Source organism: Pseudomonas sp. IT-P12 (assembly GCF_949767465.1).
Taxonomy (GTDB): domain Bacteria; phylum Pseudomonadota; class Gammaproteobacteria; order Pseudomonadales; family Pseudomonadaceae; genus Aquipseudomonas.
Map to the genome: position 1 here is coordinate 461374 of NZ_CATKPY010000023.1, position 57671 is coordinate 519044.

Consider the following 57671-nt stretch of genomic DNA (forward strand, 5'->3'; position numbering starts at 1 on the left):
ACATGTAGAAGGTTTCGAAGCGCGGGCCGTGGTAGCTGTGTTCGGTGTGGTAGCCCTGGCTGTCGAACCAGTCGTGCCACGCCTGGGGCCGGGAGGCGTTTTGCAGCAGGACCAGTTCCGTGAGCTGGGTGGGGTCGGTGAAGGGTTTGGCCGGCAGACTGGCCGGCGAGCACACGGGCACCAGCTCTTCGCCGAACAGTTTCAGGCATTCGCTGCGCGGCCGTGAGCCCTGGCCGAAATAGAACGCCAGGTCGCTGCGGCCTTGCAGCAGGTCATCGGCTTCCTGTTCGCTGCACAGGTCCAGGTGGATCGACGGGTGCCGCAGGCGCCAGCCTTTCAGGCGGGGCACCAGCCAGCGAGCGCCGAAGGTCGGTGGAGTCGAGACGCGCAGGACCTCGGTTTCGCCGCCGTAGGAACGCAGGTAATGCGTCGACATTTCGACCTGGGTGAGGATTTTTCGGACCTCTACCAGGTACAGATCACCGGCCGGGGTCATTTGCAGACGCCGGCGTACCCGGCGGAACAGCAGGTGTTGCAACAACTCTTCCAGTTGCGCGACCTGTTTGCTGACCGCGCTCTGGGTCAGGTTCAGCTCTTCGGCGGCCCGTGTGAAGCTCAAATGCCGGGTCACAGCCTCGAAACACTGGAGGGCGGTGATCGACGGCAGGTAGCGTTTATTCAGCATGGCGTGTCCTGTTTCCGGATTCTTTCTGACCAGCAATTCGCAGCATGAATAAACGGAATGATATCTCTCTTAAAGGTCGTTTGTTGGGTAACCTTCGGCGAGCTAAAACTACAGGCCTGATCAGTCGAGAAATTCCGGCTGCACGTTTCCTGTTTTTTGCTTGAGGAGTGACCCATGGTTGCCGCATTGCTTGATCGTCTTGGTGTAAACCCGGCCCTGTACCAGAACGGCAAAGTGCCGGTGCATTCGCCGATCGATGGCAGCCGGATCGGCGCCGTGAACTGGGAGGGCGCCGCTGAGGTCGAGCAGCACATCAGTCGTGCAGATCATGCGTTCGAACTGTGGCGCAAGGTTCCGGCCCCACGCCGTGGCGAGCTGGTGCGGCAATTTGGCGAGGTCCTGCGCGAGTACAAGGCCGACCTGGGCGAGCTGGTGTCGTGGGAAGCCGGCAAGATCACTCAGGAAGGCCTGGGCGAAGTTCAGGAAATGATCGACATCTGCGATTTCGCCGTCGGCCTGTCCCGCCAGTTGTACGGTCTGACCATCGCTTCCGAGCGTCCTGGCCACCACATGCGCGAAACCTGGCACCCGCTGGGCGTCGTCGGCGTAATCAGCGCATTCAACTTCCCGGTGGCGGTCTGGGCCTGGAACACCACGCTGGCGCTGGTCTGCGGCAACCCGGTGATCTGGAAGCCGTCGGAGAAAACCCCGCTGACCGCCCTGGCCTGCCAGGCACTGTTCGAGCGCGTGCTGAAGAACTTCAGCGACGCTCCGCCACACCTCAGCCAGGTCATCATCGGTGGCCGCGACGCCGGCGAAGCCCTGGTCGACGATCCACGCGTGGCGCTGGTCAGCGCCACCGGCAGCACCCGCATGGGGCGTGAAGTGGCGCCGAAGATCGCCGCACGCTTTGCCCGCAGCATCCTGGAACTGGGCGGCAACAACGCCATGATCCTCGGCCCGAGCGCCGACCTGGACATGGCCGTTCGCGCGATTCTGTTCAGCGCCGTCGGCACTGCCGGCCAGCGTTGCACCACCCTGCGTCGCCTGATCGCCCACGAATCGGTGAAGGAAGAAATCGTCACCCGTCTGAAAGCCGCCTATGCCAAAGTGCGCATCGGCAATCCACTGGAAGGCAACCTGATCGGTCCGCTGATCGACAAGCACAGCTTCGACAACATGCAGGACGCGCTGGAACAGGCGTTGAGCGAAGGCGGCCGCGTTTTCGGCGGCAAGCGCCAGCTCGAAGACCAGTACCCGAACGCTTACTACGTTTCGCCGGCGATCGTTGAAATGCCGGAACAGAGCGATGTGGTCCGCCACGAGACCTTCGCGCCAATCCTGTACGTGATCGGCTACAACGACTTCGACGAAGCCCTGCACCTGAACAACGCCGTGCCACAAGGCCTGTCCTCGTGCATCTTCACCACCGACGTGCGTGAAGCCGAGAAATTCATGTCGGCGGTGGGCAGCGACTGCGGCATCGCCAACGTCAACATCGGCCCGAGCGGCGCGGAAATCGGCGGTGCGTTTGGTGGCGAGAAAGAAACCGGCGGTGGTCGCGAATCCGGCTCCGACGCCTGGCGCGCCTACATGCGCCGTCAGACCAACACCGTGAACTACTCGCTGGAATTGCCGTTGGCGCAGGGCATCACGTTCGACTGATCCCTGGTCGAGCGGATAACCCTGTGGGAGCGGGCTTGCCCGCGATGAGGTAGGGTCAGTCACCATAAATGGCGACTGAATTACCGCCATCGCGAGCAAGCCCGCTCCCACATTTGATCTATGTTTTTGTTGGGTTTCTGTTGGAGTCTGGCAATGCCTTTACGCGAAGAATGCCTGTGGGAAAAACTGACGCCGCAAAGGCCTGACCAGGCGGCGCTCAAGGGCGAGGTAACGGTTGATGTGTGCGTCATCGGTGCCGGCTTCACCGGCCTGTCGGCGGCGGTGCATCTGCTGGAGCAAGGCAAGACGGTCTGTGTGCTGGAAGCTCATCGGGCAGGCCATGGTGGTTCGGGGCGCAATGTCGGGCTGGTGAACGCCGGCATGTGGATTCCTCCGGACGAGATCGAAGCCGGTTTTGGCGAAGCGGTCGGCAGTCAGCTCAATCGCATGCTGGGCGCGGCACCCGCGCTGGTGTTCAGCCTGGTGGACAAATACAACATCGATTGCCAGTTACGCCGTGAAGGTACGCTGCACATGGCGCACAACGCCCGTGGCGAAGCGGATCTGCGCAGTCGGGAGCAACAGTGGAAACGTCGCGGCGCCCCGGTCGAACTGTTGACCGGCCAGGCGTGCGAGCAAGCCACTGGGACGAAAAAGATCGCCGCCGCGCTGCTTGACCGGCGTGCTGGCACGATCAATCCGATGGCCTACACCACCGGTCTGGCCAAGGCGGCCGTGGGCCTTGGCGGTCAGTTGTTCGATCATTCACCCGTCACGCACCTGGAACGTCAGGGCCAACGCTGGTCGGTGCAGACGGCGCAGGGTTCGGTGCTTGCCGAGCAGGTGGTCATCGCGTCCAACGCCTACACCGAAGGCGACTGGACGCAGTTGCGGCGCAATTTTTTCCCCGGTTATTACTATCAGGTGGCCTCCGTGCCGCTCACTGACGAGGCCGCCCAGCGCATTCTGCCGGGTGGCCAGGGCTCCTGGGACACCCGTCAGGTGCTCAGCAGCATTCGTCGGGACAAGGACGGCCGGTTGTTGCTGGGCAGCCTGGGCAATGGCAATCAGAAACCGACCTGGTTCCTCAAGGCCTGGGCCGATCGGGTCCAGCAGCACTACTTCCCCTACCTCAAACCGGTGGAGTGGGAATGCACCTGGACCGGTCGCATCGCCTTTACTCCCGATCACCTGATGCGCCTGTTCGAGCCGGCGCCTGGGCTGGTGGCCGTCACCGGTTACAACGGGCGCGGTGTGACCACGGGCACGGTGGTCGGCAAGGCCTTCGCCGACTACTTGTGTAACGGAAATCCTCAGGCGTTGCCGATTCCTTTCGCGCCCATGCAGCCGGTGGCCGCGGTGGGTTTGCGCAGCTGTCTGTATGAGGCCGGCTTTTCGCTGTATCACGCGGGCCAGTGCCTGCGCATCGTGATCTGAATGCTGAAATTCCCGGCGCTTTTCGGTGTAGCGACTAGCCTGTAATGGTGCGGGTTGTAGCAGTCCCCGCACCAGCAGTGTGCACTTCGGTTACGTGCATTGTTACAGGCGGGTTGCACGCCGTTTGGGGTCGCGGTTGCAATGATGGCGCGGGCGGGTTGCGCCTATAGAAATAAACGGTTTCACCTTCCGCGGTTTAGACGGTTGCACGCCCAATGAAAATGGGAACGAAACGGTCGTAAAAACAATAAAGCAGCGACTTTTTTCAGAATAAAAAACCGATGGCACGGCCCTTGCTCTGAGCATTCAGTGAAGTCGCAGTGCCAAATCAAAAAAAACCTTGGAGCACCACCTCATGTCCCAGACGTTTTACAAGAAAGGCTTTCTGGCCCTCGCAGTGGCTACTGCATTGGGTGTTTCTGCGTTTGCTCAGGCCGACATCAAGATCGGCGTAGCGGGTCCAATGACGGGCGCCAACGCGGCATTTGGCGAACAATACATGAAGGGTGCACAGGCAGCGGCCGATGCGGTCAACGCAGCAGGCGGCGTGAACGGGGAAAAAATCGTACTGGTCAAGGGCGATGACGCCTGCGAACCGAAGCAGGCTGTGACGGTCGCCAAGGACCTGACCAACCAGAAAGTGGCAGGCGTGGTCGGCCACTTCTGTTCCTCGTCGACCATCCCGGCCTCCGAGATCTACGACGAAGCGGGCATCATCGCCATCACTCCCGGTTCCACCAACCCGCAGGTCACCGAGCGCGGCCTGAGCGCCATGTTCCGCATGTGCGGGCGTGACGACCAGCAGGGCATCGTGGCCGGTGACTACATCGTCGACATGCTCAAGGGCAAGAACGTTGTCGTGCTGCACGACAAGGACACCTACGGCCAAGGCCTGGCGGACGCCACCAAGGCCCAGCTGGAAAAACGCGGCGTGAAGCCGGTGCTGTACGAAGGCCTGACCCGTGGCGAGAAAGACTTCAGTGCCGTGGTCACCAAGATCCGTGCGGCCAAGGCCGACGTGGTCTATTTCGGCGGCCTGCACCCGGAGGCGGGTCCACTGGTCCGTCAACTGCGTGAGCAAGGCCTCAAGGACGTGAAATTCATGTCCGACGACGGCATCGTGACCGACGAGCTGGTGACCACCGCTGGCGGCCCGCAATACACCAATGGCGTGCTGATGACCTTCGGCGCCGACCCGCGCCTGCTGCCAGACAGCAAGGCCGTGGTAGACGCCTTCCGCAAGGCCGGCACCGAGCCTGAAGGCTACACCCTGTATGCCTACGCGTCGGTTCAGACCCTGGCGGCTGCCTTCAACGGCGCCAAATCCAACGATGGCGAGAAAGCCGCCGCCTGGCTGAAGGCCAACCCGGTCAAGACCGTCATGGGTGAAAAGGCCTGGGACAGCAAAGGTGACCTGAAAGTCTCCGACTACGTGGTTTACGAGTGGGACGCGAACGGCAAATACCATCAGCTGGACAAGCAGAAGTGATATGACCTGCTGAACCGCCCGGCGCCTGGTGCGCCGGGCTTTCAACAGCCATGTCCGTGCAGTACTGGTCTTTTCTCGTAGAGCTGCACACAACCGAATTGCGCCGGCGGCTGAACCCCGGTCCGTCGCAGGCGGCTTCTGTGCAGTCTCTCAAATGCGTGAGATTGCGTTATGGATGGTATTTTCCTGCAGCAACTGGTCAACGGCCTGACCCTCGGGTCGGTCTATGGCCTGATCGCCATCGGCTACACAATGGTCTATGGCATCATTGGCATGATCAACTTCGCCCACGGCGAGGTTTACATGATTTCCGCTTACCTCGCGGCAATCAGTCTGGCACTGCTGGCTTACTTCGGTATTGAATCCTTCCCTCTGCTGATGCTCGGCACACTGGTGTTCACCATTGTCGTCACCGGCGTGTATGGCTGGGTGATCGAACGGATCGCCTACAAACCCCTGCGCAACTCCACCCGACTGGCTCCGCTGATCAGTGCCATCGGGATCTCGCTGATCCTGCAAAACTACGCACAGATTGCCCAGGGCGCGCGCCAGCAGGGTGTTCCGACCTTGCTCACCGGTGCCATGCGCATCGATGTGGGCAGCGGCTTCGTCCAGCTCACCTACACCAAGATCTTCATTCTGGTGGCGGCTTTCGTCGGCATGGGCGTACTCACCTACATCATCAAGTACACCAAGCTCGGCCGCATGTGCCGTGCGACCCAGCAGGACCGCAAGATGGCCTCGATCCTGGGGATCAACACCGACCGGGTGATTTCCTACGTGTTCATCATCGGTGCAGCCATGGCGGCGCTGGCGGGTGTGCTGATCACCATGAACTACGGCACTTTCGACTTCTATGCCGGTTTCATCATCGGGATCAAGGCCTTCACCGCTGCAGTGCTGGGCGGCATCGGTTCGCTGCCGGGCGCCATGCTGGGCGGGATTATCCTGGGCATTTCCGAGTCGATGTTCTCGGGGTTGGTCAACTCGGACTACAAAGACGTCTTCAGCTTCTCGTTGCTGGTTCTCGTTCTGGTCTTTCGGCCTCAAGGCCTGCTCGGCCGTCCTCTTGTGTCGAAGGTGTAAGCGATGTCTTCAACCACCAAAAAAACCATAGATCTGAAAAAAAGCCTGGTTGATGCGATTCTTTCCGGCCTCATCGCCCTGATCGTCTTCGGACCGATTGTCGGCGTCGTTCTGGACGGCTACGGCTTCAACATGGAGACCACGCGCCTGGCGTGGCTCATTGGCATCGTCATGCTCGGGCGCTTCGCCCTCAGCACCTTTCTGCAGACCCCCCGGGGCCTGAAGATCCTCGAGGGATTCGAGAGCTCCGGTTCAGGCGTGCACGTACTGCCACCGGATTACAAATCGCGCCTGCGCTGGATCATCCCGCTGATGATCGTGATCGCCGTGGTCTTTCCGTTTTTCTCCAACTCCTATCTGCTGGGTGTGGTCATTCTCGGGCTGATCTACGTGCTGCTGGGCCTGGGCCTGAACATCGTGGTCGGCCTCGCCGGCCTGCTCGACCTGGGTTACGTGGCGTTCTACGCCATTGGCGCCTATGGCCTGGCGCTCGGTTACCAGTACCTGGGACTGGGCTTCTGGACGGTGCTGCCGCTCGCGGCCATCGCTGCGGCCATGGCCGGTTGTATTCTGGGTTTCCCGGTATTGCGTCTGCACGGTGACTACCTGGCGATCGTGACCCTGGGCTTCGGCGAAATCATCCGGCTGGTGCTCAACAACTGGCTATCGCTCACCGGTGGCCCGAACGGCATGCCGGCGCCGCTGCCGACCTTCTTCGGTCTCGAGTTCGGCAAGCGGGCCAAGGATGGCGGGGTGCCATTCCACGAGTTTTTCGGCATCGCCTACAACCCGGACGTGAAGTACTACTTCATCTACGCGGTGCTGTTCCTGGTGGTACTGGCCGTGCTGTACATCAAGCATCGGCTGGTCAAGATGCCGGTCGGCCGCGCCTGGGAAGCCCTGCGTGAAGACGAGATCGCCTGCCGCTCCATGGGCCTGAACCATGTGCTGGTCAAGCTTTCGGCGTTCACCATCGGTGCCTCCACTGCCGGTCTGGCCGGGGTGTTCTTCGCCACGTACCAAGGGTTCGTCAACCCGACCTCGTTCACTTTCTTCGAATCGGCGCTGATCCTCGCCATCGTGGTACTGGGCGGCATGGGCTCGACCATCGGCGTCGTCATCGCCGCATTCGTGCTCACCGTGGCCCCGGAACTGCTGCGCGGCTTTGCCGAATACCGTGTGCTGCTGTTTGGCGTCCTGATGGTGGTGATGATGATCTGGCGACCGCGTGGGCTGATCAGGATCAGCCGCACCGGTGTGACCCCGCGTAAAGGAGTGGCGCCATGAAGGACGTCGTACTCAACGTAGAAAAACTGATGATGCACTTCGGTGGCATCAAGGCCCTGAACGATGTCAGCCTGAAGGTGCACCGCAACTCGATCTTCGCCCTGATCGGCCCCAACGGTGCCGGCAAGACCACGGTGTTCAACTGCCTGACCGGTTTCTACAAGGCTTCGGGCGGCAAGATCGAACTCAACGTTCGCGGCGAAAACACCAACGTCATCCAGTTGCTGGGTGAATCTTTCAAACCGGTGGATTTCGTTTCGCCGAAATCCTTCATCAGCCGCCTGTACTACAAGATGTTCGGCGGCACCCACCTGGTGAACCGTGCCGGGCTGGCGCGAACTTTCCAGAACATTCGCCTGTTCAAGGAAATGTCGGTGCTGGAAAACCTGCTGGTGGCCCAGCACATGTGGGTCAACCGCAATATGCTCGCCGGCATCCTCAACACCAAGGGCTACCGCAAGGCCGAAAGCGATGCGCTGGACCACGCCTTCTACTGGCTGGAGGTGGTGGACCTGGTGGACTGCGCCAACCGTCTGGCCGGTGAGCTGTCCTATGGTCAGCAACGCCGTCTGGAAATTGCCCGTGCCATGTGCACACGGCCGCAGATCATCTGCCTGGACGAACCGGCCGCCGGCCTCAACCCTCAGGAAACCGAAGCGCTGAGCGCGATGATCCGGCTGCTGCGCGACGAGCACGATCTGACCGTGGTGCTGATTGAACACGATATGGGCATGGTGATGAGCATTTCCGACCACATCGTGGTGCTGGACCACGGCGTCGTGATCGCCGAGGGCGGCCCCGATGACATTCGCAACGATCCGAAAGTGATTGCCGCCTACCTGGGCGCCGATGAAGAGGAGCTCGTATGACCAAGGCTCCCATCCTCGAACTGAAGAACCTGGACGTGTTCTACGGCCCGATCCAGGCGCTGAAAAAAGTCTCGTTGCACATCGACGAAGGTGAAACCGTCAGCCTGATCGGCTCCAACGGGGCCGGCAAGTCGACCCTGCTGATGTCGATCTTCGGCCAGCCACGGGCGGCGGACGGGCAGATCCTCTACCAGGGCGTGGACATCACCCACAAGTCGTCGCACTACATCGCGTCCAACGGTATCGCCCAGTCGCCGGAAGGCCGGCGGGTGTTCCCCGACATGACAGTCGAAGAAAACCTGCTGATGGGCACCATCCCGATCGGTGACAAGTATGCCACCGAGGACATGCAGCGCATGTTCGAGCTGTTTCCGCGCCTCAAGGAGCGGCGGACTCAGCGGGCCATGACCATGTCCGGTGGCGAGCAGCAAATGCTCGCCATCGCCCGCGCACTCATGAGCCGCCCGAAGCTGCTGTTGCTCGATGAGCCGAGCCTGGGCCTGGCACCCATCGTGGTGAAGCAGATCTTCGCGACCCTGCGGGAACTGGCCAAGACCGGCATGACCATCTTCCTGGTCGAGCAGAACGCCAACCACGCGCTGCGGCTGTCTGACCGGGCCTATGTGATGGTCAACGGCGAGATCCGCATGAGCGGCACCGGCAAGGAGCTGCTGGTCAACGAGGATGTGCGCAACGCCTACCTCGGCGGGCATTGAGCCTCGCTGATACCCACAGCCCCGGCGAGTGATCGTCGGGGCTTTTTTATCGCGGGTCCACCCTCGATTCCTGTGGGAGCAAACCCGCGCCCACAGGACATTGGCCCATTGTGGAAAACAAATTTTCCAAGCTCCGAAAGCGCGACATAAAGCCGCTGTAAATAGTTGTTTCGGCACGCTTTTGACTTGTCCCCGTTTGCTGTGGAGCCGGCTGTGAATAACGTGGGAGTAGCTGGCTGAAAGCCTTTGAAAACGTGGCTTGCAGCGATGCGGTTGTTTTTTGATCAGCTGCTTTTGCCCGTCCGAATGCTGGTAATGTCAACCTTTTTATTGGGCCCGCCAGCGAGGTGAAACGGCCGGGCTCAGCCTGTGGATAACTCTGTGGTTAAACTCTGGAAAGACTCAGCCGAGGGCCGTCGTTACTGGCTTGGCGCCATCGGTGATGGGGCGGTCCGCTTCGGCAATGGGGCATGGGGTGCACAGTGAGCGATCCAGGGTCAAGCAAAAAACTTTGCATTCTGCCCGCCAGGCCTTGTGCACAGCGGCGTGCAGCGTATTCACTTGCCCCCGGAAACTGTGGAGCCGCCTGTGGATAACGTGCGGGTACATGGCTACAGGCCACGGCGGATAAGGCGCCCAGCGATGTGGTTGTTTTTTGTACAGCGAACCCGGTTGCCGGTGCGAGTCAAGGCGGGCATGCTGCCAGCTGAATTTCCATTCCAGGGCTGTCAGTCAGCCCAAGCAAGGAGAACACGATGTCCAACACCCTGTTTATTACCGGCGCGACGTCCGGTTTTGGTGAAGCCTGTGCCCGTCGATTCGCCGAGGCGGGTTGGAAACTGGTGCTGACCGGCCGTCGTGAAGAGCGCCTGAATGCCCTGTGCGCCGAATTGTCGAAGCAGACTGAGGTCCATGGCCTGGTGCTCGACGTGCGTGATCGCAAGGCCATGGAGGCGGCGATTGCCAGCCTGCCGCCATCCTTTGCCAAGCTGCGCGGGCTGATCAATAACGCCGGCCTGGCATTGGGGGTGGACCCGGCACCGAAGTGCAACCTCGATGATTGGGACACCATGGTCGACACCAACATCAAGGGCCTGATGTACAGCACTCGCCTGCTGCTGCCGCGCCTGATTGCCCATGGTCGCGGTGCGGGTATCGTCAACCTGGGCTCGGTCGCCGGTAACTACCCGTACCCGGGCAGCCATGTCTACGGCGGGACCAAGGCCTTCGTCCAGCAGTTCTCGCTGAACCTGCGCTGCGACCTGCAAGGCACGGGCGTGCGCGTCAGCAACATCGAGCCTGGCCTGTGCGAGAGCGAGTTCTCGCTGGTACGTTTTGCCGGGGACCAGGAGCGTTACAACGCGACCTACGCCGGTGCCGAACCGATCCAGCCGCAGGACATTGCCGACACGATTTTCTGGGTGCTCAACGCCCCGGCCCACATCAACATTAACAGCCTGGAGTTGATGCCGGTGAGCCAGACCTGGGCGGGTTTTGCGATTGATCGCACGCGTGGCGAGGCGTAAGGCCGCGTAAGGGCCATTCGCGAGCAGGCTCGCTCCCACTGGGACTGTGCATGCCCTGTGAGAGCGAGCCTACCCGTCACTGCAGATAATCGAGCAGTCCGCGATAGCAGGTCGCCAGGTGGTAGGGCGTGGTCGACGGCATGTCGCGACGGCTGACCTCACCGTTGACCGCGCGACATTCGTGCCAGCCGCCCGCGTGCAGAAAGCGCCGTTGCAGGGTCTGCAATTGCCGCAGTACGTGGGCTTCGCTGTCCGGTCGCAGCGTCAGCGCGCGCAGGTATTCCGCCTGGGCCCAGATGCGCTGTGTCGCGTCGCGGGGCTGGCCGTCCGCCTGCAGAACCAGCGTTGCCTTGACCGCTCCGGTCTGTTGGTCGACGCCCAATCGCTCGGTAAAGGTAAAGGCGCGCTTCAGGGACGCGTGCAGCACCGTGTCGCGCAACAGCGGCGAAGATTGCAGCAGGAAATACCATTCGAACTGGTGCCCCGGTTCGAACCAGTTATCCACAGCCCCCAGCGGTTTCTCCATCAGCACCCCGTGTTCGAGGTCGATAAAGCGTTGTTGCATGGCGCTGCACAGCTCGATGAGTGCGGTCTGTACGGCGGGGTCTTCGCGCACCGACAGGGTGGCGAGAAAGGCTTCTGCCAGGTGCATCAACGGGTTTTGCAGGGGGCCGCTGTCCAGCGACGACCAGTCGCGTTCCAGGCTGGCTTCGTACAGGCCGTCGCCCGTGGCGAAACGTTGGGCAACCACTTGCAGAGCAGCATTGAGCACCGACTCCACCAGCGGTTCGCGGACCTTGTCCCAGTAATGGGCGCAGGCAAAGATGATGAAGGCGTGGGTGTAGAGGTCCTTGCGCTGATCCAGGGGCGCGCCTTGTGGATCGATGCTGTAGAACCAGCCGCCGTGTTCGGCGTCATGGAAGTGTTGCTGCAATGAGCGGAACAGGGCGCTGGCCCGCGCCTGGGCGCTGGGCACCTGGCCGATCAGGCTGGAAAACAGGTACAGCTGGCGCGCGCAGGCCATGGCCCGGTAGCGTTGCGTTGGCAATGGCTGGTGCGCGGCGTCCAGTGCCTCGTAGGGCAGCGCCATGTCGGCGTTCCAGCCAGGCCCGAGCCAGAGGGGCACGATCACGTTCTGGAAATGCGCTTGCACCGTGGCAAACAGGGCGGTCAGTTCAGGCTGGGAAGCGGAGCGGGAAACAGGCGGCATTGGCTGGCGTCGTCACGGCAGGGTTGATTGCGCGACATGTTAGCAGGCCTTAGGGATGTGGTGTCTGTCAGGCCGCCATCGCTGGCAAGCCAGCTCCCACAGGTTCAGCCGAAAATCCTTTGGTGTCTGTCAGGCCGCTATCGCTGGCAAGCCAGCTCCCACAGGTTCACCGCAAACCCTGTGGGAGCTGGCTTGCCAGCGATGAGGCCATCAGCAGCAGCGAAGGATCAACTCGCCAGCAACCACCCACCCGTTACCGCCGACACCGCCCCCGCAACCCGCACCAGCGGCGCCGCCGCTTGCGGCAACACGCGGACCACGCCGTACCCCGCGGCATGCAGCGCCGCTGTAGCGGCGACAAAACCTGCGGCGTACGCCCATGGACTGGTCATGTCCGGCAGTTCCAGGCCATGCGCCACACCGTGGAACAGCGCAAACAACGCCGTCGCGACCACCGCCAGACTCAACGGCGGGCGGACCGCCAACGCCACGGCCAAACCGAGCGCCAGCACCGAGGCCGCGATCCCGCCTTCCAGCGCCGGCAGTTGCAGGCCTTCAAAACCCAGCAGGCCGCCGAGCAGCAGGGTGCCGACAAACGTGCACGGCAGGGCCCAGCGTGCGGCGCCTTGCTGCTGTGCCGCCCACAGCCCGACCGCCAGCATCGCCAGCAAGTGGTCGAGGCCGCCAATCGGATGGCTGATGCCGGCGATCAAACCGTTGTCGCCGTGGCCGGGGTGGGCGAAGGCGATGGCCGGGGCCAGCAGCAGGACCAGGGCGCCGAGAATGCGTTTGAGTGTCATGGGTAAGCTTCCTTGTTGAGATCGGTGAAGGTGATCAGGCGGCGTTCAGCAGGCCCTGGCGTTCGATGAAGGCGATGATGTCTTCAAGCCCCACGCCGGTTTTCTGGTTGCTGAAGACAAACGGCTTGCCGTTGCGCATGCGCTGGGTGTCGCTGTCCATCATCTCCAGCGACGCCCCCACCAACGGCGCGAGGTCGACCTTGTTGATCACCAGCAGGTCGGATTTGCAGATGCCCGGCCCGCCCTTGCGCGGCAGCTTGTCGCCGGCCGAGACGTCGATCACGTAGATCGTCAGGTCGGACAACTCCGGGCTGAACGTCGCGGACAGGTTGTCGCCTCCGGACTCCACCAGAATCAGGTCCAGCCCCGGGAAGCGCCGGTTCAACTGGTCGACGGCTTCGAGGTTGATCGAGGCGTCCTCGCGGATCGCCGTGTGCGGGCAGCCGCCGGTTTCCACGCCGATGATCCGCTCCGGCGCGAGGGCCTGATTGCGCACCAGGAAGTCGGCGTCTTCGCGGGTATAGATGTCGTTGGTCACGACCGCCAGGTTGTAGCGATCACGCAGCGCCAGGCACAGGGCCAGGGTCAACGCGGTCTTGCCGGAACCGACCGGGCCGCCGATGCCGACGCGCAGAGGTTGTGTGTTCATGTGATTCTCCAAAATGACAGGCCCTAGGAACGGAACAGGCGGCTGTACTGGCGCTCATGGGCCATGCAGGACAGGGACAGACCGAAAGCGGCACTGCCGAGGTGTTCGGGGTTGAGGCGGCTGGCGTCCTGCTGGGCTTGCTGCAGCAACGGCAACAGTTCGCTGGTCAGGCGCTGTGCGGCTTGTTGGCCCAGCGGCAGGGTTTTCATCAGTACCGCCAACTGGTTTTCCAGCCAGCTCCAGAGCCAGGCGGCCAAGGCGTCCTGCGCGCTGATGTGCCAGGCGCGTGCGGCCAGCGCCCAGCCCAGGGCGAGGTGCGGTTCGGGTTGGCGCTCGAGAAAGGCGCAGGCCGGCGCGTCCAGTTCCGGCAGGCCGTTGAGCAGTTGCTGCAACGAATAACCCATTTGCCGGCTCTCCTGATGCAGCTCGCGGGTTTCCCGGCTGGCGCGATGTTCTTCGCAGCGCTGCTGCAATCGGTCCCAGTCCTCTTCAGCGGCGGCCACGCAATGGGCCAGCAGCAGGGGCGCTTCGAAACGGGCCAGGTTCAGCAACAGTTGATCGCTGATCCAGCGTCGCGCGCTGGCGGTGTCGTGCACCCGGCCGTTGTCCACGGCCATTTCCAGGCCCTGGGAATAGCTGTAGCCGCCAATCGGCAATTGCGGACTGGCCAGGCGCAGCAGCGCCCAGGCCGGGTTCATGAGCGCACGCCGAATTGGTGCAGTTTCGGCGGGTAGTTGAAATCCTCGTCGCCATGCCGTGAGTGGTGATGACCGCCACCGTAGGCGCCGTGTTCGGGCTGGAACGGGGCTTCGACCGGCTCGACCCGGGCGCCCAGTTGTTCAAGCATCGCCTTGAGCACGTAGTCATCGAGCAGACGCAGCCAGCCATCGCCCACTTGCAGGGCCACGTGGCGATTGCCCAGATGATAGGCCGCGCGGGTCAGCTCGAACGCATTGGCACAGGTGACGTGCAGCAACTGCTCGGGACGGGCGCAGACGCGGACGATGCGACCGTCCTGCGCTTCAAGGCACTCGCCGTCGTACAGCGGCGGCTGGCCGCGTTCCAGAAACAACCCGACGTCTTCACCCTCGGCACTGAAACAGCGCAGGCGGCTTTTGCTCCGCGCTTCGAAGGTCAGGAGCAGCTCGGCGGCCCAGACGGGTTGAGGATCGATTCTTCGATGAATCACCAGCATCGCAAAGCTTCCGGCAATAGACAGTACCGAGGTTAGAGCAAGGGCCTTGCCAATCGTGAGAGGTGTAGGAAATAGCTGTCGGAGGCGTAGGATTGTTTCTATGTATCGAAGGTTTTGCATCGTTATGGGGCGCGCCGCAAGCAGGGAGCACTGATTTGTGGCGTAAACAGGCTCGCCCTTCTATCGTTCACAAAATAGAACGCTAAGGCCGATTTTCACTATCTAGCGGGTAAAACGTGATGGTTTTAATCTTCTCCCATCAACGCGAAACACACCCACTACTGAAAATCAAAACCCTTAGGAGCAACAGCCATGACTCAATTCAAATACAACCGCCTGAACAAAGACGACGCTGCCGTGCTGCTGGTCGATCACCAGGCTGGCCTGCTGTCCCTGGTCCGCGACATCGAGCCGGACGCGTTCAAGAACAACGTTCTGGCCCTGGCTGACCTGGCCAAGTTCTTCAACCTGCCGACCATCCTCACCACCAGCTTCGAGCAAGGCCCCAACGGTCCGCTGGTTCCTGAATTGAAAGCGCTGTTCCCGGATGCCCCTTACATCGCCCGCCCTGGCCAGATCAACGCCTGGGACAACGAAGACTTCGTCAAGGCTGTGAAAGCCACCGGCAAGAAACAGCTGATCATCGCCGGTGTCGTGACCGAAGTCTGCGTAGCGTTCCCGGCCCTGGCGGCACTGGAAGAAGAGTTCGACGTGTTCGTGGTCACCGACGCCTCCGGTACCTTCAACCAGATGACCCGTGACGCTGCCCATGACCGCATGAGCCAGGCCGGTGCACAACTGATGACCTGGTTCGGCGTGGCCTGCGAGCTGCACCGCGACTGGCGCAACGATATCGAAGGTCTGGCTGCGCTGTGCTCTAACCACATCCCGGACTACCGCAACCTGATGACCAGCTACAACGCCTTCAACACCGCCAAGTAATCCGCTGCCGCCCCGGACACCGACTATCGTTGTCCGGGGCGGCACGCTTGTTCACCGCACATCCATCCAATTCCTGCCGGGCATTGCCCGGCATGCTACGCAGTCGTGCCCACCGCTGCCGCATCCAGATGGAGACCATCATGACTCAAGACTCCAACGACAAGAGCCGCCGCCAGTTCCTGGCCAACAGCACTATTCTCGGTGCTGCCGGTGCGCTCTGGTCCGCCTTGCCATTTTCAGGTTCCGCCTACGCATCCAGCCAGGGAGGCTCAATGACCGCCGACCTGATCCTGTTCAACGGCAAACTGCACACGGTCGACCGTGAGAATCCACTGGCGACAGCGGTCGCCATCAAGGACGGCCGCTTCATTGCCGTGGGGACGGATGGCGAGGCCATGGCTCACAAAAGCTCGGCCACGCACATCATCGACCTCAAGGGCCGTACGGTCATCCCGGGGTTGAACGACTCCCACCTGCACCTGATTCGAGGCGGCCTCAACTACAACCTGGAGCTGCGTTGGGAAGGCGTGCCCTCGGTCGCCGACGCCTTGCGCCTGCTCAAGGATCAGGCCGCCCGCACACCGACGCCGCAGTGGGTGCGCGTGGTGGGCGGCTGGAACGAATTCCAGTTCGCCGAAAAACGCATGCCGACCCTGGAGGAGATCAACCAGGCGGCGCCCGATACCCCGGTGTTCCTGCTGCACCTGTACGATCGCGCCCTGCTCAATCGCGCTGCGCTCAAGGCCGTGGGCTACACCAAGGACACGCCTAACCCGCCCGGTGGCGAGATCCAGCGCAACAAGTTCGGCGAACCGACCGGCCTGTTGATCGCGCGTCCCAATGCAATGATCCTCTACGCCACCCTGGCCAAGGGACCGAAGCTGCCACTGGAGTACCAGGTCAACTCGACCCGCCAATTCATGCGCGAACTCAACCGCCTCGGCCTGACCAGCGCCATCGATGCCGGTGGTGGTTACCAGAATTACCCGGACGACTATCAGGTCATCCAGGAGCTGGCCGACCGGGGTCAGTTGAGCGTCCGCATCGCCTACAACCTGTTCACCCAGAAGCCCAAGGAAGAGCTCGCCGACTTCAAGAACTGGACCTCCAAGGTCAAGCCCGGCGACGGCAGCGACTTCCTGCGCCACAACGGCGCGGGCGAAATGCTGGTGTTCTCCGCAGCGGACTTCGAAGACTTCCTGGAGCCGCGTCCCGACCTGCCGCAAACCATGGAACAGGAACTGGAGCCGGTGGTGCGCCACCTGGTCGAGCAGCGCTGGCCGTTCCGTCTGCACGCCACCTACGATGAATCGATCTCGCGCATGCTCGACGTGTTCGAGAAGGTCAACCGCGACATTCCGTTCAATGGCCTGCCGTGGTTCTTCGATCACGCCGAAACCATCAGTTCGAAGAACATCGAGCGGGTGCGCGCGCTGGGCGGCGGGATCGCGATCCAGGACCGCATGGCGTTCCAGGGTGAGTACTTTGTCGATCGCTACGGCGCCAAGGCGGCCGAGAAGACGCCGCCCATCCAGCGCATGCTCGCCGAGGGCATCCCGGTGGGCGCCGGCACCGACGCCACCCGTGTTTCCAGCTACAACCCGTGGACGTCGCTGTACTGGCTGGTCAGTGGCAAGACCGTTGGCGGCATGGCGCTGTACCCGGAAGGCCTGAGCCGCGACACCGCATTGCAACTGTTTACCCACGGCAGCGCCTGGTTCTCCAGCGAGCAGGGTAAAAAGGGGCAGATCAAGGTCGGCCAGTTGGCGGACCTGGCGGCCTTGTCGCTGGACTACTTCAGTGTCGACGAAGAAGCAATCAAGAGCATCGAGTCGGTGTTGACCGTCGTCGATGGCAAGGTGGTGTACGGTGCCGGCGAATTCGACAAGCTCGGTCCGGCCCAGGTGCCGGTGCTGCCCGAGTGGTCGCCGGTGGCCAAGGTGCCAGGGCACTGGCGCGCGGGAGCACCCTCGCTGGCGGCTGCGGTGCACCAGTGCGTCGGGCCTTGCGGGGTGCATGCGCACAGCCACGAACGGGCCCGGCATTCGAGTGTGCCGGTCAACGACTACCAGGGTTTCTGGGGGGCGTTGGGCTGTTCGTGTTTTGCGTTTTGAAGTGAATGGGGGCCGGTGACGACCCCCCTTTTTTTGTGTTGTTCAGGCGGGCCCATCGCGAGCAGGCTCGCTCCCACAGAAGAGTGATCTCCATATGGATACCCGTTGCTACAGCACAGCAGTTTCCATGTGGGAGCGAGCCTGCTCGCGATGAGGCCGCAACAGCCACTACAGCTGTTGTGGTTTAGCTTCCGCCCCCGCCAGCAAGTGGCGAATCCGGATCGGCACCCCGTCGGTCTGCAACTGCCGCACCCGCGCTTCGATCTTCAGCTCGCCACGGGTCACCCGGCCGTGATGGCGCAAATGCTCCAGCCACGATTCCTCGAAGAAAAACTCCACCCATGATTCGGGTTCGGCGCTGTCGCGCATCAACCCCCATGACAGCGCGCCATTGCGTTTGCGCATGGCCTCCAGTTCCCGCGCGGCCTTCTGGAACGCGTCGACCTTGGCCGGTTCGACGTGGTACTCGACCGTGACCATCACTGGCCCGCCGTCCCGATTCAGGTCCTCGCTGAGCAAGGGTGTCGGCCAGTGTAGCGACGGCGTCAGCTCCTCGACCTCGGTGCTGGGCAATGCCACCCTGATGGTCACCAGCGTGCCGAGGGCCAGGCCACCGGCGGCCAGCAACAGGCTCAGGGTGATCGAGGCGTGGCTGGCCAGGCTGCCCCAGAGCAAGCTGCCCGCGGCCATGGCGCCGAAAAACACCAGGATGTACACCGACAGCGCTCGGGCCCTGACCCAGGCCGGCACCGAGGTTTGCGCCGCAACCTGCAGGTTGGACAGCACGGCAATCCAGGCTGCCCCGCTGAGCAACATCGCCGGCAACAAGGCATAGAAGTTACGCGTCAACGCCAGGGCCAGCAGAAACAACGCATACACCAGGCTGGCCGCCGCCACCAGGCGATCACGGCTGATCCGCTCGCGCAGGCGCGGCAACAAGGTGGCGCCACCGACCGCGCCGATGCCGATCGCCGCCAGCAACAGGCCGAAGTCGGCGGCGCTGCCGTGCATTTCTCCGCGCACGATCAGCGGCAGCAGCGACATGCCGGCGCTGGCGCAAAAGAAAAAGGCCAGGGCGCGGATCAGCACCGCCTGCAAGGGTTTCGAGCTGCGGGCGAAGCGCAGCCCGGTGCGGATGGCGCCGACAAAGCGCTCTGCCGGCAGCAAGGGTTCCTGCACCTGACGCTTCCACAGCAACAGGACCACGATCACCCCGGCGAACGACACGGCGTTGAGGGCGAACGTCAGCCAGGGCCCGACCAGGCTCACCAGCACGCCGGCCAGCGCGGGGCCGACCGCGCGCGATACGTTGATGCCGACGCTGGAGATGGCCACGGCGTTGGACAGTTCGTCCTTGCCGACCAGTTCCGGCGTCAGTGCACTCCAGGCCGGCATCATCAGCGCGGTGCCGATGCCCAGGGCCAGGGTCAGAACCAGCAGCAGCGTGACGTTCATCATGCCGAACAGGGTCAGCAGGGCCAGGGTCAGCGCGACCGCCGACATCCACAACTGCACCAGCAACAGGTAGCGGCGCTTGTCGACGATGTCCGCCGCCGCGCCGGCGGGCAGGGCGAGGAAGAACATCGGCAGCGAGCCGGCGACCTGGATCAGGGCCACATGCAGCGGGCTGGCCGACAGCGTGGTCATCAGCCAGCCGGCCCCCACTTCATGCATCCAGGTGCCGATGTTGGAGGCGATGGTGGCGATCCACAGCATGCGGAACGTGGTGTTGCGCAAGGGGCTCCAGGCGCCTGAGGTTGCAGTGCTCATATCAGAAGGTGCCTTTGAAGGGGTATTCGATGATCACGTAGAGGCGGTCGATGTCGTCGCCGGCCTGGGCGCTGTTGGCGCGGTGGCTGACATGCGACAGCGACAGGTTGAGACCCTTGGCGCTGCCGGACTGCACGGTGTACTTCAGGTCGACGTCGCGTTCCCAGTGCCGGCCTCCCTTGCCTTGCTGGGGTGTGTAGCGGTCGTCGTCCGGGTCGAATGGATTGTAGGCGCCGCCCTGGGGGGCGTGGGTGCCATCGATACCGCTGCCGCTGACGTAGCGCGCCATCAGCTTCAGGCCCGGGACATTGAACGTGGCCATGTCGAGGTCGTAGCGCAGTTGCCAGGAGCGTTCGCCCGGGCCGTTGAAGTCGGCGTACTTGATCGAGTTGGCGAGGTAGATGGAGTCGCCGCCGACGAAGTCGAACGGGGTGTCGCCCTCGATTTTCTGATAGGCCAGGGTCACGGCCTGGGCGCCGAAGGCGTATTTGGCTGCCACGCTGTAGGCCAGGGTGTCGATGGCGCCGGCACTGGCGTTGCCGGTGTCGCGGGTCTGATAGAGGTTGCCGTCCAGGTGCCAGTCACCCTGCCTGGCGTTCAGGTTCAGATAGGCCTGGCGCCAGGTGTCCTGCAGCTGCGAGGCGAACAGTGCGCCGCCGAACGGGCCGTCGGGGGCGTAGGTGGCGCCTGCCAGGCTGATGGCGTGACCGTCGGTGTTGGCGCCGTAGCCGTCGAAGTCCTCGGCGCTCGAGCTGCTGTCCTGGTTGCTGAAGGCGGTGAAACGCCCCGCCTGCAGGCGCCAGTCGGGCAAATCGGTGTTTTCCAGCAGCCAACCGGTGGCGTATTCCGGACGCAGGCGTTTGTCGGCGGTGTCGAACACCGGGGTTTCGACGGTCATCTCGCCATAGCGCAGCACGGTGTGACCCATGCGCAACTTCAGCGCCGCGCCGGCGCTGGAGTAATCCGACGCGGCGCGCCCGTCGCTGTCGCGCGGCAGCAGGCCGGTGCCGGCGTGGCCGCGACCGCCGTCGAGCTTGAGCCCCACAAAGCCATGGGCATCGACGCCCAAGCCTAGCGTGCCTTCGGTGAAACCGGAGCGGATGTCGCCGATGAAGCCCTGGGCCCATTCCTGGCGGTAATTCTGACCGCTGGCCGAAGGCGAACGGAAATCGCTGTGCAGAAAGTAGTTGCGGCTGAGCAGCGACCAGCCCGCCTCGTCATCGGCGTGGCTCAGGGCTGGAGTCATGATCGCGACAGTGGCGAGCAGGGCGCGGGATGGCCCACGTATCAAGGCAGTCATGGGCGCTCCGGGGTAGATGATCCGGCACTGTAGAGGAGCGTCTGGGACAGGGATTGTACGAATGTGCTGGATCGGACCCGGACGCCGCGCCGAGGGCGGCCGGGCCCGGTTTCACGCCATGTCGCTGACGCTGAACTCCTCGGCCAGGTGGTCGATCAGCGAGCGCACCGACGGCAGCAGTCCGCGCCGCGACGGGAAGATCGCATGAACAATGCCGCAACGCGGATGCCAGCCCGGCAACAGCTCTACCAGTCGGCCTTCAGCCAGGTCTTCGCGTACTGCCACCCGTGGCAGGTGGGCGATCCCCACGCCGGCCACCACGAAGTGGCGCAGGGCAAACAGGTCGTCGGTGACCATGCGCGGCGTGTGGGGGATGACAATGCTGTGGTTCATGTCCTCGCCCTGAATCAGCTCCCATTGGTATTCGCGCTGGACACTGCCCCAGTGCACGCTCGGCAGTTGGCTGAGCACCTGCGGATCGAAGCCCGGCGGCAGTTGTTCGAGGTACCTGGGGTGGCCGACCAGGCACTGGGTGCTGTTGCCCAGCACCTTCATCACCATGTCGGTGTTTTCCAGGGGCGGAAAGCGCACGCGCAGGGCGACGTCGATGCCTTCATGCAACAGGTCGACGCGACGGTTGGTGCTCTCGATGAACAGTTCCACCTGGGGGTACTTGAGCATGAAGCGCGACAGCATCGGCCCGACCCAGAAGTTCAGCAGGGTGGTCGGGCAACTGATGCGCACCAGGCCGCGGGGTTCGCTGCGGTTGCGCTCGATGATCTCGGCGGCACCCTCGGCTTCCACGCGCATGGCCAGGCAACGCTGGTAATAGGCCTGGCCAACCTCGGTCAGCGAGCAGTGGCGGCTGGTGCGGTGCAACAGGCGTACACCCAGGCGCTCCTCGAGGTCGGCGATGCGCCGGCTGAGCTTGGATTTGGGCATGTCCAGCGCCCGGCCGGCCGGGGCGAAGCCACCGTGCTCGACCACTTGGGTGAAGTAGTAGAGGGAGTTGAGGTCTTCCAATGATCGTTCTCCGATCTCCAAAGGGCAGCGCAGCAGGTTTATTCGGTGCTGCCCAGCCCTTGCCAGTGCTTGAGGCCAATGAAGATAAAGCGCAGTTGCTGGGTCATCTTGGCCTGGGGCGTGAGGTGCTCGGGCAGCGCCTCGACCGGCGGGTCGATGATGTCGGGCAGGGTGGCAAACACGCTTTTGACGATCAGGTCTGCCATGACGTGCAGGCCGGCGATGTCCAGGTGCTGCAACTTGGGCATCAGCGCCAGGTCGGCCGTCAGGTCGGAGCTGATGTCTTCGCGCAGCCGGCCGATGGCCTGGCGCACCGGCAGCGAACCGCCGTACTGCTCGCGGGCGAGAAACAGGAACTGCGAACGGTTGGCCGACACCACGTCGAGAAAGATCCGCACCGAGGCGTCGATGATGCCGCCCATCACGAATTCGTTGTGGCGCACCAGGCGAATGGTTTCGCGAAAGGTCTGGCCGACTTCACTGACCAGGACCAGGCCCAGTTCATCCATGTCGGCGAAGTGTCGATAGAAACCGGTGGGGACAATCCCGGCGGTCTTCGCCACTTCACGCAGGCTCAGGCTGCCGAATCCACGGCCGCACTCCATCAAATGACGGGCGGCGTCCATCAGGGCGTTGCGGGTTTGTTGTTTCTGTTCGGCGCGGGGCAGCATCGCAAGGGGTGTTTTCTGGACAGGACAGCGAAGCACTCTAGCAAATCGGCTTTGCCGGCGTCGAACGATCAGGCGGGGAAGGGGGATTCTGGAAAATCAAAAGCCCAATCCGGGGATTGGGCTTTTTTTCAGGGCGGACATGGCCTTAACTCAAGCGGCTGTTGCGTTCGATCACACGGTCACCACCACCTTCGGCAAGGATTTGACCTTGTGGAGTGCGGTCGGAACCGTCAGCAGCCAGGGTCTGGCCTTGTGGAGTGCGATCGAAACCGTCAGCAGCCAGGGTCTGACCTTGTGGGGTGCGATCGGAACCGTCAGCAGCCAGGGTCTGACCTTGTGGGGTGCGGTCGGAACCGTCAGCAGCCAGGGTCTGACCTTGTGGAGTGCGGTCGGAACCGTCAGCAGCCAAGGTCTGGCCTTGTGGGGTGCGGTCGGAACCGTCAGCAGCCAGGGTCTGGCCCTGTGGAGTGCGATCCGAACCGTCTTGAGTGATCAGGCCTTTTTCTTTCAGGCGATCGTTGCCACCTTCAGCCAGGGTCTGGCCTTGTGGGGTGCGGTCGGAACCATCAGCCGCCACGGTCTGGCCGAACGCCGATTGGCTGGCTTTGACTTGTGGGGTGGCCTGTTCGGCGGCTGGCAGGGCGAAAGCGGTGCTGGCCAGCATTGAGAGGGTAAGGCTAAGCAGTAATTGGCGTTTCATGATCGGGGTGCTCCGTGGCAAGGCAATAAATTGGGTACGAGGGCAATGCTACTCTCGATAAGTCGATATAAAAGTTCATAAACGCAATGGTAATAATCAACGGAATTGATTGTTCACCGCGAAGGCTCTAAACCGGGCCTTTCCGGCCGGCGTTTTCGCACCGATGTGGGTATTTTCAACTCACATGTGCCGCACAAAAGTGCGGGGGCGGTAACACCGGGTGACGAGCGCAGGGTGAGTCGGGCCGATTATTTGAACGTTAAGCCGCATTTCGGTTAAACCTGCGGGCGGTTTTCCAGTCGTACACTTCATGGCAGGCCAATCTGGCCTAACGTTTCACACGTGCGTCGCAGTCAGGGCGCTCAGTCGTATTCAGGAGCTTTGTGCAATGACGCGCACCCCGAAAATCCTCGCCTGGACCTTTGCCAGCCTGGTGGTTGTGCTGGCGATACTGGTGCTGATCATCGCGTTCTTCGATTGGAACCGGATCAAACCGACCCTCAACAGCAAAGTCTCCGAAGAACTGCACCGACCGTTTGCCATCAATGGCAACCTCGCGGTGATCTGGCGGCGTGAGCCTGACGAAGGCGGCTGGCGGGCATGGGTACCATGGCCGCACGTGGTGGCCGAAGACCTGAGCCTGGGCAACCCGGACTGGTCGAAACAACCGCAAATGGCCACGCTCAAACGCGTTGAGCTGCGCCTCTCGCCGCTGGCCCTGCTCGCGCAACGGGTGACGATCCCGCGCATTGACCTCACCGAACCCAACGCACAGCTGCAGCGTCTGGCCGATGGGCGGGCGAACTGGACGTTCCAGTTCGACCCCAAGGATCCGAATGCCGAACCTTCAAGCTGGGTGGTGGACATTGGTTCTATCGGGTTCGACAAGGGCCATGTCACCCTTGATGACCAGACCCTGAAAACCCAGCTCGACCTGCTGATCGATCCCTTGGGCAAGCCGATCCCGTTCAGCGAGATCGTCGGCGACAAAGCGGCGAAGACCGCGCAGGACAAGGGCAGCGCGCCTCAGGACTATGCGTTTGCCCTCAAGGTCAAGGGCCAGTATCACGGCCAGAAACTCGCCGGCGAGGGCAAGATCGGCGGTCTTTTGGCCTTGCAGGATGCCACCCGACCTTTCCCGCTCCAGGCCCAGGTGGCGATTGCCGAAACCCGTGTCGAGCTCGCCGGTACGCTGACCGATCCGCTCAACCTCGGTGCCCTGGACTTGCGCCTGAAACTGGCCGGCACCAGCCTCGGCAACCTCTACCCGCTGACCGGCGTGACCCTGCCGGACACCCCGCCCTACGCCACCGACGGTCATCTGATCGCCAAGCTGCACGAAGCGGGCGGCGCAGTGTTCCGCTATGAAGGGTTCAACGGCAAGATCGGCGCGAGCGACATTCATGGCGACCTGGCTTATGTCGCCAGCCAGCCCCGACCGAAACTCAGCGGTTCGCTGGTCTCCAACCAACTGCTGTTTGCCGACCTGGCGCCGCTGATCGGCGCCGACTCCAACGCCAAGCAAAAGGTCCGTGGCGGTGAAAGCAAACAACCGGCGGACAAGGTGTTGCCGGTCGAGGAGTTCAAGACCGAGCGCTGGCGCGATATGGACGCGGATGTCGAATTCACCGGCAAGCGCATCGTCCACAGCGAAAAACTGCCGTTCAACGACCTTTACACCCACCTGGTGCTGACCGACGGCGCGCTCAGCCTCGAGCCGCTGCGCTTCGGCGTCGCCGGCGGCAAGCTGGACGCGCAGATTCGCCTCAACGGGCGCACCGAGCCGCTGGAAGGCAACGCCAGACTCACCGCCCGCGGCTTCAAGCTCAAGCAACTGTTCCCGACCTTCGAACCGATGAAGACCAGTTTCGGCGAACTCAACGGCGATGCCGACATCAGCGGTCGCGGCAACTCGGTGGCGACCTTGCTCGGTACGGCCAATGGCAATCTGAAAATGCTGATCAACGACGGCGCCATCAGTCGCGAACTGATGGAACTGGCCGGGCTCAATGTCGGCAACTACGTGGTCGGCAAGATCTTTGGCGACAAGGAAGTGAAGATCAACTGCGCGGCCGCCGACTTCGACATCAAGAGCGGCCTGGCGAGTACACGGTTGTTCGTCTTCGACACCGAGAACGCGATCATCTACATCGATGGCACGGCGAACATGACGACCGAGCAACTGGACCTGACCGTGACCCCGGAATCCAAAGGCTGGCGCCTGATTTCGCTGCGCTCGCCATTGTATGTGCGGGGCAAGTTCATCAAGCCCGACGCCGGCGTGAAGGCGGTGCCGCTGATGCTGCGCGGTGCGGGGATGGTGGCGTTGGGCGTGATCGCCGCGCCGGCGGCGGGGCTGCTGGCGCTGGTGGCGCCCAGTGGCGGGGAGCCCAATCAGTGTGCGCCGTTGTTGCAACAGATGAAGGCGGGGAAGGCGCCGGTGACGGTCAAGCCCACAAAGTGACGGGGTGACTGCAAGGGTCCTTCCGTCGGAATGCAGCCCCGAGCAAGCCCGCTCCTATGTCTGTGGGAGGGGCCTGCTCGCGGCAGGGCCGGTCAGGTGTTACAAATCGTTCAGGATGTCCGCCATATCATCCGCATGCTCTTCCTCCTGAGCCAGGATGTCTTCGAAGATCCGCCGGGTCGTCGGGTCCTTTTCGCCTATGTACTGAATGATCTCGCGGTAGCTGTCGATGGCGATGCGCTCGGCAACCAGGTCTTCGTAGACCATTTCCTTGAGTGAATTGCCGGCCACGTACTGCGCGTGGGAGTTTTTCGACAGCAGGTCAGGGTTGAATTCGGGCTCGCCGCCCAGTTGCACGATGCGTTCGGCCAGCCGGTCGGCGTGCGCGGCCTCCTGGTTGGCGTGCTCGAGGAATTCGTCGGCGGCGACATGGGCCTTCAGTCCGTTGGCCATGAAATAGTGGCGCTTGTAGCGCAGCACGCAGACCAGCTCCGTGGCCAGCGATTCGTTGAGCAAGCGCAGCACTTGCTCGCGGTCGGCGCTGTAGCTTTCGGTCACCGCGCCATTCTCGACGTTCTGCCGGGCTCGGGCGCGAAGCGTCGTTACATCAGACAAATGCATGTCACTCATTTCGTTCTCCTGGAGGCTAATCCAATGGGGCGTCACCCTCTGTGGAAGTGATCGCTACTTAGGCTGTGAGTCCCGTGGGTGGCGAAAAGTTTGATGCAATTTGCCCATTGAAAAGCGTGACGGGCCGAGCTGGAATCGCGGCATGTCATAGACTGCTCGTCGAGTTGTCACTTTTCCTGGCGATGCTTGGCGGATGTCTTGCATCCAACCGGGTGTCACCTCACCGCTCACAAGGATGTCCACTCATGTCGCAAGGTTCGGCCACGCGTTATCCGTTGGTCCTGGTCCCGGGGATGCTCGGGTTTATCCGGCTGGTGCTCTATCCCTACTGGTACGGAATTGTGGAGGCGTTGCGCCAGGGTGGGGCGACGGTGATCGCGGTGCAGGTATCGCCCCTCAACTCCACCGAGGTGCGCGGTGAACAATTGCTGACGCGAATCGACGAGATACTGCGGGAGACCGGCGCCGACAAGGTCAACCTGATCGGCCATAGCCAGGGCTCGTTGACCGCCCGGTACGCGGCGGCGAAGCGCCCGGATCGCGTGGCCTCCGTGACCTCGGTGGCCGGGCCCAACCATGGCTCGGAGCTGGCGGACTACCTGCACACCCATTATCCGGCGGACAGCGCCAAAGGCCGGCTGCTGGCTTTCTTCCTGCGCCTGATCGGTGCGGTCATGGGATTGCTCGACACCGGCTATCGCGGCCCGAAGTTGCCGGTGGACATCCACGCGTCCCACGAGTCCCTGACCACGGCGGGCGTGGCGCTGTTCAACCAGCGTTATCCACAGGGGCTGCCCGACACTTGGGGCGGACACGGGCCGGAAGAGGTCAACGGCGTGCGCTACTACTCGTGGTCAGGCACCCTGCAGCCGGGCAAGACCGACCGCGGACGCAACCTGTTCGACGGCACGAACCGCAGCTGCCGACTGTTTGCCACCACCTTCGTGCGCGAAGCCGGGCAGTGCGACGGCATGGTCGGGCGTTACAGCTCGCACCTGGGCACGGTGATTGGCGATGCATATCCGCTGGATCATTTCGACATCGTCAACCAGTCGCTGGGGCTGGTGGGCAAGGGGGCCGAGCCGATTCGCCTGTTTGTCGAGCATGCGGCCCGGCTCAAGGCGGCTGGCTTGTAGACCGCGTCGCTCCCAATCGCGAGCAGGCTCGCTCCCACATTGGATCGGCTTATACAGGACCATTGTGGGAGCGAGCCTGCTCGCGAAAGCGTCAGTGAGTTCGCTCTAGGCCTTGCGCCCCAACACCGTCGTCCACCGCTCCGAAACAATCACTCCGCCCAGCGTCAAAGCCCCTCCCACCAGGTGATACATCGCCAACTGTTCACGCAACACCACGGCGGCGATCAGCGCGGTCATCAGTGGCAGCAGGTTGAAAAACAGCGTGGTCCGGCTCGGGCCCAGGCGCACCACCGCCTGCATCCACGCCAGTGGCGCAACCATCGAAGCCAGCAGGCAGGCATACAGCACCAGTGGAATGTTCTGTGGCGTCGGGCCGATCTTCGGCGACGCGGCGAACAGCGGGAACAGCACCACCACCGCCACCAGCACTTGCAGGTACAACAACACCAGTGGCGGCAGGCGCAGCTGCCATTTTTTCAGCAGTGTGCTGTAGAGCGCGTAGGCCAGCGTGGCGATCAGCATCAGCCCATCGCCGAGGTTCACCCCGTGTTCCATCAATACCGCGAGGCTGCCGGACGACACCACCACCAACACGCCGATGAGCGACAGCACCGCGCCGGCCAGCGCACCTGCCGTCAGGCGCTGGCCCAGGCAGGCAATGGCCATGGCCAGCGACATCAACGGCATCAGCGACAGAATGATCCCCATGTTGGTGGCCGTGGTCATGCTCGCGGCGAAATACGCCAGGCTTTGATAAATCGCCATCCCCAGCACACCGAGGATGAATACCTTGCCCAGGTTCGGAGCAATCGCCGACCAATGGGCAATGACCGGTTTGAGCATGAAAGGCGTGAACAGCATCCCGGCCAGCAGCCAGCGGTAGAAACCGATCTCGGCGGGGAAGATCGCCCCGGCCGACATTTTGGTGATTACGGTGTTGCCGGCCCAAATGAAAATGGCCAGCAGGGGGTAAGCGTATTGCATCAGGACAACCAGAACGTTAATGGACGGCCATTATCCACGGTCTGGCGGCAATGCCCACGCCCATGGCCTTGCCTCCGACATGCGCCGGGGTCGCAGGAATGTGTAACAGGCCTTGTCTACACTTCAGGACGAGGCCGTGCCCCTCGGTGCGGCGACAAGGAGAAAACTCCATGAAGATGTTGCGTGTCCCTTTGTTGATGATCGGGCTGCTGCTCTGCTCCCAGGGCTTTGCCGCCACGGCACAGCAGAACAAAATGACCACCTGCAATGCCGACGCTACCGCCAAGAGCCTCAAAGGCGACGAGCGCAAAGCCTTCATGAGCACCTGCCTCAAGGCTGCACCGGCGGCCAACGACGCCAAGGCCCTGACCCCGCAGCAGGAGAAAATGAAAACCTGTAACGCCGATGCCGCGACCAAGGCCCTCAAGGGCGATGAGCGCAAGGCGTTCATGAGCAGCTGCCTGAAGAAATAACCGGGTCCGGGATTTTTTGCCGGCCGTCCGGCCCCATCCTCGGAACGCCGCCCGCCGATGGGGCCGGCAGGGCCGTCTGAATTTCACCTCGCCCCCGGGACAATCCCTAGTGCTGACACCCGAACGCTGGCAGACTGCCAATCCTTTTACGCCGTTCGTTTGAGGCTGTATGCCAACGTTTTCTCAACGCCAAGTCCTGCTGGTCATCAGTTGGGTCATCATCTTCGGTGGGTTGCTCCTGGTGATCCCGTTGCGCTTGCTGCCCAGCCTGCTGGCCGGGCTGTTGGTGTTCGAGCTGGTCAACATGCTGACCCCGCAATTGCAGCGCCTGATCGAAGGCCGGCGCGCGCGCTGGCTGGCCGTGGCGTTGCTGGGAACCCTGGTGGTGAGTGTGCTGGCGCTGATCTTTGCCGGCGCCATCAGCTTCCTGCTGCACGAGGCGGAAAACCCTGGCGCGTCCCTCGATAAATTCATGCACGTGGTCGACCGCGCGCGCGGGCAGTTGCCGCCGTTCGTCGATGCCTACCTGCCGGCCAGTGCCGCGGAATTTCGCGTGGCGATCGGCGAATGGCTGAGCAAGCACCTCAGCGACCTGCAACTGGTTGGCAAGGACGCCGCGCACATGTTCGTGACGCTGCTGATCGGCATGGTGCTGGGGGCGATCATCGCCTTGCAGCGCATCCCCGACCTGACCAAGCGCAAACCGTTGGCCGCCGCGCTGTTCGATCGCCTGCACCTGCTGGTCCAGGCGTTTCGCAACATCGTGTTCGCGCAGATCAAGATTTCCCTGCTCAACACCTTCTTCACCGGGATTTTCCTGGCGGTGGTGCTGCCGATGTTCGGCATCAAGCTGCCCCTGACCAAAACCCTGATCGTCCTGACTTTCCTGCTAGGCCTGTTGCCGGTGATCGGCAACCTGATGTCCAACACTTTGATCACCATCGTCGGCCTGTCCCTGTCGATCTGGGTCGCGGTGGCGGCGCTGGGTTACCTGATTGTCATCCACAAGCTCGAGTACTTCCTCAACGCGCGCATCGTCGGCGGACAGATCAGTGCCAAGTCGTGGGAGTTGCTGCTGGCGATGCTGGTGTTCGAGGCCGCCTTCGGCCTGCCGGGGGTGGTGGCAGGGCCGATTTACTATGCGTACCTGAAGAGCGAGTTGAAGCAGGTGGGAATGGTTTGATCCGGCCGTTTTATTGCCGGGTCTGACGCCTTCGTCGGAACGCCGCCCGGAGCAAGCCCGCTCCCACAATGGAATGCATTTCCCAGTGGGGGCGAGCCTGCTCGCGACAGGCGCGACTCGGCCTCAAATCACTCCATCGGACCGTAACGCTTCGCCGCCTCAATCGCCAGACCGCTGCCGATGCTGCCAAAGATGTTCCCTTCCACATGCCGTGCATTCGGCAACATGGCCGACACACTGTTGCGCAGCGCCGGAATCCCGCTCGAACCGCCGGTGAAGAACACCGTGTCCACTTGATCGACCCGGACGTTGGCGTCGGTCAGCAGTTGGGTCGCGCTGTTGCGCACACGCTCCAGCAGGTTGTCGATGGCCGACTCGAACAGCGCGCGGCTCAGTTCCACGCTCAGGCCCGGCTCGATGCGGTCCAGCGGTACGTGGCGGCTGTCGGCGTGGGTCAGGTGGATCTTGGTTTCTTCCACTTCCATCGCCAGCCAGTGCCCGGCGCGTTGCTCGATCAGCTTGAACAGCCGGTCGATGCCGCCCGTGTCCTCGATGTCGTAGCGCATGCTGCCCAGCGCCAGCTGCGACTTCTGCGAGTACACCGAGTTGATGGTGTGCCAGGTCGCCAGGTTCATGTGGTGGCTGGTGGGCATGTAGGCACCGCTCTTCATGCGGCTGCCGTAGCCGAACAGCGGCATCAGGCCTTGCAGGCTCAGTTGCTTGTCGAAGTCGGTCCCGCCGATGTGCACGCCACCGGTGGCGAGGATGTCGTCCTGGCGGTTGTCGTGGCCACGGCGCTCCGGCGACAGGCGCACCAGGGAGAAGTCCGATGTACCGCCGCCGATGTCGACGATCAGCACCAGCTCTTCGTTCTCGATGGTCGACTCGTAGTCGAACGCCGCCGCAATCGGTTCGTACTGGAAGGACACGTCCTTGAAACCGATGGCACGGGCGACGTCCACCAGGGTGTTTTCCGCTTCCTGGTCGGCCATTTCATCGTCATCGACAAAAAACACCGGACGCCCGAGTACCACCTCATCGAATTCGCGACCGGCGGTCGTCTCGGCGCGCTTCTTCAACTGGCCGATGAACAGCCCGAGCAGGTCCTTGAAGGGCATCGCCGTGCCCAGCACGCTGGTGTCGTGCTTGATCAGCTTGGAACCCAGAAGGCTCTTGAGCGAGCGCATCAGACGGCCTTCGTAGCCTTCCAGGTACTCGTGAAGTGCCAGTCGGCCGTACACCGGGCGGCGCTCTTCCATGTTGAAGAACACCACCGACGGCAGGGTGATCTTGTCGTCCTCCAGCGCGATCAGCGTTTCCATGCCGGGGCGCAGCCAGCCGACGGTGGAGTTGGACGTGCCGAAGTCGATACCACAGGCACGGGCTGGAGATGCGTTTTTCATGACTTTCAGGTTCCGGTTAAAAAACGGCCGCGCAGTGTATGTCAGAGCGGCGCAGATTCGAAGGCCGACTATCCGCTAAATCTCGGGCAATAGCGCCTTGATAAGCAGCCTGGATGCCCCCAACTTGTCTGCATTGACCCTGGCAGCCATCGGACGGTCGCAAGAACCGCCCACCGCTGCCGATAAACTTCTGATGCGCTACCCGGTCACAAACTTGAGATCGGTCAACCCGGCGCCTGCAAATACGCGCAGACTGCCGGTGACGGCGCGATATCGATAACGGATGGTGATCCTTAGATGGACTTCAAAGACTATTACAAGATTCTCGGTGTGGAACCGACCGCGGACGATAAGACGATCAAGGCCGCTTATCGCAAGCTCGCGCGCAAATACCACCCCGACGTCAGCAAGGAAAAAGATGCCGAGGCCAAGTTCAAGGACGCCTCGGAAGCCTATGAAGCGCTGAAAAGCGCTGACAAGCGCGCCGAGTATGACGACTTGCGCAAATACGGCCAGCACGGCCAGCCGTTCCAGGGCCCGCCGGGTTGGCAGGGACGTGGCGGCGCCGGTTTCGGTGGTGGCCAGGGCTCGGGCGACTTTTCGGACTTCTTCAGTTCGATCTTCGGCAACCGTGGGCCTGGTTTTGGCGGTGGACAATCGGGTCGTAGCGCTGGGCGCCGAGGGCAGGACGTGGAAATGGAACTGGCGATTTTCCTTGAGGAAACCCTGTCCAACGAGTCGAAGAAGGTGACCTTCCAGGTGCCGCAGTACAACGCGGCGGGCCAGCACGTCAGCAATACCAGCAAGAGCCTGAACGTGAAGATTCCGGCCGGTGTCACCGACGGCGAACGCATCCGCCTCAAGGGGCAGGGCGCGCCGGGCATCGGCGGCGGGGCCAATGGCGACCTGTTCCTGATCATTCGCTTCGCGCCGCACCCCAAGTTCGACGTCGAAGGCGAAAACCTGATCATCACCTTGCCGCTGGCACCGTGGGAACTGGCGCTGGGCACCGAAGTGGCCGTGCCGACTTTGACCGGCAAGATCAACCTCAAGGTGCCCGCCGGCAGCCAGAATGGCCAACGCATGCGCGCCAAGGGCCACGGCCTGTTGAACAAGGCCGGGCAACGCGGCTACCTGTTCGTGCAACTCAAGGCCGTGATGCCCAAAGCCTCCAGCGATGAGGTCAAGGCACTGTGGCAGGAACTGGCGAAAAAAGCCGCGTTCGACCCCAGAGAGAACTTCTGATACCCGAGACGGAGTAGCCCACAATGAGCAGCCCCCTGATCGTTCAACTGGACATGGCAGAATTCTGTGAGGCGACCGATCTGTCGGACGTCTACGTGATCGAAATCGTCGAACACGGCATCCTCGAACCTCAAGGCCGGCAGCCCAAGGACTGGCGTTTCACCGATTACGAGCTGACCCTGGCCAAGCGTGCCGCCAAGCTGCGGCACGACCTGGAACTGGAATGGGAAGGCGTCGCCCTGGCGCTGGACCTCTTGGAAGAGGTCCAGCAACTGCGGGCCGAGAACAAGATGCTCAAGCAGCGCCTGGGGCGGCTGGTGGTGGAGTAGGCGTTACGACACGTCGATACCTAAGACTTCGCCTACCTCCGTCCGCCTTAGTTTCTTATATTGCCCTGGACTTGGGACAAACCCTTTTTCGCGACACTTTTGAGCTCGCTCTTATCGGCATTGATGATTTTAAGCGAGTAATGGAGCGAATGGCCGTGAGGATGTTCTCTGACCACAGGAAGAGGAGGGGGGCCGGGAAGAAATTCAAACGGTTTTGACTCCCATAACACATCACCCTTCTCATTTAGCGTCTGTCCTCCACTATCATTGAAGCGCGGGGGAGGCGGCATTTGTTTCATCGGTCTCAGCGGAGGTGTTTCACGCGAAGGCCCGTAATCGGTGAAATGAAGGTCGCTCACGGTACGTCTGGAGTATGGAGTTTCCACAACGGTACTAATATGGGTTTCAGTCGTTACGTGCGTTCCTCCCCGAGTCTTTCGAGTGAGTGCCGGTATCGTTTTTTCAGTGATTTGTGGCGTGCTGGAAGCCAGTTGCTGCGCATTGTCGATGAGGGGGAACAAGCTGGAGGTGCTGGGTGCACCGCTTACACCATTTTTTGGACCTTTAAAAATATTCAATATGCGTTTCATATGGCCACTCGGATCCGAAAAATTCAGCGGATCCCCCCCGCAATACATATACGCATTCAAGCCCCCCTTCCCAAACGGGCTCAACGTGTCAGGGCTGTGAAAGCGCATCAGCACCGGGCTGTAAGCGCGGTAGCCGTTGCCCAACAAATACCAGCCGATCTGCCTCTCGCTCAGTTCGCCGTTGAAACCCAGGTGTGAAGTCATCGCTGATCGTGCGCATTGGTGGCCGTAAGCGGAATAGGCGATTGGATTGCGCTCGTCCCCGCTCAGTTCAGCGATGATTGAATTGCCGGTGTCGGCAGCCAGCAGAAAGGTGCGGGGCATGTCCGGGTCATCCTTGATGAAAGGGTCGACTTTTATCAATGCGCCCAGTCTGACGCCGATGCCGGTTTTCGGGTACTAGCAGAACTGATAGTCATGCGACGCACGGGGATCGATCCCGACCCACTGCAGGAGCTGGCTTGCTCGCGAAAAAACGATAATGCGCTCTCCCGCCTCAAACGTTCCTGGGCAAAACGACCGTAAACAACGTGCCGTCCGCCTCGCTGGAGCTGACCTCGATGGTCCCGGCATGGGCGTTGACCACTTCCTTGACGATGAACAGGCCCAGCCCAAGGCTGGTGGTCGGCTGGCCGAGTGCTTCGTCAACGCTGCGCACCAACGGATCGAAGATCGTGCCGATGGCGAATTCGGGAATCGGTGTGCCATGGTTGTGCACGGTGAGGCGTACCGTGTCGGGTTCGCCGGTCAGCGTCACGGTCACGTCTCGCTTGTTCAAACCGTGCTGCAAGGCATTGCCGATCAGGTTGCGCAGCAGTTGATCGAGGCGTCCGGCGTCCCAGATGCCGTGGGTGTCGCCGTGCACGCTCAGCGTCGGGTCGCACTCGGGATGACCGGCGCAGGCTTCGGCGATGGCCGCATGTGCCGCGTCGGCAAGGTCCATGGGCGCCGGCTCGATGGGCAGGCTCTTGCCCAGTCGACTGCGCACCAGCTCCAGTAAATCGCTGACCATCACCGCCATGTGCCGAGCACCGCGCTGGATGTGGGTTGCGCATTTCAGCGCCTCGCCTTCGAGGCTGGCCTTGCGCAGCAGCAAGTCGGTGGACATGCTCACGGCTTGCAGCGGCGCGCGCAGATCGTGGCCAAGGATCGCCAGGAAGATGTCCCGCGAGCGGTTGACCCGTTCGGCATAGGCCGCCGTGGATTCGGCCAGTGCCTCGTCGATGGCTTCGTTGAAGCGGATCATGTCCTGGAAGTAGGTGATGTCCGGCGATTGCAGGCTCTCGACCCACCGGCGAATGACAACGGCGCGCAAATGGCGGAATTCGCTGGTCATCTGCACCAGGTCGAAGCCTACGGTGTGTCGCAGCTCACCGTGGCTGGCGCCGGCCTGATCCAGGCTCGGGGTTTTTTCCGGGCCTTCGCCCATGGATTTGGCCCGTTGCTCGCTGGCGCTCTGCGCGGTGTCCATGTCCCGCGCGGCGGCCAACAGAATCTCTTTGGAGTGATCACGCAGGGCTGCGCGGTCCATGTTCTCGGCCGCCGGCGTGATCGTGCTAGCGAATTGCTCCCATTCATCGACGATAAGGTCAACCTGTTGCCTTATGAATTGCGAGAGGCGCATGGCCGGGTTCCTGGGTATTTGAAAACGGGATGTTTCGCATAGTAGCGCCTTTACGCAGGAAAAAAACCTCAGGCGCGGCGGCGCGACAATGCGCTTTTATCGAGGCGACAAACAGGTGCATTTGCACCATCGCCCGCCCACCCCAATACAACTATGTACCGCAAATGCAGTTGCCCGAGATGGTGTCCTAGCGCTCCACTTCACAGGAGAGACGCCATGTCTGACCCCACTGCATCAACCCCGGCCGCTACCGCGAGCATCCACGGCCTGTTCCTCGAAAAAGCCATTCCCGACTGGCTGGTCAACGCCACCCCGGAACGTCGCGCGGCCCTGAAGAACAGCGCCACGCCCACGCCGGACTGGCTCAAGGACACGACCCGCGCACAACGCGACGCCCTGGGCTATCGCGCCACCGCCAGCTTCGCTGCGCAGACCCGCCTCGACAAGGCCATGTCGGCTTTCCAGGACGTCGACACGTTTGCCAGACGTCTGCTGGTCAAGGCCTTGAAGGACCGGTTCAGCGTGGCACTGGACGTCGACAAGACCCTGATCTGCCTCAGGCAGCCGCTGGAATGGGGCGTCCTTGGCGTCGATATCGGATCCTTCGAGGTGTTGAGGCTGCCGCTGCTGCAGGCCGCCCTGCATAACTTCGAAGCGTCGGAAACCGAGGGCGGAGCGTTTCACGAGTCTTCGGGTTTCCTGGTGGAGAACCCTACGCCGGGCACGTTCAGCCCCGTCAGCACCACCCTGACCGTGACGCAATTCACCGGGCTGTGCCGCTCGCTGGATATCGGCGCGAAATATCAGGTGTACCTCAAGGCATTCTTCAAAACCGCCGACGCGGAAGCGCAAAAGGCGCTCCGCCAACCCTTCATCGAATCCCAGAAAGCCGCGTTGCGCGCTGCGGCTGACCTGGCGCTGCTGAAAAAGGACATCACGCCGGCGGACTACACCATGATTGTGTCGGTGATCGACGGCGAAGTGTATCCCTGGATGGGCAAAAAGCAGGTGTGGTTCCGCGACCTGTGCCTGATGAACCTCACCATGACCGGCTGCGTGGTGTTCTACATTTGTGAAAAGTACCGCTACGGTGGCGAAATGATCGTGTATATCCCTAACGATCCGGAGCAACCCCTCAAGCGCTACCTCTATGAGGAACTGACGGCGATGTTCAAGCGCCGTTTCACCGCCCGCGATGCGGCGCAACCCAGGGACGGCAGCCCGACCGAGTATCAACGGTTTTTCAGCCAGTTCGTGGCGTACGGCGATCTTGCGCGTTACTTCAACGAGTTCACCCAGAATGCGTCCGACAGACCGCTGGGGCAGAAGCTCAGCCCCTATGCGTCGATCCTCAACACGCTGTTGCAGGGGATCAATCCCTTTGCCGGCTTCAAGAAATTGCCGCCCACCACGATCAATCAGGAGCCGAATGACGACCCTTTTCTCGCCCCCCGGGTTCAGGTCCGAACCGGCCAGGGGCTGTGGGTCGAAAACATCGATCTGTGGGGTTATCTCTACGAGCAGCATCGCGACAAAGTCCTGGCCGACGCGCGCAGCCACGCAGTACCCACGGCGGATGTCGATGCCCGGGTCCGTTCCGAGAAGTTCGCCTTTCTGTTGAACATCGGCATGCTGGTCCTGACCACGGTGAGCATGTTCGTTCCGGTGTTGGGCGAGGTCATGTTGGTGGCGATCGCCGGCCAGCTGATGTCCGAAACGTTCGAAGCCTCGATTGAATGGAGCGAGGGCGATCGCAAGGCGGCCAAGGCGCACCTGATCGACGTGGCGGAGAACCTGGCGTTTTTCGCCGTGGCGGCCGGTGTCGGCAAAGGCTTGGCCAAGCTGACTGCGGTCAAGGCCGAACCGGTGATCGAGCAACTCGACCCGGTCACGCTGCCCAATGGCGACACCCGCTTGTGGAAGGCCGATTTGAAGGGCTATGAACGCGCCGTTTCCGTGGACCGCGACGTGCCGGCCACTGACCTGGGGCAATTCGAGTTCGACGGTAAGACCCATGTCCGGATCGACAATCGGTTTTATCAAAAAACCTACGACCCGCAACTGAAACGCTGGCGCATCAAGCACCCCAGCGACCCCCAAGCCTACCAGCCACCGCTCGCCCACAACGGCACCGGCGCCTGGCGGCATACCCTGGAGCGCCCGCAGACTTGGGACCGCCTGACGCTGCTGCGGCGCATTGGACCGGTGACCGACACTTTCTCTGACCAGCGACTGCTGCAGATCGCCGACGTCAGTGGTGTCAGCGACAGCGCCTTGCGCAAAATGCACCTGGACAACGCGCCACCACCGCCGGAGCTGACCGATGCTCTGCGTTTGTTCGAAGCTGACCATGGCGTGGCGCAAGTCATCGAACAGATCGAGACCGGTCAAGCCATCGATGATCGCTACTTGTTCACCCTGCCCCTGGTCACCGAGTTGCCACGCTGGCCGGTCGGGCGGGTGCTGAAAGTGTTCGAAGGGCCGGAACTGTCGGGGAAATCGCTCAAATACGGTTCCGAGCGGCTGTATCCCGGCGTCAAACTGAAGCCAGCCATCCGCATTACCCGGGCCGATGTCCTGAGCGGCAACCTGCCCGCGCTCATTCTGGCGGGGCTCGATGAGTCGGAAATCACCCGTCTGCTCGGTGGCGAACCGGCGCGAGTGAGAGCATTACGGCCTCAGGAGTTGCGCAAGCAGATCGCCGATTTCGCCCGAACCCGTCAGCCGGCCATGTTCGAAAGTCTCTACAAGGGTTTGGGCCCGGTGGACCCCCGGGTCGCCAAGCTGCAACGGCTGTGCCCCGGACTCAGCGAATCGGCGGCAATCAGCGTGCTGGGCGACGCCACGGTCGAGGAACTGACACGGTTCGAGAGCACCGCCCGCTTGTCGTTGCGCTTGCTGGAACAGGCCCGCTGGTACGTGCAACAAGGCCGCTTGACGGAGGCCTTCGCCGGCTTGCACATGGAAAACCTGGTGTGGGCGGACAGCAAGCGCCTGGCGCTGCATATCCTGGAAAAATTGCCGGGCTGGAAGGGTGATGTACGCCTGGAAATTCGCGAGGGCGGGATTGAAGGGGAACTGCTCGATGGCATTGGCAACGAAAACAGCGGCAACCGTAAGTTCGTGGTGAAAAAAGGGCCGTTTTACCAGGCATTCAACGAGCGGGGCGAAACCCTCAACAGCCTGCCGCGAACGGGCGATAACTTTTTCGCCTCCATCCTGCATGCCTTGCCCGACGACGCACGTCAGTCGTTGGGAATCCCCAGCGTGGGCCAAAGCGCTGATTTGCGGCGCGCGGTTATCGACTATGCCACCGCGCATCCCACCGAGTCGGCGCAATGGCTGCGCGATAAAACCGCAGCCAGGCCACCCCGGCGTATTGCACAGAAGCAGTGGGGCTACCTATCCAGCGGACGGGGTGCTGATGCGACCGGCGAGCTGACCAGTCGAGTGCAGGACGTTTACCCGGACCTGTCCGATGTCGAGGCCCTCAAGTTTCTCCTCGAACAGTGGGGGCTTGGCCAGTCCAACCAGCAGATTTTCCACCTGCTGAGCAACCGTCTGCGCGAGTGGCAGGCGCTGGAGGCGACCCTTGATCAATGGGTGGGCGGGGACAGCGCGCTGCGCGCCATGCTGGATGGCAAAGGCCCGGCGGCGGATGCGATCAAGTCAGCCTGGAAAAACTCGCCCAAAGCCGGGGGAAACCCGAGGTATGCGCGGCTCGAACTGTCCTGCCACGATTCGTTGCCGCCGCTGTCGGCGGATTTTTCCCATATCAGGGAATTGTCGGTTGGCGGCGTGGGCATGACCAGCGCGACCATCGAAGGGCTGTTGGGCTCTTTTCAGCAGCTCGAAAAATTGTCGATCACCGGCAGTATGCGGTTGCGCACGGTTCCTCGGGCGCTGGACGGCATGGAGCAACTCACCGATCTGAGCCTGGCCTCGAACTTCCCCTACAGTGCGGCGGAAATCGCCAGGCTCGAAAACCTGGTCAGGCTCGAAAAATTGGAACTGCGAGGGGTACTGCAGAGGGCCGAAGACTTTGATGTGAGCCGCCTGAGCAACCTGCGCAGCCTGACCATCACGAGTGCCACCGCACAGGCCTGGCCGGCGGGTGTGCTCGAGTTGCCTCACCTGGAGCGTCTGAACATGCGTGGCAGCTTCGTCTACCAGTTGCCCGGCAGATTGTTCGAGGGCGGGCATGATCGGTTATTGTCCGGACTCTCTCTGGACTGGTCCTGGCTCACGCGCGAAACGTTCAAGGTGGCTTATGACTATGTGAGAAGCCAGCCTGTGCACTTGATCGACCTGGAAGAAATGGTCGCGGATCACTGCAGAGGACAGCTGCGGCAGTTTGGCGGGGCTGGCGAGACGTCCAACGCTCCGGGACCGGGGGGGGAGCGTTCCGGCTTTTTGTTTCAGTCGTTTCTCCAGCGCTGGGAGGGCGCCGAAGCCAGGTTCAACGCCATCGAAGCCTTGGGCGACCAGTACGATGTGTTCTATCGCCGCCTCCATGTATGGCTATCCAAGTTGTATGTGCTTTCGGTGGAAAAAAGTTGGGACATTGGGGCTGCCCTGAGAAGTAGCTGGCACAGTGGACTGCTGCGCCGCTACGGCTCAACGGACTACTCGACGCGTCTAAAACTGAACCTGATGTCGATCAACCAACTTCCGGAACTGGCCGCCCGGGACTTTGAGCATGTAGAGACCCTGATCCTGCGCGGGGGCGCTACTTCTCTTGAGGAGACCCGTCGTTTTGTCAGCGGTTTCAATCGGGTGCAAAACCTCGACCTGAGTGGCAGCCGCTTCGCCGATGCCGGCACCTCGTCAGTGGGCCTGGATGTCAGCGCCATGAGCGAGCTCAAGGCCTTGAACCTGAACGGGACCAATCTGCAGGCGTGGCCGACGGGCGCCGAGAGCCTGGCTGAACTGACTTGGCTGGACCTGGGGGGCACCGCGATTACCACGCTGCCGGAAGCCGCCCTGGCCCGCGACGACCTGGTGATCGGCACCCACCTGAGTGGCGCGCCGTTGACGCCACAGGCCTTGCAGGCGCTGAGTGCCGCGCGGGCCCGGGTCGAACTGAGCAAAGGCTTGCCGCCCGGCGCCCTCGAACGCTTCGACCGTGAGCCGGTGCCTCAGGACTTTCCACCGACCGAGACGGGGGCCTCGATTGCCGGGAATCTGTGGCCGTTACCCGCGCAAGTGCCGGCCGGCGAAGGTACGGCCTGGCTTGCCCAGCGTTTGAAAGCCGTCCGCTGGATGGTGGACGACGAACCCTTGCATGCCATTGAGAAGCTGCGCAAGGAAGGCCTGGGCAGCGCGCAAATCAGCGAGCGCATCGACGGTTGGCACCGGACCCTGGAAGACTTGACCCGTCGCTTGAACGGTTGGCTGTTTACCCGTGGAACCCGAGGGACGGGCTGGGACGTGTCGGCGCACTCTCGCCGGTTGGCCGCACTGCGCATCATCGAGTGTTGGCAGGAAAGTTTGATTGGCTGGAACGGTGTGGCCGACCATCGCCTTGACTTCAACGGCCTGCAGTTGGGCGATCTGCCTGAACTGGCGCTGGATTTCCCCCATGTGGGCGATTTGAACCTGACCGGTGTGCGTCTGACCGGGCAGGGTTCCAATGGCTTCCTGAACGCATTTCCCAACGTGCACAGCCTGGCGCTGGGTGGCCAGCCGTTGCACGTCTTGCCCCGGGCACTTGAGTCGATGAGCGCGCTGGAACGGCTGGATCTGTCGAGTACCGGTCTGCTGGCACCCGAGAATATCTATTCGGCGCTGGGTTCCCTTGAACAATTGCGCATGCTCGACCTGAGCTACAACAACCTACAGTCTTTCAGTGTCGAATCACTGCCGCGACTGGAAGAACTGGATTTGCGCAACAACCGGATCACGGACTGGCCCGAAGGCGTGCTGCAGGCCGATCATCTCCGCGTGCTGAACCTCAGCGGCAACCGCATGGCGACGATTCCGGAGGAAGCACTCGACGGGCACCACGACGTGCTGATGGCGCATACGGACGTGTCCGACAATAGCTTTTCGCGTCACCAGCTGGAGCAGATCAGGGACTACGGGCGCAGCGTCACGCCCAACGCATGGTTGGGTTATACACCTGACTTGCTTGATGAGCTGATCGACGATCTGGGCAGCGACGGTGAGGATGAGGTGCACCCGGTCTTGCCGGATGAGGTGATCACGCACGTGGAGGCCGAGCCTGAACAGCTCAAGCCTTGGCTGGAAATGCAGGATCCGATGGTGGTGGCCGAGCGCCGAGCGCTGTGGAACCGGCTGGCGGCCGAGCCGGATAACGGGGCGTTTTTTCACCTGCTGGCCCTGTTGCAACTCACCCCGGAGTTCCGCCTGGCCCGCGCCGACCTGACACGACGGATGTGGGTGGTGGCCAGTGCGGCGGGTGAGGATAGCGAGCTCAGGGAAATATTGTTCGGCATGTCCAGCACCCACGGGACGTGCGTGGACGGGCGGATTCTGACCTTCAGTGAACTTGAGGTGAAGGTCTTCGAACGCAACGTCTTGCAGGATATTGCGCCGGGTCAGCTGGAGCAGAGAGGCCGCGCGTTGCTGCGCCTGGGCCGACAGCTGTTCCGCCTGAACAAAGTCGAGGACCTGGCCAAGAAGGCGAGGGGATACACCGATCAGGCGGAAGCACGCCTGGAATACAGGATTGGCCTGACCCAGGGCTGGAGCGACGGGCTGGAGTTGCCCGGGCAACCCAGGAACATGCAATACGGCAGGCCTATCAGCGGAACGATCCTCAGCACCGCACGCGCCACCATCGAGGCCCTGGAAAAAACCGAGGCCTTTTATGAAAACCTGATTGGCCGTGATTTCTGGGTGCAATTCCTGCGGGAAAAATACCCTGAAGAGTTCAGCGTGCTTGACCAGAGCGCGGCGGACAAACAAAGCCGTTTCGAGGATGACCATGCTCATGAAACGGTGGGGAGTGACGCCTACAAAGCCGCGGTGGAAACGCTCAACATCGAACTCAGCATCGAGCGCAATCAAAAGCTGATCGAGTTGTCCCGACGAGTCACCGGCGAAGCCGCACCCGCTGTTTCCGCGGAGCCGCAACCCGGCACCTCGCGGAACCTGATGGGGCGGCCTCGGCGCTGATTCGAAGACCGCTGCCGAGCCGGACGTAGCCTCGCAGGCTCGGCAGCTGCGACAGGGAATCGCTCAGAACAGGAAGTAACGCTGTGCCATCGGCAGGGTTTCAGCCGGTTCGCACCACAGCAATTCCCCGTCGGCCTTGACCTGGTAGGTCTGCGGGTCGACGTCGATGTCCGGCAGGTAATCGTTGTGGATCAGGTCGGTTTTCTGCACCTCGCGGCAGCCCTTGACCACGGCGATTGTCTTTTTCAGGCCCAGGGCTTCGGGCAGGCCGGCCGCCTGCGCCGCCTGGCTGATGAAGGTCAGGCTGGTGGCGTGCAACGAACCGCCGAAACTGGCGAACATCGGTCGGTAGTGCACCGGCTGCGGTGTCGGAATCGAGGCGTTGGCATCGCCCATCAGGCTCGCCGCAATGGCGCCACCCTTGAGGATCAGCGTCGGCTTGACCCCGAAAAACGCCGGGCGCCACAGCACCAGGTCGGCCCATTTGCCCACTTCCACCGAGCCCACCTCATGGCTGATGCCATGGGTGATCGCCGGGTTGATGGTGTATTTGGCGATGTAGCGTTTGGCGCGGAAGTTGTCGTTGCCAGCGCCGTCGCCGGGCAGTGGCCCGCGCTGTTTTTTCATTTTGTCGGCGGTCTGCCAGGTGCGCGTGATCACTTCGCCGACCCGGCCCATGGCCTGGCTGTCGGAGCTGATCATCGAGAACGCGCCGAGGTCGTGGAGGATGTCCTCGGCGGCAATCGTCTCGCGGCGGATGCGGCTTTCGGCGAAGGCCACGTCTTCGGCAATGCTCGGGTCCAGGTGGTGGCAGACCATCAGCATGTCCAGGTGCTCATCGATGGTGTTGCGGGTGAACGGGCGAGTCGGGTTGGTCGAGCTGGGCAGCACGTTCGGGAAGCCGCAGGCCTTGATGATGTCCGGTGCATGACCACCGCCCGCGCCTTCGGTGTGATAGGTGTGGATGGTGCGGCCCTTGAAGGCGGCGAGGGTGGTTTCGACGAAACCGGATTCGTTGAGGGTGTCGGTGTGGATGGCGACCTGCACGTCGTACTGATCCGCCACGCTCAGGCAGTTGTCGATGCTCGCGGGGGTGGTGCCCCAGTCTTCGTGCAGCTTGAGGCCGATGGCACCGGCCTTGACCTGTTCGATCAACGGCTCCGGCAGGCTGGCGTTGCCTTTGCCGGTCAGGCCGATGTTCATCGCGAAGGCGTCCGCCGCCTGGAGCATCCGCGCCAGATGCCACGGCCCGGACGTGCAGGTGGTGGCATTGGTGCCGGTGGCCGGGCCGGTGCCGCCACCGATCATGGTGGTGACACCGCTCATCAGCGCCTCTTCGATCTGCTGCGGGCAGATGAAGTGGATATGGGTGTCGATGCCGCCTGCGGTGAGGATCATGCCCTCGCCGGCGATGACTTCGGTGCCGGCGCCGATGGCAATGGTCACATCCGGTTGCACGTCCGGGTTGCCCGCCTTGCCGATGCCGGCGATGCGCCCGTCCTTGAGACCGACGTCGGCCTTGACGATGCCCCAGTGATCGACGATCAGGGCATTGGTGATCACCGTGTCGACCACTTCGGCGGCGAGCAACTGGCTCTGGCCCTGACCGTCGCGAATGACCTTGCCGCCACCGAACTTCACTTCTTCGCCGTAGGTGGTGAAATCCTTCTCGACTTCGATCCACAGCTCGGTATCGGCCAGACGGACCTTGTCACCCACGGTGGGGCCGAACATGTCGGCGTAGGCTTGTCTTGAGATTTTCATGGGCATGCCTTGAGATTCAATTGAATTTGAAACCGCTCGCGTAGCTCGCTATCGCCGGCAAGCCGGCGCCTGCAGGGATCACCGCAAACCTGTGGGAGCGGGCTTGCCCGCGAAGAGGCCGGTACAGACAGCAAAAAACCTACAGATCACCCATGACCCGCCCGGCAAAGCCGAACACCCGCCGATGCCCGGCCAGGTCGACCAGCTCGACCTCGCGGCTCTGCCCCGGTTCGAAGCGCACGGCCGTGCCGGCCGGGATGTTCAGGCGCATGCCGCGACTGGCGGCGCGGTCGAACGTGAGGGCGTCGTTGGTTTCGAAAAAATGGTAATGCGAGCCGACCTGGATCGGCCGGTCGCCGCTGTTGGCCACTTTCAGGCTGAGGGTGCGGCGACCGGCATTGAGTTCGATGTCGCCAGGCTGGACCTGCAGTTCACCGGGAATCATCAGTGGGCTCCCTGAAGAATCTTGTAGTAGAGGGCGGTTGGCTTGTAGCGACCGCTGGGGTCGCAGGCGTAATCGGGAATTTCCCCGACGCGGGTGTAACCCAGGGCCTTGTAGAAATCCTCGGCGGGCGAACCGGCTTCGGTGTCGAGGTAGAGCAGGCCGCGCTTGTGCTGCAGCGCCGCCTGTTCCAGGGCGCTCATCAACTGCTGGCCCAGGCCACGGCGGCGCGCATGTTCGCGCACCAGCAGTTTCTGCACTTCGGCGCGGTTCAGGCCGTTGGCCTTCTGGCACAGGGTCAGTTGCACACTGGCCTGCACCTGTTCGTCCTTGACCACGACCCACAGCAGCACATTGCCCTTGCCCAACTGCACCTGCACCTCATCGAAATAGGCGCGTGCCTGGGCGGCATCCAGGTCAGCCATGAAACCGACGCTGGCGCCATAACCGACGGCGTCCAGCAGCAGGTCGATCAATCCCTGGCGATAGTGCGCAAAGCTTTCAATATTGACGCGGCGCAGTTGAGCGGCGTTCATCGAGCGTTACTCCTTGCTGGCGGCGGGAGGTTCGGCGCCAGGATTGAGGGTCAATTGCATGAAGGTCAGGTCCAGCCAGCGACCGAACTTGGTGCCCACTTGCGGCATTTGCCCGGTGGTCACGAAGCCCGCGCGTTCATGCAGGCGGATGGAAGCGGCGTTGCCGCTTTCGATGGCCGCCACCATCACGTGCTTGTCGCAGGCCCTGGCGCGCTCGATCAATACGTCCATCAGCTGCGGGCCCAGGCCATTGCCTCGCTGGTCGCTGCGCACGTAGACCGAGTGCTCCACGGTGTGGCGGAAACCGTCGAACGGGCGCCAGTCACCAAACGAAGCGTAGCCCAGGACGCTGTTATCGCCGTCGACGATCACCAGGATCGGATAGCCCTGGGATTGCCGGGCGCTGAACCAGGCCTGGCGGTTGCCCAGGTCGACCGCCTGTTCGTTCCAGATCGCCGTGGTGTTGAGCACGGCGTCGTTGTAGATGTCGCGGACCGCTGGCAGGTCGGCGTGCACCGCATCGCGGATGGAATAGGTCATGGCGCGGCCTCAGACGATCGGTTGGTGGACGGTGACCAGTTTGGTGCCGTCGGGGAAGGTGGCTTCGACCTGAATCTCCGGAATCATTTCCGGGATGCCTTCCATCACTTGTTCGCGGCTGAGCAGGGTGGTGCCGAAGTGCATCAGTTCGGCGACGGTCTGACCGTCACGGGCGCCCTCGAGCAGCGCGGCGGAAATGTAGGCCATCGCTTCCGGGTAATTGAGTTTCACGCCGCGCGCCAAACGTCGCTCGGCCACCAGGCCGGCGGTGAAGATCAGCAGCTTGTCTTTTTCGCGTGGGGTCAGGTCCATTTGGAGTCCATCAGGGCAGATTGAAAAGGTCAGATCACGCTGTGGGAGCGGGCTTGCTCGCGAATGCGGTGTATCAGGCAGCATAAGCGTTGAATGTCAGTGCGCCTTCGCGAGCAAGCCCGCTCCCACAGTCTGGATTGCATTCAGGTGCTCCATATTCGTGGGGAGACTGCTTCGCGGCCAAGCAGGGCCGGGCGTAGCAGTTTCCACAGCTCGATCAACCACCCCCGCGCCAGCAACGCCTCAGCGGCCAGGCACCGGGCCACCAGCAACCCCGGCAACTGGCTCAGGTCACCGCGCACATCATGGGGCAGCGCGCGGCAGCGCTCCAGCAAGTCGTTGTCGATTTCACCCGTCACCAGCAACGTCGCGAACACCGGTTGCCCGTCCAGGCCGATGGGGGAGTCGAGCAAACCGTCGCCGCCGGTGATGCGCTGACGTTCATGCCAGAGCAGGCGTCCGTCGCGGCGGATGTCCAGCCGCGCCTGAAAATGCCCGAGGTCGAAGCGCTCGCCGCTGGCCGGGCGTCCGAGCGCGACCACATCCCAGTAGAACAACCGGGCGTCGCCTTCCAGGTCGATGGCGGTGCTCAGTTCAGCCTGCGCCGCGCTGAAGATGATGGTTTCCTGAGGCAGCCACTCCAGGGTAGCGCCGGCAGCGACACGCACCTCCAGTTGTTGATAGGCGGGTGCGGATGCGCGATACCACTTGGCCGCGCCGGGACTGGTGATCTGTGCCCAGGCGTCGCGGCCGACGCTGGCGCAGATGTCCAGGCGATCACCGCCGGCAATCCCGCCCGGCGGATGGACGATGATGTGCTGACACACTTCGGGCCCTTCGGCATACAGATGCTTCTGCACCCGCAACGGACCTTTATGCCGACGCTGGATCGGGCGCGTGCTGTCACCGAATCGGGCATAGCCCAGGTCCAGCTCGGCATGCCAGCTGGGGGTGAACGAGGCGCCAGTCGCGGGGAGGGTCATAGTCAGTGCTTGTCGGGGAAGTACGGGAAGGATTGCAAAGGCTGTGCCGCCGGCCATTGCAGGCAGGCGCGGCGATTGATCATGGCTTCGCACCAATAGCGGGCGCCATGGGGTGTAGTGCGCAATAAATTGGTGCGCGTATAACGCTCAGATCGTGACCAGCCCGCGCACCCCTTCGGCTTCCATGTGTTCGCCGCGGCCTTGTTGCACGATCTCGCCACGGGACATCACCAGGTAGTGGTCGGCCAGTTCGGCGGCGAAATCGTAGAACTGTTCCACCAACAGGATCGCCATGTCGCCGCGCGCTGCGAGTTTCTTGATCACGGCGCCGATCTCCTTGATCACGGACGGCTGGATGCCTTCGGTGGGTTCGTCGAGGATCAGCAGGCGGGGCCGGCTGGCCAGGGCACGGCCGATGGCCAGCTGTTGCTGTTGGCCGCCGGACAAGTCGCCGCCGCGTCGGTGCTTCATTTGCAGCAGCACGGGGAACAGCTCGTAGATGAACGCCGGGACTTCCTTCGCTTCACGGCCGGGAAATCGCGACAGGCCCATCAGCAGGTTTTCTTCGACGGTCAGCCGGCCAAAGATTTCACGGCCCTGGGGCACGTAGGCGATCCCGGCGTGCACCCGTTGGTGCGGCTTGAGCGTGGTGATCGGCTGGCCCTCCCAGTTGACCGCGCCTTCCTTGGCCGGCAGCAGGCCCATCAGGCACTTGAGCAACGTGGTCTTGCCCACGCCGTTGCGTCCGAGCAGGCAGGTGACTTCGCCGACTTTCACGTCGAACGTCAGGCCGCGCAGGATGTGGCTACCGCCGTAGTACTGGTGCAGTTTGTCGACTTGCAGCATTTCAAACTCTCCTCAATTCCCTGTGGGAGCGGGCTTGCTCGCGAAAGCGGTCTGTCAGGCAACAACGATGTTGATCAAAAAATTGCTTTCGCGAGCAAGCCCGCTCCCACCGTCGAATCAGTGTTCGCACACCTCAGCGACCGAGATAAACCTCGATCACCCGCTCATTTTCCTGCACCTGCTCCAGCGAGCCCTCGGCCAGTACGCTGCCCTGGTGCAACACGGTGACGTGGTCGGCGATGGCGCCGACGAAGCCCATGTCGTGTTCCACCACCATCAGCGAATGCTTGCCCGCCAGGCGCTTGAACAGTTCGGCGGTGAACTCGGTCTCGGCGTCGGTCATGCCGGCCACCGGCTCGTCGAGCAGCAGCAGTTGCGGGTCCTGCATCAGCAACATGCCGATTTCCAGGAACTGCTTCTGCCCATGGGACAGCAAACCGGCCGGTCGATTGACCGACGCGGTCAGGCGAATGGTCTCCAGCACTTCGCCGATGCGGTCCTTCTGCTCGCCGCTCAGGCGCGCGCGCAGGCTGGCCCAGACCGATTTGTCGGTGTTCTGCGCCAGCTCCAGGTTTTCGAACACGCTCAAGGCTTCGAACACGGTCGGCTTCTGGAACTTGCGGCCGATGCCGGCCTGGGCGATCTGCACTTCGCTCATCTTGGTCAGGTCCAGGGTTTCGCCGAACCAGGCTTTGCCATGGCTCGGCCGGGTCTTGCCGGTGATGACGTCCATCAGTGTGGTCTTGCCCGCGCCGTTGGGGCCGATGATGCAGCGCAGCTCGCCGACACCGATGTACAGGGTCAGGTCGTTCAGGGCCTTGAAACCATCGAAGCTGACACTGATGTCCTCCAGGGTCAGGACCGTGCCGTGGCGCGTGTCCAGGCCTGGGCCGACGCGCTGGCCGAGGCCGATGGCATCGCGGCTGCTGCCGGCATCCTTGTTCGGATGCGGCGGATAAAAGGCCGGCTCGAGCATGAATTCAGCGGTGGCAGTGACTCTCATTGTTCACCTCTCTTTTTCAGCAGACCGATCACGCCTTTGGGCAGGTAAAGGGTCACGACAATGAACAGCGCGCCGAGGAAAAACAGCCAGTACTCGGGAAACGCCACGGTGAACCAGCTCTTCATGCCGTTGACCACGCCGGCGCCGAGCAACGGCCCGATCAGTGTGCCGCGCCCGCCGAGTGCGACCCAGACGGCCGCTTCGATGGAGTTGGTGGGCGACATCTCGCTCGGGTTGATGATGCCGACCTGCGGCACATACAGCGCACCGGCCAGACCGCAGAGCACCGCACTCAACACCCAGACGAACAGCTTGAACCCACGGGGGTCGTAGCCGCAGAACATCAGGCGGTTTTCCGCGTCGCGCAGGGCGGTCAGGACCCGGCCGAACTTGCTTTGCGCCAGGCGCCAGCCGATGTAAAGACTCGCCACCAGCAACAGCACCGTGGCGAAGAACAGCACCGCGCGCGTCCCCGGTTCGGTAATGCCAAAGCCGAGAATGCTGCGGAAATTGGTGAAGCCGTTGTTGCCGCCTAAGCCGGTCTCGTTGCGGAAGAACAGCAGCATGCCGGCGAAGGTCAGGGCCTGGGTCATGATCGAGAAGTACACGCCCTTGATCCGCGAACGGAAGGCGAAAAAACCGAACACCAGGGCCAGCAAACCCGGCGCCAGCACCACCAGGCACATCGCCCAGAGGAAGCTGCTGGTGCCGGTCCAGTACCAGGGCAGCTCGGTCCACGACAGGAACGTCATGAACGCCGGCAAGCCATCGCCTGCCGCCTGGCGCATGAGGTACATGCCCATCGCATACCCGCCCAGGGCGAAGAACAGACCGTGGCCGAGGGACAACAGGCCGGCATAACCCCACACCAGGTCCAGCGCCAGGGCCACGATGGCGTAGCACAGAATCTTGCCCACCAGTGTCAGCGTGTAGGCCGAGACGTGCAGCGTGCTGTCTGCCGGCAACAGCGACAGCAACGGCAGCGCCAGCAGCAGGGCGAGGATGAGGGTCCCGATGACTATCGTGACGGTGGGGCCGGCTTTGCGGGTGGCCGTAACCAAGAGAGGTTGATTCATCAGTCGATCACCCGTCCTTTCAGTGCGAAGAGACCTTGCGGACGTTTCTGGATGAACAGAATGATCAGCGCGAGGATGAGGATCTTGCCGAGCACGGCACCGATCTGCGGTTCGAGAATCTTGTTGGCGATGCCCAGGCCGAACGCCGCCAGGACACTGCCGGCCAACTGCCCGACACCGCCGAGCACCACCACCAGGAACGAGTCGATGATGTAGCTCTGGCCGAGGTCCGGACCGACGTTGCCGATCTGGCTCAGCGCCACGCCGCCGAGGCCGGCGATGCCCGAACCGAGGCCGAAGGCGAGCATGTCGACGCGCCCGGTGGGCACACCGCAGCAGGCGGCCATGTTGCGGTTCTGGGTCACGGCGCGCACGTTGAGGCCCAGGCGTGTCTTGTTCAGCAGCAGCCAGGTCAGCACCACCACGAACAGGGCGAACGCGATGATCACGATGCGGTTGTACGGCAGCACCAGGTTGGGCAGCACCTGAATCCCGCCGGACAGCCACTCGGGGTTGGCCACTTCAACGTTCTGCGCACCGAACAGCAATCGCACCAACTGGATCAGCATGAGGCTGATGCCCCAGGTGGCCAGCAGCGTTTCCAGCGGGCGACCGTAGAGGTGGCGAATCACCGTGCGCTCCAGCGCCATGCCGATGGCGGCGGTGACGATGAAGGCCACCGGCAGGGCGATCAAGGGATAGAACTCGATGGCCTGCGGCGCGAAGCGTTGGAACAGCAGTTGCACCACATAGGTCGAGTAGGCGCCGAGCATCAGCATCTCGCCGTGGGCCATGTTGATCACGCCGAGCAGGCCAAAGGTGATTGCCAGGCCGAGTGCGGCGAGCAGCAGGATCGAACCGAGGGACATGCCGCTGAACGCCTGGCCGAGCATCTCGCCGATCAGCAGTTTGCGTTTGACTTGCGCCAGGCTGGTTTCGGCAGCGGTGCGCACGGCGGCGTCGGTTTCGACGCCGGGGTCGAGCAGGCTTTCGAGGCGCGTGCGTGCCAGCGGGTCACCGGTTTCGCCAAGCAAACGCACGGCGGCAAGGCGCACGGCCGGATCGGCGTCGACCAATTGCAGGTTGGCCAGCGCCAGGCTCAGCGCGGCGTGCACGCGCTCGTCCTGTTCGCCCGCCAGTTGTTGCTCGAGGAATTTCAACTGCGCCGGCTTGGCGCTTTTCTGCAGTTGCTGCGCGGCGGCCAGGCGGATTTTGCCGTCGGCGGCGAGCAATTGGTGGCTGGCCAGGGCGGTGTCGATCAGACCCCGCAGGCGGTTGTTCAGGCGCAGGGTTTTGGGTTGGCCATCGACGGTCAACTCGCCTTGCTGCAGGGCATTGATCAATTCGATGCGGACCGGATCGGGCTGCGCAGCCCAGGCTTCGAGGAGTTTGGCTTGTTGCACGGGATTGGCAGCAACGAAGTCTTCGGCATCGCCGGCGTGACTGACCATCGGCAGCAACAAGACGATGGCGAGGATCAAGCGGTAAAGGGCAGTGGGCATAGGAAGTCGCCTTGACGCGGACTAAATGTGGGAGTGGGCTTGCTCGCGAAGGCGGTGGACCAGTCGCCATCGATGGTGTCTGTTACACCGCCTTCGCGAGCAAGCCCGCTCCCACAGGGAATTTTGCCGGATCTGAGAAACGGATCAGATCCGACGTCGACTCAGTTGCTCTTCACCGCATACTCCGGCTTCTTGTCGTTACCCGGAATGAACGGGCTCCACGGTTGGGCGCGGATCGGGCCTTCGGTCTGCCAGACCACGTTGAACTGACCGTCGGCCTGAATCTCGCCGATCATCACCGGCTTGTGCAGGTGGTGGTTGGTCTTGTCCATGGTCAGGGTGTAGCCGGACGGCGCGGCGAAGGTCTGGCCGGCCAGCGCTTCGCGGACTTTGTCGACGTCGGTGGACTTGGCTTTTTCAGCGGCCTGCGCCCACATGTGGATGCCGACGTAGGTGGCCTCCATCGGGTCGTTGGTCACCGCTTTGTCGGCACCCGGCAGGTTGTGTTTTTTCGCGTAGGCCTTCCAGTCATCGACGAACTTCTTGTTCACCGGGTTCTCCACAGACTCGAAGTAGTTCCACGCCGCGAGGTTGCCCACCAGCGGCTTGGTGTCGATGCCGCGCAGTTCTTCTTCGCCGACCGAGAACGCCACGACCGGCACGTCGGTGGCTTTCAGGCCCTGGTTGGCCAGTTCCTTGTAGAACGGCACGTTGGAGTCGCCATTGACCGTGGAGATGACCGCTGTCTTGCCGCCCGCCGAGAACTTCTTGATGTTGGCGACGATGGTTTGATAGTCGCTGTGGCCGAACGGGGTGTAGACCTCTTCGATGTCCTTGTCGGCCACGCCCTTGGAGTGCAGGAACGAACGCAGGATCTTGTTGGTGGTGCGCGGGTAGACGTAGTCGGTGCCGAGCAGGAAGTAGCGCTTGGCGCCGCCGCCTTCTTCGCTCATCAGGTATTCAACCGCCGGGATCGCTTGCTGGTTCGGCGCGGCGCCGGTGTAGAACACGTTGGGCGACAGCTCTTCGCCTTCATATTGCACCGGGTAGAACAGCAGGCCGTTGAGCTCTTCGAACACCGGCAATACCGACTTGCGCGACACCGAGGTCCAGCAACCGAACACCACCGCGACCTTGTCCTGGGTCAGCAGCTGCCGTCCCTTTTCCGCGAACAGCGGCCAGTTCGAGGCCGGGTCGACCACCACCGGTTCGAGCATCTTGCCGTTGACGCCGCCCTTGGCGTTGATCTCGTCGATGGTCATCAGCGCCATGTCCTTGAGCGAGGTCTCGGAGATCGCCATGGTCCCGGACAACGAATGCAGAATCCCGACCTTGATGGTCTCGGCGGCCTGGACCGTCCACGTCATGCCCATCGCGGCGATGCTGGCCGAGAGGGTGAAAGCCTTGATCAAACTGCGACGCTTCATTGTGCGATCTCCATGAACTTGTGAGTTTTTCTGGTGGCAGATGCGGACTACTGAAGGGTCTTTAGCAAGGGCTGTGCCCAAGGCTGTTTCGACTGTGCTTGAGCGGTTGCCGGCCGGGCAGAACCCGGGCGCATGCACCACGCTGGCGCCGAATTCGCCCCGCAGTGCACGGCGTGCGCCCATGTGGTGCCTGCCTGGATTTTTTGGCGTGAATACATATGTACCGCTGGCGTGGAGGGCAAAGGCCGATCATGGGTTGGGCGATTTCCCCCTGGGCTTGTGCGGGAACGCCAAGCGGATTTTTCACCTTCACGGACACCTACGTTATGGACAACTCAATCAACCGCGCCCGGCGCAACGCCCCTGCGAACATCGTGCTGCCGGCGCTCAGCCCGCCCATGATCAGCGCCGACGATGCGGCGCGCTTTGCCCATGAGGCGATTGGCAATAAACGGAAACGGGAGTACGCGGGGCTGATCCTGCTGGGAGAGGGCGGGCGTTTTTTCGCGACAGCGCCGACGCCGGCCGATGACATGTACGCGGACTTCAACAAGCTGCTGGCGATGGACGCGGAGGGCCATTTCATCCATCCGGCGGGGTACCGCTGCCATGGTCTTTACCACTCTCATCCGGCGGTCCCCGATCAGATGAGAAAGATGCGTCCGGACCTCTCGGATGCACAACGCGATCTGGCGATGAATTTTTTCACCGACACCGACAAGGTGTTCATGATCCGTCACCGCGCCTTTGCCAAGGCGTTCTACCTGTCCGGAAGCGAGGACTGCCTGTTCAAATATGTGCCCAGCGGATCGGCGGAGGAGGAGCAGCTCGGGGAAGAAATCAGCAAGGGGCGCCCGTCGGGAATCTATGAGCGTGTGGAAGCGATCGTCGACGAATTGAGCCGGGTCGGTTCGCTGAGTGTGGTCATTCCCAACAAGCTGTGGGGCGACCGCAGGGGTGTCTTCGACGACGATTGGGCGGTTTTTGAACCGGTGCACAACTCGCCGGTCCCTACCGAGCAACCGTTCTGCACGCCGGTACTCGATCAGCCGGGCGCGGTGCTCGACAAGGTCATGAACGCCGACAGCGCGACCTCAGGGATCGCGTTCATGGGGGTGGTGCTCAAGGCGCTGGGCACCGAGGAATACGTCGCCACATTCCCCTGGAAAGAACGCCTGTCGATTGCCTCGGTGCTGCAGGCGTTTCCCCGTCGCGACTCGGGCGGGCCGCGCCTGCCCTCGGGTTTCCGCCTCGAGGGTTTCTATGCGGTGGCCCCGACGAAACCGGCGCAGGTCCCGGTGCAACAGGACTGGCTGTACAAGAACTTCTTTTCCCCCGCCGAGCTTGCAGCGCTGATCGCCCAGTCGCGCAAGGACGTTTACCTGCAAGCGCGGCAACGGGGGCTGACGCTCTACCGGCGCACCGAGAGCAAGGCCTTGCTGAGCTACACCTGCTCGGGCTCCGATGCCGAAACCGTGTTGATGGCGGGCAACGGGGAAATCCTGCAGAAAGCCTTGAAGACAGGCAGCCTGACGCCTTTCCAGTTTGTGTTGCAGGTGGCCGCCGCCGGTCAACTGAGGGTGCTGCAGGCCGGCGACATCTGGGACAGGGCCGGACCGGTCGGGCAGGACTGGCAACCCTTCGAGCGTATCCGCCAATCGCTGAGCCCGGCGTTTCTCACGGCCGACGATGCCGCTCGTCATGCGCACTACCAGATGAGTGCCCGCCGCGACATCGATCAATTGGGCTACGTGCTGGAGCGCGACGACGGCAAGTTCTTCGCCACCGCACCGGTCGACGGCAAGCGCTGGAAAAAGGATGGGAGCCTGCCGTTCGCAGGGGGCGTGTCCAAGCGCAAAGTCGAGCTTCCGGGCTATCGCTATGCGGCGGTGTACAACGCCAGCGAGGATGTGCGGGCGCGGCTCAAGGTCCAGCAGCCCGAGTGGTCGAATGAACGGATTGCGCTGCACACCAGCCTGCCCAACCTCCAGCATCTGGAGGTCATCCTGTCTGGTCGGGAGAATATCACCACGCTCTACAACTCCGGTGCCGATGGATCCCTGGTCAAGTACGTGAGAGCCGGTTCCCAGCAGGAACGCAACTTCAGCGTATTGCTCGACGGCGCCGTCAAGACCGGCGTGATGGACGAACAACTCGACGGGTTTGATGCCACGGCGGAAACGCTGGTGAAGAAACTCGTCGCGCTGGGTGAGTTGGCCGTGCTCAACACCAGCGCGGTGTGGAAAGGCTCGCAGGGCAAGGTGCCCGGCAACTGGGTGGCCTATCAACCGTTCGTTTCCGACGTTCCCGTGAGCCCCGCGCTCAGTTGGGTGTTTCCCGGGGCCGCCGTGGGGGCGCAGTGGGCGCACGATCTGATGCGGATGAAACCGGCGGCGCGGCAGCTCGCGTTCATTCTGAAAAACCTGCAGACGCACGACTATGTGGTCAGCGAACCCAGCGAGATCGAACCCGGCAACACCTCACTGTTCTCGGCCTTGCAGGCGTTCGCGGTGAATGATCAGGGCCGGCCGGTGCTGCCTCGGGGCTATGAGATCCAGGGTATCTGTTACCTGTCCTTGCCGGACAGCCGCCTGATACCCAGGCAGAAGTGGCTGTACGAGAGTTTCATTTCGGCCACGGATTTTGCCGCGACGGTCGGCATCGCCCGCGTGCACAAGACTGCGGGGTTGGCCCTCTACCTCAGCACCCGGGACGGTGCGCTGTTGCGTTACGAGTTTTCCGGGTCGACCCAGGAAAACCGCCTGTACGCAGTCGATCCCCGTGGACGGGTGACGGATAACGGTGAGCAGGGCGAACTGGAGAAAGGCACGCTGAGCCCCGAGGCGTTTGTCTGGCGGGTGGCGGCGGTCGGTGCCTTGTCGGTGGTTCAGGCGGGCAGGCTGTGGGATGTGGAAGGCGCGGTGGGCCTGTCCTGGTTTCCTTTTGCCCGATATCCACAGCAGCGCCTGAGCCCGGCATTTCTCACGGCGGACGATGCGGTGCGCCATGCCCACGAGCAGATTGGCCAGCAGCGCGACTACGAATTCTGCGGCTATGTCATGGAGCGCCAGGATGGGCGCTTTGTGGTCACCGAACCCTGGGTCGTCGGCAAGTCAGGGCGCTTTGCCCCTGGCCATGTCTATCCCGCCGATGCGTCCGGCAAGCCGATCCTGCCGGAGCAGCATGTGTTGCGCGGTGTCTATGCTTCGCGCCTGGCATTGTCGCAGTACGACCCGCAGCGCATGAAGCGCCACGGATGGACGCGCGAGCAGGCGAGTCTCGACGCACAGCTGTTTTCCGATGGCGACCTGCACGCCATTCTGCAGAACCGACAACACCTGCAGGTGGCCTATCTGTCTTGCGCCGAAGAGGCGCTGATTGCCTATGAGCTCAGTGGCTCGGCAGCTGAAAAGGACCTGGTCGCGCAGGTGGCCCCAAACGCCAAAGGCAGCCGGATGGCCGAGGATCTGGCGAGCGGCGCCCTGCAGCCCGAGGACATCGTCAAACAGTTGGCCCATGCTGGCAGTTTGCGGGTGGTGGTGGCCAGCGAGTTGTGGGGCGCGAGGGGCATGATCGCGCGGCATTGGAGCGCCTTTCCCGCCCCCCGGGGTTTTCAAACGCCTGATCAAGCCGCCTTTGGCGCAGTGTTCGCCGATGCGGACGCGGCGGCTCGCGACGCCCATCGGCGTGTCCGGCGTAGCGGTCCGGACCAGACCTGTTTTGGCGTTGTCCTCAAGCACTCGAGCAAGGATGAATACGTCGTCAGTGAAACCGTGCCCGCCAGCGATGAGCAGCCCCTGTTTTCCCTGGCCAGCCTGTTCAAGGCTGATGGCGCCGGCGGGTTTGTGTACCCCGCGTCATTCCAGGTGTGCGGCCTGTTTTATGCCCGGCAGTGGATGCCGGACAACCTCGGGTCGGCTGATCGCTGGCTGGGCCGACACTTCATCTCGTCCAGGGATTTATACGAAGGTTTTTTCATGGCCCGTCGCTTGCGCCCGCAAGGCAGTGCCATGGGCTTGCCGGTGTACCTGTCGACCCTGGACCGGGCGCTGCTCAAATACACCTCGCCGAACTCGACGACATTGTTCGATGCGCGGATCCAGCCCTCGGGCGTGGCCGAGGACGTGCATGGGCAACTGAGCAGCGGGCAGTTGCCGGCAAGGGACTTTGTCACCCAGGCCATTACTCACGGCTGGATCAACGTGGTGGCGGGCAGTGAATGCTGGGGTGAGGCGAGCCCGACCAGGCTGACGGCCGACTGGACACCGTATGCCGCATTCGTCCGCCGAGCCCTGAGCCCGGCATATACCCACCAGGTCGACGCGGTGCGACATGTGGCGCGCTTGCTGGGCGCGGATCGGGATCAGCTTTACGGCGGCCTGGTACTCAGGCGAGGCGATGGTCTGTTCGTCGCCACCGAGCCGTTGCACGTGGACACGGAAGACTTCGACCCGAAGCAGATCCTGCCGGACGAGGACGTCGCACAGGATCTGCTGGCCCCCGGCTGCACAATCGTCGCCCGTTATCGCACGCGGGTGGCCAGCGAGTTGCCGTTCCTGGTGTCGGGCCAGGAACGGGAGGTCTATCGCGATTTCTTTTCCACCACAGTGCTGGCGACTGCACTGGCCTCGGACCACCTCTGGACTCACGAATACCTGCTCGGCGCGCAGGGCTCGATACTCGGCTTCACCTTGCACGACGATGCCCGTGATCTGTTGAGTGCGTCATCGCGTAGCCAGTTGACGGCGGACTTGGCGCTGCTGGAAAGCCAGCTCGCGCCCTCCACCGACAGCCCCCACGACCCCTGGAGCAACCTGATCGAACGGCGGATTCGCAGCGGGGCGGGCACGCCCACCCAACTGGTCAATCAAGTGCTCAAGGTCGGCGCGTTGCAGGTGGTGCAGA

General features: G+C 62.6%; 45 protein-coding genes (2 of these 45 only partly in view). 18 read left to right on the forward strand and 27 right to left on the reverse strand.

Going from position 1 to position 57671, the window contains the following annotated elements:
* A protein-coding gene (locus tag ACM6IM_RS20270) for a LysR family transcriptional regulator (RefSeq protein ID WP_201193649.1) crosses the window boundary here: on the reverse strand, positions 1-685 show its 5' portion. 218 nt of this gene lie to the left of the window's left edge; only the first 685 of its 903 coding nucleotides appear in the window; the start codon lies at positions 683-685; the stop codon falls past the left edge of the window.
* Between the two features lie 174 nt (positions 686-859).
* Between ACM6IM_RS20270 and ACM6IM_RS20275 the strand changes: the two genes are divergently transcribed.
* From ACM6IM_RS20275 to ACM6IM_RS20310, 8 genes are all read left to right on the forward strand, one after another.
* Positions 860-2350 carry an aldehyde dehydrogenase family protein gene (locus ACM6IM_RS20275; RefSeq protein WP_192307731.1) on the forward strand — a complete coding sequence of 497 codons (1491 nt, stop codon included), beginning with the start codon at positions 860-862 and terminating at the stop codon, positions 2348-2350.
* A 153-nt stretch (positions 2351-2503) separates the two neighbouring features.
* On the forward strand, positions 2504-3787 hold the full coding sequence (locus ACM6IM_RS20280) for an NAD(P)/FAD-dependent oxidoreductase (RefSeq protein ID WP_414866124.1): 1284 nt from the start codon (positions 2504-2506) through the stop codon (positions 3785-3787).
* 355 nt (positions 3788-4142) lie between these two features.
* A complete protein-coding gene (locus ACM6IM_RS20285; RefSeq protein WP_201193642.1) occupies positions 4143-5276 on the forward strand; it encodes an ABC transporter substrate-binding protein in 1134 nt (377 codons plus the stop codon).
* A 171-nt stretch (positions 5277-5447) separates the two neighbouring features.
* Positions 5448-6362, forward strand: coding sequence for an ABC transporter permease subunit (locus ACM6IM_RS20290; RefSeq protein WP_201193640.1), 915 nt, complete (start codon positions 5448-5450; stop codon positions 6360-6362).
* Positions 6363-6365: 3 nt separating this feature from the next.
* Complete coding sequence (livM, locus tag ACM6IM_RS20295) at positions 6366-7649, forward strand: high-affinity branched-chain amino acid ABC transporter permease LivM (RefSeq protein WP_201193636.1); 1284 nt, start codon at positions 6366-6368, stop codon at positions 7647-7649.
* A complete protein-coding gene (locus ACM6IM_RS20300; protein WP_414866125.1) occupies positions 7646-8518 on the forward strand; it encodes an ABC transporter ATP-binding protein in 873 nt (290 codons plus the stop codon). Before livM ends, ACM6IM_RS20300 begins: the two co-directional genes overlap by 4 nt.
* Positions 8515-9234 (forward strand): ABC transporter ATP-binding protein, encoded by a 720-nt coding sequence (locus ACM6IM_RS20305; protein ID WP_192307737.1) that lies wholly within the window; start codon positions 8515-8517, stop codon positions 9232-9234. The genes ACM6IM_RS20300 and ACM6IM_RS20305 overlap by 4 nt, the downstream gene beginning before the upstream one ends.
* Positions 9235-9989: 755 nt before the next feature.
* Positions 9990-10760 (forward strand): SDR family oxidoreductase, encoded by a 771-nt coding sequence (locus ACM6IM_RS20310; protein ID WP_192307738.1) that lies wholly within the window; start codon positions 9990-9992, stop codon positions 10758-10760.
* A 76-nt stretch (positions 10761-10836) separates the two neighbouring features.
* Here ACM6IM_RS20310 and ACM6IM_RS20315 read toward each other — a convergent pair whose 3' ends face one another.
* The 5 genes from ACM6IM_RS20315 to ureE form a co-directional block, all read right to left on the reverse strand.
* On the reverse strand, positions 10837-11970 hold the full coding sequence (locus ACM6IM_RS20315) for an AGE family epimerase/isomerase (protein ID WP_414866126.1): 1134 nt from the start codon (positions 11968-11970) through the stop codon (positions 10837-10839).
* A gap of 227 nt (positions 11971-12197) precedes the next feature.
* A complete protein-coding gene (locus ACM6IM_RS20320) occupies positions 12198-12770 on the reverse strand; it encodes a HupE/UreJ family protein (protein ID WP_414866127.1) in 573 nt (190 codons plus the stop codon).
* A 34-nt stretch (positions 12771-12804) separates the two neighbouring features.
* On the reverse strand, positions 12805-13419 hold the full coding sequence (gene ureG / locus ACM6IM_RS20325) for an urease accessory protein UreG (protein WP_414866128.1): 615 nt from the start codon (positions 13417-13419) through the stop codon (positions 12805-12807).
* Positions 13420-13442: 23 nt separating this feature from the next.
* A complete protein-coding gene (locus ACM6IM_RS20330; protein WP_414866129.1) occupies positions 13443-14117 on the reverse strand; it encodes an urease accessory protein UreF in 675 nt (224 codons plus the stop codon).
* The gene (ureE, locus tag ACM6IM_RS20335; protein ID WP_192307743.1) at positions 14114-14614 is read right to left on the reverse strand and encodes an urease accessory protein UreE; all 501 of its coding nucleotides are present in this window, start codon (positions 14612-14614) and stop codon (positions 14114-14116) included. The genes ACM6IM_RS20330 and ureE overlap by 4 nt, the downstream gene beginning before the upstream one ends.
* Positions 14615-14926: 312 nt before the next feature.
* On the opposite strand from ureE, the gene ycaC reads away from it, so the two are divergent.
* Positions 14927-15556, forward strand: coding sequence for an isochorismate family cysteine hydrolase YcaC (gene ycaC, locus ACM6IM_RS20340; RefSeq protein WP_192307744.1), 630 nt, complete (start codon positions 14927-14929; stop codon positions 15554-15556).
* Between the two features lie 272 nt (positions 15557-15828).
* Positions 15829-17670 carry an amidohydrolase gene (locus tag ACM6IM_RS20345; protein ID WP_414866193.1) on the forward strand — a complete coding sequence of 614 codons (1842 nt, stop codon included), beginning with the start codon at positions 15829-15831 and terminating at the stop codon, positions 17668-17670.
* A gap of 168 nt (positions 17671-17838) precedes the next feature.
* On the opposite strand, the gene ACM6IM_RS20350 is transcribed toward ACM6IM_RS20345, so the two are convergent.
* From ACM6IM_RS20350 to ACM6IM_RS20370, 5 genes are all read right to left on the reverse strand, one after another.
* Complete coding sequence (locus tag ACM6IM_RS20350; RefSeq protein ID WP_414866130.1) at positions 17839-19440, reverse strand: MFS transporter; 1602 nt, start codon at positions 19438-19440, stop codon at positions 17839-17841.
* 1 nt (position 19441) lies between these two features.
* A complete protein-coding gene (locus ACM6IM_RS20355; RefSeq protein WP_414866131.1) occupies positions 19442-20740 on the reverse strand; it encodes an OprD family porin in 1299 nt (432 codons plus the stop codon).
* 111 nt (positions 20741-20851) lie between these two features.
* Complete coding sequence (locus tag ACM6IM_RS20360; protein ID WP_192307747.1) at positions 20852-21763, reverse strand: LysR substrate-binding domain-containing protein; 912 nt, start codon at positions 21761-21763, stop codon at positions 20852-20854.
* A 38-nt stretch (positions 21764-21801) separates the two neighbouring features.
* Positions 21802-22434, reverse strand: a complete 633-nt coding sequence (locus ACM6IM_RS20365) for a TetR family transcriptional regulator (RefSeq protein ID WP_192307748.1) — start codon at positions 22432-22434, stop codon at positions 21802-21804.
* Between the two features lie 145 nt (positions 22435-22579).
* A complete protein-coding gene (locus ACM6IM_RS20370; RefSeq protein WP_414866132.1) occupies positions 22580-23134 on the reverse strand; it encodes a hypothetical protein in 555 nt (184 codons plus the stop codon).
* A 388-nt stretch (positions 23135-23522) separates the two neighbouring features.
* On the opposite strand from ACM6IM_RS20370, the gene ACM6IM_RS20375 reads away from it, so the two are divergent.
* Positions 23523-25598, forward strand: coding sequence for an AsmA family protein (locus ACM6IM_RS20375; protein WP_414866133.1), 2076 nt, complete (start codon positions 23523-23525; stop codon positions 25596-25598).
* A 99-nt stretch (positions 25599-25697) separates the two neighbouring features.
* On the opposite strand, the gene ACM6IM_RS20380 is transcribed toward ACM6IM_RS20375, so the two are convergent.
* Positions 25698-26228, reverse strand: a complete 531-nt coding sequence (locus ACM6IM_RS20380; RefSeq protein ID WP_192307751.1) for a ferritin-like domain-containing protein — start codon at positions 26226-26228, stop codon at positions 25698-25700.
* A 245-nt stretch (positions 26229-26473) separates the two neighbouring features.
* Between ACM6IM_RS20380 and ACM6IM_RS20385 the strand changes: the two genes are divergently transcribed.
* A complete protein-coding gene (locus ACM6IM_RS20385) occupies positions 26474-27364 on the forward strand; it encodes an esterase/lipase family protein (RefSeq protein WP_414866134.1) in 891 nt (296 codons plus the stop codon).
* Between the two features lie 105 nt (positions 27365-27469).
* Here ACM6IM_RS20385 and ACM6IM_RS20390 read toward each other — a convergent pair whose 3' ends face one another.
* On the reverse strand, positions 27470-28348 hold the full coding sequence (locus tag ACM6IM_RS20390; RefSeq protein ID WP_414866135.1) for a DMT family transporter: 879 nt from the start codon (positions 28346-28348) through the stop codon (positions 27470-27472).
* 170 nt (positions 28349-28518) lie between these two features.
* Between ACM6IM_RS20390 and ACM6IM_RS20395 the strand changes: the two genes are divergently transcribed.
* Positions 28519-28821 (forward strand): PsiF family protein, encoded by a 303-nt coding sequence (locus tag ACM6IM_RS20395; RefSeq protein ID WP_192307754.1) that lies wholly within the window; start codon positions 28519-28521, stop codon positions 28819-28821.
* 169 nt (positions 28822-28990) lie between these two features.
* Positions 28991-30004 (forward strand): AI-2E family transporter, encoded by a 1014-nt coding sequence (locus tag ACM6IM_RS20400; protein ID WP_192307755.1) that lies wholly within the window; start codon positions 28991-28993, stop codon positions 30002-30004.
* Positions 30005-30132: 128 nt separating this feature from the next.
* On the opposite strand, the gene ACM6IM_RS20405 is transcribed toward ACM6IM_RS20400, so the two are convergent.
* Positions 30133-31407, reverse strand: coding sequence for an Hsp70 family protein (locus ACM6IM_RS20405; protein WP_414866136.1), 1275 nt, complete (start codon positions 31405-31407; stop codon positions 30133-30135).
* Positions 31408-31704: 297 nt separating this feature from the next.
* Here ACM6IM_RS20405 and ACM6IM_RS20410 point away from each other — a divergent pair, with 297 nt between their 5' ends.
* Together ACM6IM_RS20410 and ACM6IM_RS20415 are read left to right on the forward strand one after the other, a co-directional pair.
* Entirely contained in the window at positions 31705-32652 is a 948-nt protein-coding gene (locus ACM6IM_RS20410; RefSeq protein WP_192307757.1) for a DnaJ C-terminal domain-containing protein, read from the forward strand.
* A 23-nt stretch (positions 32653-32675) separates the two neighbouring features.
* A complete protein-coding gene (locus tag ACM6IM_RS20415; protein ID WP_414866137.1) occupies positions 32676-32981 on the forward strand; it encodes a chaperone modulator CbpM in 306 nt (101 codons plus the stop codon).
* A gap of 47 nt (positions 32982-33028) precedes the next feature.
* Here ACM6IM_RS20415 and ACM6IM_RS20420 read toward each other — a convergent pair whose 3' ends face one another.
* Positions 33029-33895, reverse strand: coding sequence for an RHS repeat-associated core domain-containing protein (locus ACM6IM_RS20420; RefSeq protein ID WP_414866138.1), 867 nt, complete (start codon positions 33893-33895; stop codon positions 33029-33031).
* 172 nt (positions 33896-34067) lie between these two features.
* Complete coding sequence (locus ACM6IM_RS20425; protein ID WP_414866139.1) at positions 34068-35195, reverse strand: ATP-binding protein; 1128 nt, start codon at positions 35193-35195, stop codon at positions 34068-34070.
* A gap of 216 nt (positions 35196-35411) precedes the next feature.
* Here ACM6IM_RS20425 and ACM6IM_RS20430 point away from each other — a divergent pair, with 216 nt between their 5' ends.
* Positions 35412-42335, forward strand: coding sequence for an NEL-type E3 ubiquitin ligase domain-containing protein (locus tag ACM6IM_RS20430; protein ID WP_414866140.1), 6924 nt, complete (start codon positions 35412-35414; stop codon positions 42333-42335).
* Between the two features lie 63 nt (positions 42336-42398).
* On the opposite strand, the gene ureC is transcribed toward ACM6IM_RS20430, so the two are convergent.
* The 11 genes from ureC to urtA all read right to left on the reverse strand — a co-directional run bounded on the left by ureC (position 42399) and on the right by urtA (position 52766).
* Entirely contained in the window at positions 42399-44099 is a 1701-nt protein-coding gene (gene ureC, locus ACM6IM_RS20435; RefSeq protein ID WP_201193607.1) for an urease subunit alpha, read from the reverse strand.
* A gap of 139 nt (positions 44100-44238) precedes the next feature.
* Complete coding sequence (locus ACM6IM_RS20440; RefSeq protein ID WP_371050152.1) at positions 44239-44544, reverse strand: urease subunit beta; 306 nt, start codon at positions 44542-44544, stop codon at positions 44239-44241.
* Positions 44544-45077: a GNAT family N-acetyltransferase gene (locus ACM6IM_RS20445; protein WP_192307763.1), complete on the reverse strand. Its 534-nt coding sequence runs from the start codon at positions 45075-45077 to the stop codon at positions 44544-44546. The genes ACM6IM_RS20440 and ACM6IM_RS20445 overlap by 1 nt, the downstream gene beginning before the upstream one ends.
* A 6-nt stretch (positions 45078-45083) precedes the next feature.
* Positions 45084-45617 (reverse strand): GNAT family N-acetyltransferase, encoded by a 534-nt coding sequence (locus tag ACM6IM_RS20450; protein ID WP_414866141.1) that lies wholly within the window; start codon positions 45615-45617, stop codon positions 45084-45086.
* A 9-nt stretch (positions 45618-45626) separates the two neighbouring features.
* Positions 45627-45929, reverse strand: coding sequence for an urease subunit gamma (gene ureA / locus ACM6IM_RS20455; protein ID WP_007915951.1), 303 nt, complete (start codon positions 45927-45929; stop codon positions 45627-45629).
* A gap of 143 nt (positions 45930-46072) precedes the next feature.
* On the reverse strand, positions 46073-46912 hold the full coding sequence (locus ACM6IM_RS20460) for an urease accessory protein UreD (protein ID WP_414866142.1): 840 nt from the start codon (positions 46910-46912) through the stop codon (positions 46073-46075).
* A gap of 147 nt (positions 46913-47059) precedes the next feature.
* Positions 47060-47758: an urea ABC transporter ATP-binding subunit UrtE gene (gene urtE / locus ACM6IM_RS20465; RefSeq protein ID WP_192307767.1), complete on the reverse strand. Its 699-nt coding sequence runs from the start codon at positions 47756-47758 to the stop codon at positions 47060-47062.
* A gap of 133 nt (positions 47759-47891) precedes the next feature.
* On the reverse strand, positions 47892-48761 hold the full coding sequence (gene urtD / locus ACM6IM_RS20470; protein ID WP_192307768.1) for an urea ABC transporter ATP-binding protein UrtD: 870 nt from the start codon (positions 48759-48761) through the stop codon (positions 47892-47894).
* Positions 48758-49837: an urea ABC transporter permease subunit UrtC gene (gene urtC, locus ACM6IM_RS20475; RefSeq protein ID WP_414866143.1), complete on the reverse strand. Its 1080-nt coding sequence runs from the start codon at positions 49835-49837 to the stop codon at positions 48758-48760. Before urtC ends, urtD begins: the two co-directional genes overlap by 4 nt.
* A complete protein-coding gene (gene urtB, locus ACM6IM_RS20480; RefSeq protein WP_371050147.1) occupies positions 49837-51339 on the reverse strand; it encodes an urea ABC transporter permease subunit UrtB in 1503 nt (500 codons plus the stop codon). Before urtB ends, urtC begins: the two co-directional genes overlap by 1 nt.
* A gap of 161 nt (positions 51340-51500) precedes the next feature.
* On the reverse strand, positions 51501-52766 hold the full coding sequence (urtA, locus tag ACM6IM_RS20485) for an urea ABC transporter substrate-binding protein (protein ID WP_192307771.1): 1266 nt from the start codon (positions 52764-52766) through the stop codon (positions 51501-51503).
* Positions 52767-53092: 326 nt separating this feature from the next.
* Between urtA and ACM6IM_RS20490 the strand changes: the two genes are divergently transcribed.
* Positions 53093-57671 carry the 5' portion of a hypothetical protein gene (locus tag ACM6IM_RS20490; protein WP_414866144.1) on the forward strand. It continues 1388 nt past the right edge of the window, so the window shows 4579 of its 5967 coding nt (coding positions 1-4579); its start codon is at positions 53093-53095; the stop codon falls past the right edge of the window.

Excerpts from the sequence above, each read along its gene's own strand:
- ureC (WP_201193607.1), bottom strand. The coding sequence starts at position 44,099 with ATGAAAATCTCAAGACAAGCCTACGCCGACATGTTCGGCCCCACCGTG.
- ureE (WP_192307743.1), bottom strand. The coding sequence starts at position 14,614 with ATGCTGGTGATTCATCGAAGAATCGATCCTCAACCCGTCTGGGCCGCC.
- ACM6IM_RS20355 (WP_414866131.1), bottom strand. The coding sequence starts at position 20,740 with ATGACTGCCTTGATACGTGGGCCATCCCGCGCCCTGCTCGCCACTGTC.
- ACM6IM_RS20350 (WP_414866130.1), bottom strand. The coding sequence starts at position 19,440 with ATGAGCACTGCAACCTCAGGCGCCTGGAGCCCCTTGCGCAACACCACG.
- ACM6IM_RS20395 (WP_192307754.1), top strand. The coding sequence starts at position 28,519 with ATGAAGATGTTGCGTGTCCCTTTGTTGATGATCGGGCTGCTGCTCTGC.
- ACM6IM_RS20375 (WP_414866133.1), top strand. The coding sequence starts at position 23,523 with ATGACGCGCACCCCGAAAATCCTCGCCTGGACCTTTGCCAGCCTGGTG.
- urtA (WP_192307771.1), bottom strand. The coding sequence starts at position 52,766 with ATGAAGCGTCGCAGTTTGATCAAGGCTTTCACCCTCTCGGCCAGCATC.
- ACM6IM_RS20365 (WP_192307748.1), bottom strand. The coding sequence starts at position 22,434 with ATGCTGCCCCGCGCCGAACAGAAACAACAAACCCGCAACGCCCTGATG.
- ACM6IM_RS20320 (WP_414866127.1), bottom strand. The coding sequence starts at position 12,770 with ATGACACTCAAACGCATTCTCGGCGCCCTGGTCCTGCTGCTGGCCCCG.
- ACM6IM_RS20345 (WP_414866193.1), top strand. The coding sequence starts at position 15,829 with ATGACCGCCGACCTGATCCTGTTCAACGGCAAACTGCACACGGTCGAC.
- ACM6IM_RS20445 (WP_192307763.1), bottom strand. The coding sequence starts at position 45,077 with ATGAACGCCGCTCAACTGCGCCGCGTCAATATTGAAAGCTTTGCGCAC.
- ACM6IM_RS20415 (WP_414866137.1), top strand. The coding sequence starts at position 32,676 with ATGAGCAGCCCCCTGATCGTTCAACTGGACATGGCAGAATTCTGTGAG.
- ycaC (WP_192307744.1), top strand. The coding sequence starts at position 14,927 with ATGACTCAATTCAAATACAACCGCCTGAACAAAGACGACGCTGCCGTG.
- ACM6IM_RS20460 (WP_414866142.1), bottom strand. The coding sequence starts at position 46,912 with ATGACCCTCCCCGCGACTGGCGCCTCGTTCACCCCCAGCTGGCATGCC.
- ACM6IM_RS20310 (WP_192307738.1), top strand. The coding sequence starts at position 9,990 with ATGTCCAACACCCTGTTTATTACCGGCGCGACGTCCGGTTTTGGTGAA.
- ureA (WP_007915951.1), bottom strand. The coding sequence starts at position 45,929 with ATGGACCTGACCCCACGCGAAAAAGACAAGCTGCTGATCTTCACCGCC.
- ACM6IM_RS20300 (WP_414866125.1), top strand. The coding sequence starts at position 7,646 with ATGAAGGACGTCGTACTCAACGTAGAAAAACTGATGATGCACTTCGGT.
- urtE (WP_192307767.1), bottom strand. The coding sequence starts at position 47,758 with ATGCTGCAAGTCGACAAACTGCACCAGTACTACGGCGGTAGCCACATC.
- urtB (WP_371050147.1), bottom strand. The coding sequence starts at position 51,339 with ATGCCCACTGCCCTTTACCGCTTGATCCTCGCCATCGTCTTGTTGCTG.
- ACM6IM_RS20280 (WP_414866124.1), top strand. The coding sequence starts at position 2,504 with ATGCCTTTACGCGAAGAATGCCTGTGGGAAAAACTGACGCCGCAAAGG.
- ACM6IM_RS20420 (WP_414866138.1), bottom strand. The coding sequence starts at position 33,895 with ATGCCCCGCACCTTTCTGCTGGCTGCCGACACCGGCAATTCAATCATC.
- urtC (WP_414866143.1), bottom strand. The coding sequence starts at position 49,837 with ATGAATCAACCTCTCTTGGTTACGGCCACCCGCAAAGCCGGCCCCACC.
- ACM6IM_RS20285 (WP_201193642.1), top strand. The coding sequence starts at position 4,143 with ATGTCCCAGACGTTTTACAAGAAAGGCTTTCTGGCCCTCGCAGTGGCT.
- ACM6IM_RS20290 (WP_201193640.1), top strand. The coding sequence starts at position 5,448 with ATGGATGGTATTTTCCTGCAGCAACTGGTCAACGGCCTGACCCTCGGG.
- ACM6IM_RS20315 (WP_414866126.1), bottom strand. The coding sequence starts at position 11,970 with ATGCCGCCTGTTTCCCGCTCCGCTTCCCAGCCTGAACTGACCGCCCTG.
- ureG (WP_414866128.1), bottom strand. The coding sequence starts at position 13,419 with ATGAACACACAACCTCTGCGCGTCGGCATCGGCGGCCCGGTCGGTTCC.
- ACM6IM_RS20385 (WP_414866134.1), top strand. The coding sequence starts at position 26,474 with ATGTCGCAAGGTTCGGCCACGCGTTATCCGTTGGTCCTGGTCCCGGGG.
- ACM6IM_RS20380 (WP_192307751.1), bottom strand. The coding sequence starts at position 26,228 with ATGAGTGACATGCATTTGTCTGATGTAACGACGCTTCGCGCCCGAGCC.
- ACM6IM_RS20370 (WP_414866132.1), bottom strand. The coding sequence starts at position 23,134 with ATGAAACGCCAATTACTGCTTAGCCTTACCCTCTCAATGCTGGCCAGC.
- ACM6IM_RS20400 (WP_192307755.1), top strand. The coding sequence starts at position 28,991 with ATGCCAACGTTTTCTCAACGCCAAGTCCTGCTGGTCATCAGTTGGGTC.
- ACM6IM_RS20410 (WP_192307757.1), top strand. The coding sequence starts at position 31,705 with ATGGACTTCAAAGACTATTACAAGATTCTCGGTGTGGAACCGACCGCG.
- ACM6IM_RS20405 (WP_414866136.1), bottom strand. The coding sequence starts at position 31,407 with ATGAAAAACGCATCTCCAGCCCGTGCCTGTGGTATCGACTTCGGCACG.
- ACM6IM_RS20440 (WP_371050152.1), bottom strand. The coding sequence starts at position 44,544 with ATGATTCCCGGTGAACTGCAGGTCCAGCCTGGCGACATCGAACTCAAT.
- ACM6IM_RS20390 (WP_414866135.1), bottom strand. The coding sequence starts at position 28,348 with ATGCAATACGCTTACCCCCTGCTGGCCATTTTCATTTGGGCCGGCAAC.
- ACM6IM_RS20430 (WP_414866140.1), top strand. The coding sequence starts at position 35,412 with ATGTCTGACCCCACTGCATCAACCCCGGCCGCTACCGCGAGCATCCAC.
- ACM6IM_RS20330 (WP_414866129.1), bottom strand. The coding sequence starts at position 14,117 with ATGAACCCGGCCTGGGCGCTGCTGCGCCTGGCCAGTCCGCAATTGCCG.
- livM (WP_201193636.1), top strand. The coding sequence starts at position 6,366 with ATGTCTTCAACCACCAAAAAAACCATAGATCTGAAAAAAAGCCTGGTT.
- ACM6IM_RS20305 (WP_192307737.1), top strand. The coding sequence starts at position 8,515 with ATGACCAAGGCTCCCATCCTCGAACTGAAGAACCTGGACGTGTTCTAC.
- ACM6IM_RS20425 (WP_414866139.1), bottom strand. The coding sequence starts at position 35,195 with ATGCGCCTCTCGCAATTCATAAGGCAACAGGTTGACCTTATCGTCGAT.
- ACM6IM_RS20450 (WP_414866141.1), bottom strand. The coding sequence starts at position 45,617 with ATGACCTATTCCATCCGCGATGCGGTGCACGCCGACCTGCCAGCGGTC.
- ACM6IM_RS20275 (WP_192307731.1), top strand. The coding sequence starts at position 860 with ATGGTTGCCGCATTGCTTGATCGTCTTGGTGTAAACCCGGCCCTGTAC.
- urtD (WP_192307768.1), bottom strand. The coding sequence starts at position 48,761 with ATGAGAGTCACTGCCACCGCTGAATTCATGCTCGAGCCGGCCTTTTAT.